The sequence below is a fragment of the Bosea sp. 685 genome, assembly GCF_031884435.1.
Taxonomy (GTDB): domain Bacteria; phylum Pseudomonadota; class Alphaproteobacteria; order Rhizobiales; family Beijerinckiaceae; genus Allobosea.
On the sequence record NZ_CP134779.1, the window covers coordinates 2,913,528 to 2,971,033 of the forward strand.

The window sequence follows — 57,506 nt, forward strand, 5'->3', positions numbered from 1 at the left end:
CCGACCGCCGCACGTGGCATGGCCCGATCCGACAAGCGTTAAGGCCCGCTGGGTCGCGCGCACAGACTGAATCCACCCCTACTCTCCTGCGATAGGCCGGGGAGGATGACTGGCGGGGTGGAGGTTCTTCGGCTGGGCGGTTTCATCGTGTTTTTGGACGCCACCAAGACATTCCAGACCGGCACCCAGAGCTAAACGGCGATCCGCGACGTCACATTGTCCATGAACAGAAGCCTGTGACCGTTCCGGTCGCAGCATCCAATACCAACCCGTCGTCGAGGCCGTCGCGCCATCGATGACATGAAGCTGGCCACCGAATGACCGACATCAAGCTTATGAACGTCTTCACCCACAAGGGCTCGGGCGGCAACCCCTGCCCCATCGTCGTCGACGCTGCCGCGCTCACCGGCGCCGAGATGCAGGGTATCGCCGCCGAGTACGGGCATGAATCCGGCTTCGTCCTGCCCGCCGCCGGCGGCGATGCGGACTACGTCTTCCGCTTCTGGGTCCCCCGCCATGAAATGGAGATGTGCGGCCACGCCACGATCGGCGCTCTCTGGACGCTGGCAACGAGCGGGCAACTCCGATCGGGGCAGGTTCGCATCGACACCCGCAGCGGACCGGTCACCGGTTTCGTCGATCTGGACCACGCCGAAGATCCCTATGTCGAAATCACCCAACCTGTCGGGAAGGTCGTCGATCTCACGCAGGATCAGGAGAACTTGGTGCTGGCGGCGCTTCGCCTCTCCCGCAGCGACCTGCTCGATCTGCCGCTCCAGAATGCCGTCACGTCGCGCGTGAAGACCCTTATCCCAATGAAGAGCGTCGACCAACTCAACAATCTGCAATCGTCCATGCCCACAACCGAGACGTGCTGCGAGAGCATCGGATCGACGGGCCTCTACCCCTATGCGGTCGAGAACCAGGACGAGCGCCATTTCGAAGCCAGGCAGTTTCCCAAATCATCCGGCTATCCGGAGGATGCCGCAACAGGGATCGCGGCAGCGGCTCTTGCATTCGGCTTGCTCAAGAACCGTCTCGTCAAGGCCGATAGCGGACGCATCAGGGTCCTGCAGGGGCGACCAATGGGCTCTCTGTCCGAGATCGGGGTTCGGATCGGTTTTGCGGACGATATGCCTGTGGGTTGTCTCATCGGTGGCAGGACGAGATCCGTCGCTTCCAAGGGGCGCTAAATCAACCGACGCGCGTCCCGCTCAGGGCCAGCACTGCCGTTTCACTCAGATTGACGCGGTTGCCGACATGCAGGCCCAGCGTAGTGAAGGCGACGTTTTCGCTGCCGCCGCGCTCGCTGAAGCCGTCAGTATCGAGGTTGAGATAGGCCAGATTGGCGACCGGCTCCAGGGCGAGCTTGCCGAAATTCATGCCATAGGCGACCTCGCCGAAGATCTGCGCGGTGCGGCCTGGTAGCTCGCCGTCGTCTGGTCGGAAAAGCCGAGGAATCGGATCGAACGCTTGGTGCCGATCTCGTTCCAGGTGTAGGTGCCGCCGAAACGCAGAGTGAGTACGCCAAGCGTCTAGGCGGAGCCTTCTCAATGCATTCGGACGCCAATGGCACGCAGCTGATGATCGAAGTGCCTCATAAGCGACAGGCCTTTTGAATAACCGATGAAGCTTGTCGGCGAGTTTGCGTTTGCGGGCCTCCGATGCCAACGCGGCCCGTCAGCCTACAGCTCACAGCATACCTGCCAAGGCGAACTGTGCGACTGCTTGAGAGCGATTTCTGACCCCAAGCTTGATCCTGACATTGTCGACGTGAAAGCGGACGGTGGCCGCGGAAATGCCGAGAATGACGGCGATCTCCACATCGGTTCGGCCATCGGCTACCCATCTGAGACACTCGACCTCACGGCCGCTCAAGATCGCGCGCATATCGCGAGCCGGCGCGAGCTTGCCCAATGCGCAGCAACGCTCATGGACAATGACGGCCATCATCGAGAGGCGCATTCTGCCGGCAGGGCTGAGGTCGAGCCCCTTCTCGGTCGCTGCCATTCCCATGACGGAGAAACTGCCCCGCGGTCCATGAATTGGCACGGTGAAGCCGTCCGTCCATCCCCATTCGGCGGCGGCGGTCCACGCTTCATTTTCCACCGGGGTGAATGTCCTTTCGCTCTTCAGCTGGCTCCAGGTGAATGGCGCAAATCTCCGTCGCGCTTCTGTGACTATCGCGGATTTCCTCGCGAAATTCCGTTCTGCGCTGATCCGTTTCCATGCCGCAGGCCAGTTCAGAAAGAAGTTGTGTTCCTGCTGTCCATGCCCTGGGACGAATGCCCGGCCAGCCGATGCCGAAAACCCCTCGCGCGCCAGAGCTTTGCCATGGGCGCGCCCGACATCCTCGAGCGTGGCGCAGGCCAACATCGTTTCGATGAATTCGTTGATCATGAGCGGCTCCGGATTGAGCTGAAAGCCAAGGAAATGCTCGATTGCTGACGACGCCCCTGCTCGACAACTCATGCATTCATATCACAGGCATATCACCGGCGTCCTTGCGCCACAGCGTTACCGCTGCAACCCGATCGGCAACCGAAAGGTTTTCCATAAGAACCTCCCGTTTTCGGGAGTAGTATTCACGATCTTCCCTCGGCTAGTATTCGACGAATGCGCGCGTCTGACAAGTTGATATGTCATACGGTGAGCTTGTCGGCAAAGAATCCGCAACCTGCCGTCAGAGACCGCATCGGCATGCCGATAGACTGTTTGGAAACGTCCTGAGCTCTCATCCTTGGAGACGCTGCTTCGTAGATCCTCATGATGAGGGCTCCAAGAAATCTCAAACAATCGCTGATCTCACGGACGGATCTCCACCTGGAGCGGTACACCTTTGCACAATTTGTGAAAAAATTCAAGCCAATTTCGCGGTTATGCAAGATGATTATTCAAGTTATATCGTAGATATCTGCCTTATTAGGGCCGTATAGCTTCGCCTCGATACGCGATCAAGAGAAATAAGCGACTCGAATCCTTACCGCTGTATTTTTGCTGTTTGATAGTTTTATTTCATTAGCCTCCCTTTTTCGGGGGCTGTTACGGCAAGCGGATTTCATAGGCTTCCCCGACGTTTCTCCGCTGGACGAATCGATCCGGCGGTCGCGGGGGCCAGTATTGATGAAGCTCATTGGAACAATCGACCGATCGGGCAGGATTTCGTGCAAGAGGCCGGGGTCTCGTCTCGCCTTGCTCGGAGCCGTCGCGCTTGCGCCCATCATGCTGGCGACGCGTGTTCCGGCGGCCGACGTCAACGTTACCTCGAATGTCACGACCGGGATCAACCTGGATGCCCAAGTCGGATCGACGATCGAAGTCTCGCCCGGCGTTTCGGTCACGAACACCCCGCTCAGCGTAACAGTCAATGCGACGACCAGCGCCTGGACCCTAACCAACCGCGGTTCGATCTCGTCCGTGCAGTCGAATGCGATTTCACTGTCGTTCGCGGGATCCAGCGTCAGCAATTTCGGCACGATCACCGCAAACAGCTTCAACGGGATCGTCCTGAGCGGTGGCGGCGGCGTTTCCAACGCCGCTGGCGCCACCATCACGTCGGGAGCGAGCGGGATCAGTATCGGGACATCTTCGGCGGGCGCGGGAACGGTATCCAATCTCGGCACCATCACCCAGACCGGCACCTTCGGCGACCTCGTGGTCCTTCGGTTCGGCGGCAGCGTCGCCAATGCTCAAGGCGCGACGATCAGCGCCAACAACACCGGCAACGCCGTCAGCGTCGGCCAGGGCGCGTCGCGCACCGTGCAGAACGCCGGCATCATCACCAACACCGGCACGAATTTCGCCACTGGCGTGTTGGTGCAAGGCGGCGCCAGCACCGTCACCAACTCCGCAACAGGGCGGATCAGCGGGACGTTCAACGGCGTCTATGCCAGCGCCAGCGCGCCAATGACATTCACCAATGATGGCCTCATCGAGTCGACGAGCGCCACGGGGGCAGCCCGCGCCGTCGAGGCGACCGGCGGCGGAACCTTCGTCAACACCGGCACGATCCGCTCCGTCGCCAGCGACGGCCTCTATCTCGCGCGTGCCGGCACCGTGACCAACCGCGGCACGATTTCCGGCGCTGTCAACGCCATCAATTTCTCCGGCAACTACGCCCGCACGCTCAACCTCGATACCGGCTCGGTTCTGAACGGCAATGTCCAGGGCGGCACGGGCGTGGACGCCCTCGTGCTTCTGGGTAGCGGAACCGAGAGCGCCGCGAAATTCCAGGCCTTCGAAACCCTTTCGATGCAGGGGACGGCCTGGCAGCTCAACAACGCCGGAGCTTTCTTAAACAGCATGACGGTCCAGTCCGGCGTTCTTTCCGTCTCAGGCTCGCTGTTGAGCGGCGCGACGACGGTCCAGGCGAACGGAACCTTGGCGGGCACCGGCACGATCCTCAGCGGCGTCAGCAATTTTGGCACATTGCTCGGCGTGCAAGGGCAGACGCTGACGATGGCCTCCCTAGGTCTTGCCCCCGGCTCGAAGATCAACGCGACGCTTGGCGCGCCGGGCGCGCAGCCGCTCTTCAATGTCACAGGCGCGCTGGTGCTGGACGGCACCTTGAATATCTCCGCCACGAGCGGGTTCGGCGCCGGCGTCTACCGCATCCTGAGCTACAGCGGCAGCCTCACCGATAATGGCCTCGACATCGGCGCGGTTCCCGCCGGCTCGACCGCAGCGAATTACACCGTCCAGACGGCTGTCGCCGGGCAGGTCAACCTCATCAGCACAGCTGTCCTGCCCTCGGGTCCGTTCAATTTTTGGGACGGTGCGGCGGTGGGAAGCGCGAATAACGGCGTGATCGATGGCGGTTCCGGCATCTGGAGCGCGACGGCTGCGAACTGGACGGACGCTAACGGCACGGTCAATCGCGCCATGACGCCGCAACCCGGCTTTGCCATCTTCCAGGGCCAGCCGGGAACCGTGACCGTCGACGGCAGCGCCGGCGCGGTCAGCGTCACGGGGATGCAGTTTGCCTCGAGCGGCTATGTGGTGACCGGCGCGCCAATCAACCTGAGCGCCGCCCAAACCGCCATCCGGGTCGGCGACGGCAGCATCGCCGGGGCGGGTTTCGTCGCAACGATAGGATCATCGCTCGTCGGAGCGGGAGGCCTCGACAAGACCGATCTCGGCCAATTGGTGCTGACAGCTGCGAACACCTATACGGGCGCGACCACGATCAGCGCCGGCACGCTCGTCGCCAACGGCTCGGTCGCCTCGGCTGTGACGATCAATGCCGGCGGCGTGCTCGGCGGCTCAGGCTCGGTTGGCGCGCTGACGGTCAACGGCATTCTCTCGCCCGGCAATTCGCCAGGCACCATCACGGTCAACGGAAACCTCAGCTTCGGCGCAACTGGCATCTATGTGGCGGAGGTGCAGGGTTCGGTTTCCGACCGGGTCAACGTTACCGGCACCGCCTCGCTCGCCGGAACGGTTCGGCTTGTGCCGCTCGGCGGGGTTTATGCGTTCAACTCGCCCTATACGCTGCTTTCGGCGGCGGGTGGGCGCAGCGGCAGTTTCGGCACCGTCGACACGACCGGGTCGTTTGGCGTCGGCGTGACGCCGACAGTCTCCTATACCGCCACCGACGTCTTGCTGACGCTGTCTCCCGCCCCCTTGTCGCCGGCGGTCGCAGTAACGACGCTCGGCTTTTCCCGGCCCAGCAACCCCGCCAGCGTCGCCCGCGGCATCGATCGCGCGGTTGCGGCCGGCGCCGACGCGAACCCGTTCTTCAACCTCTACAACCAGACGGCGGCGGCACTGCCGGGAGCGGTCAATTCTCTGTCCGGCGAGGTGCATACCGCCGCCAATGCGCTGGGCGTCGAGATCAGCGACCAGTTCCTGCGCAGCATGCTCGACCCCTTCGCGCCTGGGCGCCGCGCCGGCGTGGCCGACAAGCCCGGCAGCGCCAATGCGAGCCCCTATGCTGTCTGGGGCTCGGTGCTGGGCCGCCGGAGCCGTACCAATGGCGACCCATCCGGGACCGGCTCGGCGACGCGGGACACCGAGAGCGCCAGCTTCGCCACCGGCGCGGATTATCGGCTGACGCGCGACAGCATCATCGGCTTCGCGCTGGCCGGTGGAGGCGCCAACGCATCGCTCGCCAACGGCCTCGGCAGCGCCGATGTCGGTGTCTTCGAGGCCGGCATCTATGGCATGACACGCTTCGGCGATCTGCAACTTGGCGCCTCCGGCGCCTATACCTTCCTCGACATAGACACCAAGCGGACCGCGCCGGTGCTGCGGCCGGGCACGATCACGGCCTCGTATCACGCCAACGGTTTCAGCGGGCGGCTGGAAGCGAGCTACCGTGTCGCCACGCTGGCCGGCGTCGCGATCTCGCCCTTCGCCGCGCTCCAGGCGCAAACCTTCCAGACGCCCGCCTTCGTCGAGGATGGCGGCTCGGCCGGTCCGCTTGGCACCTTGACCAGCTATCGAAAGAGCAACCTGACGACACGCAGCGAGCTGGGCCTGAAGCTGGAGGCCAATACCATGCTCGCCGGCTATCAGACGACCGGCTTCCTGCGGGCCTCCTGGTCGCAGTCCTTCAACCGCGAAATGGCCTTCGCCGCCAGTCTCAACGGCCTCGCCGGCTCCCGTTTCGTCATTGACGGCGCGAAGGCCGATCGCAGCGCCCTAAGGCTCGCCACCGGCTTCGACATCAAGCTTCGCGACGACATCTCGCTCGGCGGGCGCATCGACAGCGAACTGGCTCAGAACAGTGTGCAATATGCCGGGAGTATCAGGTTGAGGATGGAATTCTGAGCTCCCCAAACAGCCTCGTCCAAGCGGCGCACGCCCGCCAACTCTTAACTCCAGCCCTCCGTCCGACGGCTGAGGAACGTGATCGTGAAAGCCAGGTTGGGGTATGCGGCCAAGTCGGCCGTTCCTGTCAAAGCAGGCCTGCGACACATAGCTGGGCTACGGCTTGAGTGCGGTTCCGAACGCCGAGCTTGTTCCGGACGTTATCGACATGAAACCGGACGGTGTCGGATGAGATCCCCAGAATAGTGCCGATCCTGTCATCGGTCTGGCCATCTGCAACCCATTTGAGACATTCGAGTTCGCGCACCGTCAAAGCTCCCTGAAGATCAGGCGCCGGAATGAGGTTGCGCAGTGCACGGCAACGCTCATGCGTCACGACGGCAAGCGTATAAAGACGCATTCTCGCGGCGTAGGTCAGATCGAGTTTCGTCTCCCTGCTCGCCATGGTCAGCATTGCAACGTAGCCGCTCGGGCCATGGATCGGCACCACGAACGCGTCTGTCCATCCCCACTCCGATATCGCGGCCCAGATCTCATTTTCCGCGGGACTAAAGGTGCCGCTGCTTTTGAGTTCGTGCCAGGTGAAGGGCATGTGCCTTCGCCGCGCTTCGCGGACGATCGGGCCGCTCGCGAGGAATTGCCGTTCGTTGCTGAGGGTTTTTTCCCACTCCGCCGGCCAATTCAGGAAGAGCGCATGCACTTGAATCTTGGCGCGTGGAAAGAAGGCGCGGCCGGTGGCTATGGCAAACCCCTCGGCGGCGATTGCTGCGCCGAAAGCGCGCTGAACATCGGCCAGGGTTGAGCAAGTCAGTAGCGTTTCAGTAAACGGCTCGATCATGACCTGACACGTTACATGGAGATCGAAGTGAGCGAGTCCGACGGCGGATCGGAAGCAGCCATGCTCCGCGCCGGCATCCGGCAGCCTCGCGATCGAACGAAAATTACGCAATGAACGTAGCGTGTTATTCAGGAAGCTGTGGCTTCAAGGCTGATCAAATGCTCCTGGAATGACCACGAAGATGCCGATGCGCAGGTGGATGTGACGGGTTGGATTATCTGCCGAAATCGGGATGGGCCTGGTTTCATGGCGCAGATGGTTGACCCTCTTCGACATTCTGTCCAATATTGAAACAGCCTCACTTCATAACCGTGGGTTATCTTGGATCTTCGCCAGATTGAACTGTTGAGCGCTATCCTCGAGACGGGTTCATTCTCGAAAGCCGGCGAGAGTCTGCGGATCTCACAACCGGCCGTATCGAAAGCCGTATTTCAGCTCGAGCGTGAACTCGGCCTGAAGCTTTTCGAGCGACGGCCCGGACGATCGGCACCCACACCTGAAGCGCAGATGCTTTACCAGGCCTCGCGGCAGGTCACCGTAGGGCTCAGTGAACTGCGCCGTTTTGCAGTTGATCTCAAACAAAACCGCGGCGGCCACGTTTCAGTTGCGGCCTTTCCCGCTGTCTCCGTCTTTGTGCTGCCCAGTATCTTGGCGAAATTCCAGATGGCGCGGGACAATGCCCGGGTGAGTTTTGCAACAATGCATTCACGCGAAGTCTATGACGCTGTCGCCACGGGCCGTGCTGATATCGGTCTCACCGTCATGGATGTTGACGACAACCGGGTTGAAAAAATCGAACGGTTTGCGATTCCTCAACTCTGTATTCTTCCGATCGGCCACCGGCTGGCCAAGCATGCGGCCATCAAAGCTGCGGATTTGGCGGGTGAGCCGCTTATCTCGCTCAGCCAGGATTTTACTGCGCGAAGTCAGTTCGAAGCGGCAATTCAGGTGGACAAGCCGAGACTGCAGGTGGTTGCCGAGACCAACCATTCGAACGGTGTTTGCGCCATGGTTGCCGCTGGCGCCGGCTGCGCGATGATCGATGCGATCAGCGCGCAAGGCTGGATTGGACGCGTGGAAATACGCCCCCTGTATCCACCTATCCAGACTCAAGAGTTCCTTATCCAGCCCAAGGATCGGCCGATCTCGCAATTGGCATCCCTGCTCGCGGTCGAAATCACGTCGTCCTTCCGTGCTTTTCTGACGGCCTCGATGCAGCACTCCCCATCGTAAACCTGGGATCACGGCGCTCTACACATGGAGAGCGAAGTATCGCGGCGTGATCGTGCCGGAGAAGGCCCGTCTCGACATCGCCATGCAGATAGCAGTCGATACTCCCGGAATCGGGAGTATCGACTCTGCCAGCGATGAGGCAATGTTTGTTACACAGATTCCATTTGCAGAAACGTGACCGCAGACGCGTCATCCTTCGGAATTTCGAGAATATGAAAGCAGTAAATTACGATATTTTCTGTTTTGTCATAATTATAAATCATAATACATTTTATGATGCTGAATTCATCTTGAGTATATTGCGGTTATTATAGGTTATTTCTACGTGTGATCTCACTTAAGCGTTGCGTCGGCGCGGAATACGTATGCCATGCCGCTATGGTTGTTACCCAAGGGATCGCCTTTGAAAACGGCGTAAGGCCGCCGCGGACCGATCCCTCTGCCCTGTCCCCCTCTTGAGGATGCAGGTCTTGTTGTGATGTTCCCGCCAAGAGCAACAGCCGAAACATCCCCGATTAAAATGCCAAGATACGCCTGATCTCGAAATTTAAATGAAAGGAACCGAGATGAACAAGCTTATATTCGCAGCACTCGCTGCAGCCGCGTTATCAGGCCCAGCCGTCGCCGCGGATTTGGTATCTCACAATACCAAGGCTCCAGCTGCAGTTCCGATTATGATCTATAATTGGACCGGCTTTTACATTGGCGCGCATGCCGGTGCGGCCTTCCCGACAGGCGGATCGATCACGGAAACGGCGCCTGTGGCGCCGGATACGTTTTACAACATCACGGGAGCGACCTCGGCACTGGGCAACAAGACGGATTTCACCGGCGGCGCCCAGGCCGGGTATAATTTCCAGATCAATCAGTTCGTTCTCGGTGCCGAGGGCGATTTCGGCTATCTCGGCTATCGTTCGACGGCGGTCCAGCGCAATCCGCTGACGGGTGCTCCGCAAGCGCCGCCCATCGGCGACACGTTCGGCCGAAAGAAGGCCGACTGGTTGGCGACGATTCGCGCGCGCGTCGGTGTCGCCTTCGATCGATTGCTGGTCTACGCCACCGCCGGTGTTGCCTTCTCCGATCTTCAATATTCGGTGAGCGACACCTGTAACGTCACGCCATGCGGCGGCGGCCTGATTTCAGGCAACGCGTCACCCGACATCGGCTGGGTCTTTGGCGGCGGCGCCGAATACGCCTTCACGGATAACTGGACCATCAAGGGCGAGTATCTCTACAATCGCTTCGAGGGTAAAAACATCCGCGGCGATGCGACCTATCGGGTCGGCTCCGGCTCGACACCGTACCACGCCGCCGCGACGGAGATTCACGTCGTGCGTCTCGGCCTCAACTACAAATTCTGAAGTCAATCGATCGGCGAACGAAGAACCCTGGCTGCGCCGGGGTTCTTTTTTGGCTCAGTCCCTTCGCGGCTGAGCCAAAGCAGCCGCCTTTTGCGGAGCGACTTAGGTCCGCACTACGGAAAGACTTTGCCCCCGTCTTCGCCCGCGACATGGAAGTGCATCCGGAGAGGATCAGAGGCTTTCCTGTTGAGCTTGCCGAGCGGGTTGCAAGCCTGACCGCGGGAATCAAGGCCGATCTCGACGATGCGATCGAAGGCGAAGTTGATCTCCAAGCCATGCCTGTCGTCAATGATTGGCGCGAGTGGAACCATAGTTTGGTTTTTGGCGCTGCCAGTTCGGCTCGAATGACGCAACAGCCTGCCGCGCCATCGCGCCGCCGACGGCAGTGCCGGGCTGGGGCAGCAAGCCATCAGGCACTCGCCATCCCTCGTGGCTCGCCTCATCCGCGTCGCGTTCGGCAAGCTCCTTATTTATTGTCCTGGACAATAAGTCCTATCGCATTCGGACGTCTAATCAAAAACTCCACCCGCGGCCATATTCGAAACGGCAGTCCGAAATCGAAGGTGGCACGACTTTGCAGTTTCAAAAGACGATCAAACACATCGTATCGACGGCGCTGCTCACTGTCGGCATCGCGGGAGCCACAGCGACGATGGCGCAACAGGCGGCCAAGCCCTCCCCTCTGATGATCCAGGAGCAAGGCAGCTTTGCTGTCGGCGGAGCGGTGGCAAGCACTCCTGGAACCTATGACAACAACAAGCCCGCCTCTGCGGGGCAAACGCTCCATGGCGACCATCTCTACGCCTTCTACCAGGTGCCGCGGAATCCGAAGGTGCTGCCGATCGTCATGCTGCACGGCGCCTACCAGTCGGCGCGGAGCTGGGAGACGACGTCGGATGGGCGCGAGGGCTTCCAGACCCTCTTCCTGCGCCGCGGTTTCCCGGTCTATCTCGTCGATCAGCCGCGCCGCGGGCGGGCCGGCAACAGCACGGTCGCGACGACGATCGAGCCCACCCCCTACGACCAGCTCTTCTTCGATCAATTCCGGCTCGGCAAATGGCCGAACTTCTTCGACAGCGTCCAGTTCGACCGCAAGCCTGACACGCTGGATCAGTTCTTCCGCTCGGTCACGCCGAACACCGGACCATACGACGCCGGCGTCATTTCCAATGCGATGGCGGCGCTGTTCGCCAATACTGGCCCGGCGATCCTGTTCACGCATTCCCAAGGCGGCGGCCCAGGCTGGCTGACGGCGATCAAGAACGCCAACGTCAAAGCGATCGTCGCTTTCGAGCCGGGTAGCGGCTTCATCTTCCCGGAAGGCGAATTGCCCCCGGCCATGCCGAGCGCTGCTGGCACCTTGTCGCCCGAGGCGGTGCCTCCGGCGGACTTCCAGAAGCTCACACGCATCCCGATCGTCATCTATTACGGCGACAATTTTCCGGTCGAGCCGACCACGGAGCGTGGACAGGACAATTGGCGGGTGCGGTTCACCATGGCGAAGCTCTGGGTCGCGGCCGTCAACAAGCATGGCGGCGACGCGCACCTCGTGCATCTCCCCGAGATCGGCATCAAGGGCAACACGCACTTCCCGATGTCCGACCTGAACAATGTCGAGATCGCGGATCAGGTCTCGAAGTTTCTGGCTGAGAAGACGCTGGATTGAGCCGCCCGGCGTAACCTCTCGCGAGGTGACGTCGCGGTTCTGCTCCGGGATATCGTGTTCTTCCCCCTTGAGGAGGCGTGCACCTTGAAGAAGCTCACCAGAACTCTGCTCGCCGCAGCCGGCCTGCTTCTGTCTGGAGGAATGTCCACCGTGGCGATCGCCCAAAGCCAGCCCCCCGCCGCAGCCAGGGCTGCTCCAACCAAGCCGCAATCCCGCGCCCAGCAATTGATGGGCGACATAGCGCCAAAGCTGGCGGAGCTGACCGACACCGTCCTGTTCGGCGATATCTGGGAGCGCCCGGGCCTCGCCAAGCGAGACCGCAGCCTCGTGACCGTCAGTGCGCTGATTGCTCTGAACCGTCCCGACCAGCTTCGCTCCCATCTCGCCTTGGCGCGGCAAAACGGTGTCAAGGAGGAAGAACTCGTCGAGGCGATCCCCCAGCTCGCCTTCTACACCGGCTGGCCGAACGCCATCACGGCGGTCGGGGTCGCCCGCGAGGTCTTCAAGCAGAAGTGAGCCGGGCATCCAGACCAGCCCGCCGCCTGTCCGGCGTCGGCGAGATGAAGGGAATGTGATGTTTGCGCCTGCTCTGACACTGCTCGCCATGCTGCTGCCCGCAACTTCGGCACTGGCCCAGACCGGCGAGGAGATCACCGTCCAACGCGCCGGCTCCCAGAAGCCGACGATCGGCGCTGCTCAGAACTTCACGGGATCGGTTCGGGTCGACGGCCCATTCAGGGGCAGCGCGCCGGCACGGGTCAGCGGCGGCACGGTGACCTTCGAGCCGAGGGCGCGCACCGCCTGGCACAGGCATCCGCTCGGCCAGACGCTCATCGTCACCTCCGGGCTCGGGCTGGTGCAGCACTGGGGCGGTGCGATCCAGGAGATCCATCCCGGCGACGTCGTCTGGGTTCTGCCCGGCGTGAAGCATTGGCACGGCGCAGCGGCGACCACGGGCATGACGCATGTCGCCATCTCGGAGGCGCTCGATGGCAAGACCGTCGAATGGCTGGAGCATGTCACGGACGAGCAGTACCGGCGCTGATCGACGACCGGACGGGCCACCGGTGCGGCCCGTTGCCAATTCATTCTCTCCGAACCCAAAGAAAGTCCGCTCTTGAAGAGATTTGCCAATCCCCTTGCATTGAGTGCCCTAGCCGCCTGTGCCGTCTCCCTGGTCGGCTGGCAGGTCCATGCTGAATCTAACCGCGTCGCGTTTCCCGAGCTCGACACGCTGGTGCACTATACGACCGTCAAACGCGGCAATGTGACCGAGCACATCATGACGACGCCGGAGGCGATGGCGGCCGTCAAGAGCGGGAAGCCGATCCCGGCCGGCACGCATTTCGTGCTGGTCGATCATCGCGACGGCAAGCTCTACCGCTACTTCGTCATGGAGAGGGGCGCGGGCTTCGGCGCCGACTATGACGCGAGCCGCCGTACCGCCGACTGGCAGTTCCAGTGGTTCTGGCCCGACAAGTCGATCAACAAGGACGAGAACACCGCCCGCTGCCAGTCGTGCCACCGCAGCCAGCAGGGCAGCGACTACCTGTTCACGGCCTATCGCATTCCTCGGTTCAACGGCACTCCGGTCGAGTAAGCGGAGGTCACGCGTTTGAGCCGCTTATTCCTCTTCCGGTTGGCGTTCGATATCGCGGCCGCTTGCCTGCTGCTGTTCGGCTTCTCGTATTGGTGGCTCGGCAACGTCGCGCATGAACTGGCCGGAACCGCCATGTTCCTGCTGCTCATCATGCACAACGTCTTCAACCGGCGCTGGTATGGGACGATTTCGCGGCGCCGGCGCGACGCGCGCGGCGCGTTCAACACCGCGGTCACATTCGCATTGGCCACCGCGATGCTGGCGCTCCTCGTCACCAGCATCCTGATCTCCAATGCTCTATCTGGAATCATGTCGGCTTATGGCGGCTTCACAGTCCGGCAGCTCCACACCCTGGCGGCCTATTGGGTCCTCGTGATCGTCGCGGTCCATCTCGGTCTGCGCTGGTCGATGCTCATGAGCTTCGCCCGCACCCTGCTCGGTATCTCCTACCCCAACGCCGCAAGGACGCTCGTGCTCCGGGCCGTCACAGCCGCGACCGCGATCCTCGGGGTGTGGAGCTCGTTTCAGCTCGGCATCGGCGGCAAGCTCTCGATGCAGATGACGCTCGACTGGTGGAATTTCGAGGAATCGGTCGCGGGCTTTTTCATCCACTGCATCGCGATCGCTGGGCTCTACATCGCCCTGACATACTACGCGATGAAAGGGCCACGGAAGAACAAGCGGCAAGCCGTGTCAGCTTCCTCGATATCGGAGAACGTCCGCCAATAGGGCGAGCGCCGACGACGAGTGCCGCCGGCTCGGGTAATAGAGGTGGTAGCCGGGAAAATAGGGACACCAATCCTCCAGAACGCGGACCAGGCGCCCATCTGCGATGTAGGGCATCACGTAGTCCTCCAGCATGTAGGCGATCCCCAACCCGTCCAAGGCCGAGTTCAAGCGCAGGCTCAGGCTGTTGAAGATGAGCTGTCCTTCGCCGCGCACCTTGACCTCGCGCCCGTCCTTCTCGAGGCCCCATGGAAACAGGCCACCATAGGTCGGAAGCCGCGAGTTGATGCAGTTATGCGCCGCAAGCTCCTGCGGCGTCGACGGCGGAGAAAACTGCTCGAAATAGGCTGGCGATGCGACTAACGCCATACGAAGCTCGGGCCCGATACGCACCGCGACCATGTCTTTCGCGACCTGCTCACCCATCCGCACGCCCGCATCGAAGCCCTCCGCAACGATATCGGTCAGGGCGTAGTCGACGATGATCTCGACCTGGATATCGGGATAATCCGGCAGGAACCGTTTGAGAGCCGGTTGCAGAACCGAAACCGCAGCATGTTCGCCAGCCGTGATGCGGACCGTGCCTGCCGGCTTCTCGCGAATGGCGTTGAGGGCGGCGATCTCGGCTTCGATCTCCGCGAAGTTCGGCGCGACGATTTGCAGAAGACGACCGCCGGCCTCGGTCGGCGCGACGCTGCGTGTCGTGCGCGCCAGCAGTCGGAACCCGAGGCGCTCTTCGAGCGCCCGGATCGTCAGGCTCAAGGTCGATTGCGAGATGCCGAGCTTAGCGGCGGCCCGGGTAAAGCTGCGTTCCTGCGCGACCACGGTGAACGCTGCGAGGTCGTTGAAGTTCTCGTTCGGCATTCATTGTCCCAGTCAATAAGATCATGCCGATTATAGGCGCTAATCGAATTCCGGAGGAAGCCTTATGTTGCGGCCAGCGGTTCCACGATGACCTCGGAAACGCATGGGAGTTGCAAATGAAAACCCGAAAACTAGGAACGCTGGATGTTTCCGCGCTCGGTCTCGGATGCATGGGCATGACGGGCGTCTACGGTTCGGCCGTTGCGAAGACCGACATGATCAAGCTCATCCATGAAGCGCATGATCGCGGCGTGACGTTTTTCGACACGGCCGAGGCCTATGGTCCGTTCGCCAATGAGGAACTGGTCGGGGAAGCGCTTCAGCCCATCCGCGACAAGGTCGTCATCGCCACCAAGTTCGGCTTCGACATCGATCAGAAGACCGGCGCGCGAACCGGCGGCACGAACAGTCGCCCCGAGCATATCAAGGCTGTGGCGGAAGCGGCGCTGAAGCGCCTGAGGACCGATCGCATCGACCTGTTCTACCAGCACCGTGTCGATCTCGCAGTGCCGATCGAAGACGTTGCCGGTGCCGTCAAGGAGCTCATCGCCGCGGGCAAGGTCAAGCATTTCGGCCTGTCGGAGGCTGGTGTCCAGACCATCCGCCGAGCCCATGCCGTCCAGCCGGTGACCGCGGTCCAGAGCGAGTATTCGTTGTTCTGGCGCGGTCCGGAAGCCGAGCTTCTACCCGCGCTGAACGAACTCGGCATTGGCTTCGTTCCCTTCAGCCCGCTTGGCGCCGGTTTCCTGACCGGCAAGATCGACGAGAACACGACGTTCGAACAAGGCGATTTCCGCAATCTGGTGCCGCGCTTCTCGCCGGCGGCCCGGAAGGCCAACATGGCGCTGGTCGACGTGGTCAAGGGCGTCGCGGATCGCAAGGGTACCACGCCGGCCCAGGTCGCGCTCGCCTGGCTGCTGGCCCAGAAGCCCTGGATCGTGCCGATCCCGGGAACCACAAAACCTCATCGGCTGGAAGAAAACCTCGGAGCGGTCGATCTGAACCTGACGGCCGGCGATCTCGCCGAGATCGACGCCGAGGCCTCCGGAATCAAGGTGCAGGGCGAGCGCCTGCCCGAAGCCGTGTTGAAGATGACCGGGCACTGACAGCAACGAGGACGATCGCTCTGCTTCCAGGCAGGGCGGCCGGACAGGTCCTGTTCAAACTCGCATTCGATGCAATAGGGACATGTTGGGAGATCGATACGCCGCAGCCTCTGCCGGCTCCATTCTCCGCGAGGGTATTTCACCGCCGGCCCTGGCGTCAAACGCCAGGGAAAGCTTCAAAATTCGGAACGTTAACCATTTGAGCGCGGCCGTAGGCATCACGGATTGACAGTCGCCTTACGTAATCGCGCCTCTATCGCGGGAGTGGTGCGGGGTTGCCCGGCCACCAGACATCGCAACGCCTGTGAATTTTCGACAGAAAGCCAGGAGGTTGCACGGCTATCGGAGCACTCGGTGATTCCTAAATTGGTGGGCTCGACCCCGCTGCGCTACTTCTCCGAGGTGGCCGAGCGCGGTTCCTTTCGCGCCGCGGCTGAAGCGCTTCGGATCGCGGCCTCAGCGATCAACCGGCAGGTCAGCAATCTCGAGGCCGATCTCGGCGTGAAATTGTTCGAGAGAGCGCGCGGGCGGGCCGGGCTGCAATTGACGGATGCGGGGCGCATCCTGCAGTTCCGCCTGCGTTCGGCGATCAATGAACTGCGCATCGCAAACGATGAAATCATCGCGCTTCAGGGTCTGCAGCGCGGGCATGTGACCATCGGCTTCAACGATGTCGTCGTGAACTCCATATTGCCGGGCGCGATCAAGACATTCAGCCGGACACATCCGGGCATTACGTTCGGAGTCCGGGTCGATAGTACGCGCGGCCTGGTTTCGCGGTTGAAGGATGGCGATATCGATTTCGCCGTCGCCTATAATTTCGCCTCCGACGTCGAGCTGTCCTGCATGGAGAGCGTTTCTCTCAGGATGTACCTGGTCGCCTCGCCCGATCATCCGCTGGCCGCGCGCGCATCGGTTACGCTTGCCGACCTCGCCGGCTTCAACCTCATCCTGCCGGACGGTTCGGGGTTTCTGCGCCAGATCTTCGACGTCGCGTTTCGTGGCTCCAATGCGCAGATCCATTCTCTCGTTGAGACGAACTCCTTCGAGTTGATCCATTCGCTGGTGGAATACGGCGTCGGCATCAGCATCGTGACGGGACGGGCGCAAAGGGAGGACGGCCGGCCGCGACTTGTCCATGTCGAGATCAAGGATGCCCTTCTCTCGCAGAACGTGCTCGCATGCTGCAGATTGCCCGACCGCAGCCTGTCGCCCGCGGCCGCAGCATTCGCGGACGTCGTCTGCGATGCTTTGAGAGCATTCGGACATCGCGAGGCCCGTTCCAGTCAAGCTGGAGAAGGATAGGCAGCTGCCGATCCCGCGGATCCGTGCCGTGAGGCGATTTCGGAAATCGCCGGGGATGCCGAATCGACAAAGCCTGCCTGACGCGACACGAAAGAGAGTGCTGCCGGGCAAGGCGCGATCCACCATTAGGCGATCAGAGCAAGCCGCCTTGCCGCGCAGACGCCCCCTCCGGCCAGCGAATGGCGGGATTCGCCATGCTTCTGCGGCATGCCATGTGTCGGGATGATGCATAACGGATTCCGCGCTTATGTATGGCGGGTGGCGCGCGCGGCCGTGTTTCTCAATTTTTCCCGATATTTCTGGCTTCTACCCGCCTTTGATCACGTCACGAATTCAATGCGCTAATTTCGTGCCTTCAATGAGGCCAAATTGGCGCTTTACGCCGGCGAGCAGTCATGAGTACGCAACGGAAGCTCAAATAAGCATGCAAGGCGGCGATTGGCTAGAATATGAGCAAAGAAATTTCGGAATTTGAAATAATTTGCTCGAAAGTCGACGCAGCATGGGCTGCTTTACAGACGCAATACGCTGAGAGATTAACCGCGGCGGAGATCGATTTTCTGTTCTCCCGCCTCGTCCTCGGTCTGAGTTCGCCATTCTACGCCGGGCGCGAGCCGGCGCTTCATTTCGATGTCTGCGGTGAACTCGTCGGGCGCAAGCTGCCGCCCGAGCGCGTCCACGCGGCTTTGCATGCCGTTCCGCAACCCAGCCAGCCATGGGTCGAAAGGGCCTTTGACCTGGCGGAAGAGCACGGCGCCAAAATCGGAATGACGCTGGCGCAACAGCGCGATCGAACCGACCACACAGACGCCAAAGCCGATGCGGCACATCGAGAGCTTTCGAGCGGGGCCAAGGAGCAAGTGGGCTGATGACTGCAAGTGGGTTGGTGACTGACTGCACTGACAGGCGCACACAGGCCGGGTTCCGTGGCGGCTTTACCGGCAACTGGGTTTCAGGCGGCGGCGAGAGCCGCTCGCTGCGCCGCCGGCTGATGGCGGTGCTGCGCATGGCCCATCGCGTACTCGGCGTCAGCCGCAAGGGGCTGGGGCTTGGTTCGCTCGGCGTTGGCGGGGCCTTGGCGGTGCCGCTGGTGGCGCTGGGCGGAATCGGATGGGTCTCGCCGGCGCAGGCGCAGGCGGTGAGCTGCGCTGCGTCGCCTTACAACGCCTATAACGGCACCGCCTCCTGCATGGGCTTGTCGGCTACGGCCTCGGGAACCGGGGCAACCGCGCTGGGCTCGCTTGCGGCCGCCGATGTCCTCGGCGGGCTCGCGGTCGGGTATAATGCCCATAGCGCCGCACAGAATGGCATCGCCCTGGGTTTCCAGGCTAATGCCGCCGCCATCAACTCGATCTATCTGGGCGCCCGCACCGCCGCCGGAACCGGCGCGCTGGCAGCCGGCGCCATCGGAATCGGCACGGATGTGACAGCATCTCAAGCCAACGCCCTTGCGATAGGAACCGTAGCGACCGCGTCCGGCGTGCAGAGCGTTGCGCTGGGCTATTCGGCTGCCGCAACGAGCAATGCCGCTACCGCCGTCGGAAATGGCGCTCAAGCGCAAGGTCAGAGTTCGCTCGCGCTGGGCACGCAGGCTATCGCGGTCGGCAGCAGCACGGTTGCGGTCGGACAGGGCGCCGGTGTCGGCTCAACCACCGGCAATTCCAGTTCGGTTGCGATGGGCGTCGCAGCAGGTGCGCTCGTGAGCGGCGCACAGAACACCGCCATTGGCGGTGGCATTCCTAGCGTCATGAGGGGCGCCGGCTCAGGCGTCACGGGAGCACGCAACCTCGCCCTGGGAACCGGCGACGGCACTGTCACTTACGACGGCACTCTGCAGGCCTCCGCGGGTAGCCTCGTCACGGGCAGCGACAATGTCGCGATCGGAACCAACGCCGGTATTGGCGTCACCAGCAACGCAACGACGTCGATCGGCCAGAACGCCAAGGCAGCGGGGACCAATGCGGCGGCGATTGGCGCCGGGGCAACGGCGAGCGGGCTGAACTCGGTCTATCTTGGCGCGCGTACTGGTGTGGGAACGGGCGCCCTTGCCCAGGGCGCCATCGCCATTGGCACCGATGTGACAGCGTCTCAGACCGACGCCATGGCGATGGGACGCGCGAGCCGGGCGACTGCACTCAACAGCACGGCAGTTGGCGTCCAGGCCAATGCATCGGGCAACTTCGCAATAGCTCTGGGCAATGCGGCCGTGTCGAGTGGAACGGGCTCGGTTGCCGCAGGTTCGGGAGCACAGAGCACGGGCGTCTCCTCCGTGGCACTCGGCAATAACACTGTTGCGAGCGTGGCGCGCGCCACCGCGCTGGGCGTAAGCTCCTCGGCCGGCGCGCAGAGCGCGCTCGCCATCGGCGATACCGCCAATGCCAGCGCCCAGAATGCGATCGCCGCCGGTACCGGCGCCGTCGCGAACTCCGCCGACTCCGTCGCAATGGGGACTGGTGCAACGGCCGGAGGCGGCAAGGCGGTGGCGATCGGCGCCGGCAATGTCGCCTATGGCAACGGCGCGGTGGCGATCGGCGATCCCAGCTACGCCAGCGGCACCGGCGCCTTCACCGGCGGCGCGAACAACATCGCCAATGCCGACGGCACGGCGAGCGCCACGGCGGCGAACCAGGCCAATGGCGCGGTCGCGATCGGCAATGGCAATACCGCTATCGGCCAGGGCTCCGTGGCGATCGGCAATACGAGCCGCGCGGGCGCAACGGGCGCGGTCGCCTTCGGTGATGCCGCCATCGCCACCAACGCCCGCGACGTCGCCCTGGGCTCTGGCTCGGTGACGGCGGTCGCGGTCGGCACGTCGAGTGCCGTGGTCAACGGCACGACCTATAATTTCGCCGGCACGACGCCGGGCTCGACCGTGAGCGTGGGCGCGGTGGGGGCCGAGCGCACCATCACCAATGTCGCGGCGGGCCGGATCAGCGGCTCTTCGACCGATGCGATCAACGGCTCGCAGCTTTTCGCGACCAACCAAGCCGTCGACAGCATCGGCGCCACCGTCACCAACATCAACACCGGTGGCGGCATCAAGTATTTCCACGCGAATTCTGCCCTGCCGGATTCGCAGGCGCTGGGGACCAATTCCGTCGCCATCGGCCCGAATGCGGTCGCCAACAATGCCGGCGACATCGCGCTTGGCCTGGGCTCGATCACAGGCGCAGCGGTGGGCACGTCGAGCATCGCGATCAACGGCACGACCTACAACTTCACCGGCACGACGCCGGGCTCGACCGTAAGCGTGGGCGCGGTGGGCGCCGAGCGTACCATCACCAATGTCGCGGCAGGCCGGATCAACGGTTCCTCGACAGACGCGGTCAACGGCTCGCAGCTTTTCGCGACCAACCAGGCCGTCGACAGCATCGGCGCCACCGTCACCAACATCAACACCGGCGGCGGCATCAAGTACTTCCACGCGAATTCCACCTTGCCGGATTCGCAGGCGCTGGGGACGAATTCCGTCGCCATCGGCCCGAACGCGGTCGCCAACAATGCCGGCGACATCGCGCTTGGCCTGGGCTCGGTCACGGACACGGCGGTGGGTACGGCAAGCGTCGTGATCAACGGCACGACCTATAATTTCGCCGGCACGACGCCGGGCTCGACCGTGAGCGTCGGTGCGGTGGGCGCCGAGCGCAGCATCACCAATGTCGCGGCGGGCCGGATCAGCGGCTCCTCGACCGACGCTGTCAATGGCTCGCAGCTTTTCGCGACCAACCAAGCCGTCGACAGCCTCGCCAGCTCGGTCACCAACATCAACACCGGCGGCGGCATCAAGTATTTCCACGCGAATTCCACCTTGCCGGATTCGCAGGCGCTGGGGACCAATTCCGTCGCCATCGGCCCCAATGCCGTGGCCACCAACACCGGCGACGTCGCCATCGGCCTCAATTCGGTGTCGGGCACCACGACGGCGGTGGCGGGCGCGACGATCGGCGGCACGGCCTACAGCTTCGCCGGCGCGACGCCGGCTGGCGCCTTCTCGGTCGGCTCGGCTGGCGCCGAGCGTCAGATCCAGAACGTCGCGGCCGGGCAGCTCTCATCCGCATCGACCGACGCGGTCAACGGTTCGCAGCTCTTCGCGACCAATCAGCAGGTCACGGTGAACACGACCGACATCGCCACGCTCGGCACGACGGTCAACAACATCGCCGGCAATGTCTCGACCGCCTACACCGACGCCAATGGCGACGGCATCCGCTATGTCCGCACCAATGACCGGACGCTTGCGATCACCGATTCCTTCGCCCAGGGGATTGCGGCGACCGCTGTCGGCTACCAGGCGACCGCCGTTGCCGATAATTCGCTGGCGCTCGGCCGCGACAGCCAGGCCACCATCCTGGGCGGCGTCGCGCTCGGCTCCGGCTCGATCTCCGATCGCGCGCTGGCGCCAATCACCGGCACGCTGCCGGCTGGGTCGGCGATCATCCAGTACAATACCACCGACAAGACGCTGCTCGGAGCAGTCTCGGTCGGGACGGCGACCTCGTACCGGCAAATCACCAATGTCGCTGATGGCACGCAGTCCCAGGACGCCGTGACGATCCGCCAGCTCCAGGGCGCCATCGCCTCGGTCGCGACGACGCCGACCCTGTATTTCCACGCCAATTCGACCGGGCTCGACTCGCTTTCCGTCGGGGCGGAGTCGATCGCGGTCGGCCCCAGGACGGTGGTCAACGGCGATAACGGCATCGGCATCGGCAATGGCGCGATCGTCGAGCAGACCGCGCCTGGCGGAACGGCGATCGGCCAGAACGCGCATGTCGTGCTGGCCGACGGCGTCGCGCTCGGCACGAATGCGACGGCGGGCGGCATTCAATCCATGGCGCTGGGTGCGGGCGCGACCAGCAATTTCGCCAACAGCGTCGCGCTCGGCGGGAACTCGGCGACGCAGGCAACGGTCGCGACGGCGAGCACCACGATCCGCGGCACGACCTACAATTTCGCGGGCGCTGCCCCGGTCGGCACCGTCAGCATCGGCGATGTCGGCGCGGAGCGGACGCTGACGAACCTCGCCGCCGGCCGCCTCTCGGCGACCAGCACCGACGCGATCAACGGCTCGCAGCTCTATGCGACCAACATGGCGCTGGAAAGCGTGCAGGGCGGCATCGGCGCGATCAACAACAGCGCCGTCTTCTATGATCTCAATATCGACGGCAGCAAGAAGAACAGCCTCACCCTGCAGGGCGGCGACCCCAATGCGCCGGTCGTCATCTCCAATGTCGCCGAGGGCGTGAAAGGCACCGACGCCGTCAACGTCAACCAGCTCAACCGGGGCGTCGCCGAGGCCAAGGCCTATACCGACAGCCAGATGGGGGCGGTGGCCGATGCGGCCAGGAACTATACCGACCAGAAATTCGGGCAGCTCAACCAGCAGGTTCGCGCGGCCCGCCAGGAGGCCAGGCAAGCAGCGGCGGTCGGGCTGGCCGCGGCGTCGCTGCGCTTCGACGATCGGCCCGGCAAATTCAGCGCGGCGGCCGGCGGCGGCGTCTGGCGGGGCGAAGGCGCGCTCGCCTTCGGCGCCGGCTACACCAGCGAGAACGGCCGCGTCCGCGCCAACCTGACCGGCGCCACCACCGGCGGCGAATGGGGCGTCGGCGCCGGCGTCAGCGTCACGCTGAACTGAGGGCGGCATGGCTGGCAGGCGCGCCCTATCCGTTTCGGCCATGGGCATGGGCATGGGCTTGGCTTGCCTGCTGCTTTCCGGTCAGCACTCGGCCGGACAGGCAACGACCGGCTCCGACTACCGGATCAAACCCTCCGACGTGGCTTTGCCTGCCAATGCAAAGCTGGGCAGCTACCGCCGGATCACTCAGCCTTTCGAAAACTGGACCTTGATCTGCGACGAAAACCTGCAGACGCATCAAAAGGTCTGCAACGTGACCCAGACCATCGAGGATTCGGCCGGCCGCCTGGCGTTCAGCTGGTCGCTCGCCGCCACGAAGGACGGCAAGCCCTACATGATCCTGCGCACCACATCGGATGCGAAATACCCCGGACTGGTCGCGTTGCGGTTTCAGGGCCAGGCCAGCCCGGTCAAGGTTGAGCTGGACGGCTGCAACGCCGCGGTCTGCGTCGGAATGCTGCCGGTTGGGCCGGCGGTGCGCGAGCAGATCTCGAAGAGCGCGGCCCCGGAGGTCTCCTATGAGACGACCAGCGGAACGATGGTGACGCTTGCCGCCACTCTCAAAGGGCTCTCGAAAGCGGTCGAGGCGATCAAATGAACGGGCAACCCCGATGAATCAGCAATCCATCCATGATCGGATCATGTCGCGGCAGCAGAGCCGTCCGGTCCGGCTCGACAGTGACGCGCCGATCAAACCCAGGCGCAGTTGGGCCAAGATCGCGATCTATTCGGTCATCGGCATCACAGCCTTGACCGGACTTGCCTATGGCGCGATGAACTTTGCCGCAATCCGCGGCCTGATCTCGCAGCCGGCGATCGCGGAAACGAACAAGACCGACCGGTCCCGCCCCGAAACACCCTTCCTGCAGCACGCCAGGCAGGCGGGCCTGAAGAGCTGCTCCACGGTTTTCCCGGTTCTCGGCGAGTTGCTGACGAATGGCGCCAAATACGACGTTCAGTCATCGTGGAACGTTGAGGCCGCCGACAGCCATGCCGTGCAGGCCCTGGTCGGCATGAGCTACACGACCCAGAACTATAGCGGGCCGGCCGCCGGCGTGGTTTTCGCCGCGCCGACGCAATCGACCTGCGAAGGCACGATGGTCCGGGTGGCGCCCTTCTCCGCCTCATGCGCCGAGATTCCGGCCATTCTCCCGCAAGGCAGCAGGCTCGCCAGCAATCTAGGGCAGATTGCCGTCTACGCCCTCGCCAATAATGGCGGAAACGCACTGCTTCTCCCGACGGGGAATGGCTGCGTCGTCGTCTCCGTGGCCGCGGCCGCACGACAGTAAGGAGCTCATGATGAAACTCCGTTCTGCCATTGCAGCGATCGGCGTGCTTTTCGCCTGTTGCGGGCAACTCGGCGCGGCCGATCTGGCGACGAGGCCGATCAAGGGGCCTGTCTCGCCCCCGGCCAAGGAGAGCGGCATCTGGGCAGCGATCGCCTATGCGAGCGCCAACGAGAAGCACGGCTTCTTCTGGGGCGCCGACAAGCGGCAGGAGGCGGCGGATCTGGCCCTCGAGCATTGCCGGCGGGCCGGAGGCGAGGACTGCGTCGTCGTCAGCGTCTTCCGCAATCATCGCCATTGGGACGATGATGACCGCACCGGGTTTCCCTATCATCACTGTGGCGCGCTCGCTGTGGCCAAGGACAGGGACGACCGCGTCACGAGCGACCGAGTCAGGCCTTGGAGCGCAAAGGCGGCGCCGACGCGCCAGCAGGCCGAGGATCTGGCCGTGCAGGCCTGCGAGCGGACAGGCGCGCAATGCGCGGTGCGCGAATGGGTCTGCACCTGACGCGATGCTGGATGCAATGAGCTGGAGCGCGGCCGTCGATCGGCCCGGCTAGAGCAGTTTCCGACCCAATTGGATCGTTCAACAGCTCCTGCTCCATGTTTTGACACGTTTTCTTCACGCGAACCGGCATCCGCTTCGCTCGAAAACGCTCTGGGAAACCATTCGTCGTCCTGAGCGATGATAATCAGTCGATCAAGCCAGGATCTCGGTCGCAGGGGTGACGGTGCCGCCGCCCGCCTCGATCGTTGCGCGGACGGTCCGAGCGAGCTGCGTCGAGCCCGGCGTGTCACTGTGCACCAGGATGGATCTCGCGCGTATCTTGAGGCGCTTGCCCTCGATCGTCGTCACCGTGCCGTCGTCGAGGAATTGCCGCACCCGTAGGGCGACCTCGTCCGGCGAGGTGATCACCGAATTCGGGCGCTTGCGCGAGACCAGCTCGCCATGCTCGTCATAGGCCCTGTCCGCGAGAAACAGCGTCAGGACACGCAGGCCCGCACGCTGCGCCGCGCGCTCGACCTCCGTATCGGGCATCGAGAAGACGATGAGGTCGCGGTCGATGGCGGCGATGGCGCGAGCGAGCACATCCGCGACATCCTTGTCGGCGGTCGCCATGTTCCCGAGCGCGGCGTGATAGCTGACATGGGTCACCTTGTGACCCGCGGCCACGGCGATGCCCTGCAGTGCGCCGATCTGGTAGACGAGATGCTTCTCCAGCTCGGCGCTGTCCATCTGGATGATGCGGCGGCCGAAGCCCATCAGATCCGGCAGGCCCGGATGGGCGCCGATGCCGACCTTGCGCGCCTTGGCCGACCGCACGGTGCGATCCATGATGACCGGGTCGCCGGCATGGAAGCCGCAGGCGACATTGGCGGAGGAAACGATCTCCATCAGCGCTTCGTCATCGCCGATCCTGTAGGGTCCAAAGCCCTCGCCCATGTCGGAATTGAGATCGATCTTCATCTTCGCGTTCCTCGTTCGTCCGGTCGCGCTATCATCGTTATTGCCGCTGCTAGAGCAGTTTCCGATCCAGACGGATCGGAAACTGCTCTAGATCTTTGTTTTGACGCGCTTTCTTCACGCGAACCGGTATCAACTTCGCTCGAAAACGCTGCTAGCGCGGCCGTTGCCGGTAGAGTTCGACCATTCGGCGAACCTGCGCGAGATAGGCGTTCACGGGCGCCATCGCGGCAACGGCATCGTCATAGCCGGTGTCGACGAAGCGGATGGAACTGCCGATCCGGGCCTGAGCCAGGCGCCAGAGATCGGCCTCGACGACGCCGGCGATCTTCGGATAGCCGCCCGCCGTGTTCGCATCGCTGAGCTGGATGATGGGCTCTCCGGAAGGCGGCACCTGGACCACGCCGGCGACGATGCCGTAGGAGCGCATCTCGACGCGGGATGCGAGTTTCAGGGGCTCGCCGCCGAGCCGATAACCGGCTCGGTCGCTCTGATGAGTGATCTTCCAGGCCGTCCGCCAGAAGCGCTGGCGGGCCTCCTGCGGGAAGAGTTCGTATTCGCCCGCGCGCAGCACCCTGACCGGCAATGCGTCGTCGCTCGACTCGGTCTCGCCGGGAGCGCCCGGCGGCAGCGCTATTTCGGCGGGCTCGGCCCCGAATTCTTCAGGTGGCGGCCGCGTCGGCCCGCCGGCTTCGCCTGCGGTTGCGACGACATCGCCCTTCGCCAAGGCGCGCCCCAGGAAGCCGCCGAATTCGCTGCGCAGATGTGTGCTGCGGGAGCCGAGTATGATGGGCACGTCGACGCCGCCGGCAAGCGTCAGATAGCTGCGCGCGCCTCTCATGGGCGGATGCAGCTTCAGCACCTGCCCGGCCTTCGCTGGAGCGGTCCACCAGGGTGGCAGCAGGCGCCCGTCCAATGTCGCGGTGCAGTCCGCCCCGGTCACGGCGAAGGCAGTGTCGGCCTGGAAGCGCAGCTCGAACGGGAAGGTCTGGATTTCGATGCCGGCCGCATCATCTGGGTTCCCGAGCAGGATATTGCCGACCGTCAGGGCGAGCGGGTCCATCACCCCGGAGGTGCCGACGCCGAGATGGCGGGAGCCGAAGCGCCCGAGATCCTGCACCGTGTTGAGCGCGAAGCTGGAGAGAACCTCGATCACGGCTCGACTCTCTCGATGGTGAAGCGAACGATGTCGCCAGGCGCCAGCAGGGCCGGAATGTCACGCGCCAGATCGAACATCGACACCGCGGTGAAGCCGATCGCGTTCCAGCCATTGGGCCCGGTCGAGACCGAGACCCCGGCCTGCATGCCGCCGATCGTCACCGTGCCCGCCAGCATGCGCAGGGACGGCACGGTCTTGCGCGGCATGAAGATCCGCGGATCGAGACCATGCAGATAGCCGAACCCCGGCGAACTGCCGAGGCAGCAGACGGTGTAAGTGCCGCTGCTGTGGATGCGTATGACCTCCTCCCGCAATAGGCCGGAATAGGCGCAGACGGCGGCGAGGTCCGAGCCGAGCTCGCCGCCATAGATGACCGGGATCTCGACCACGCGGCTGGACAGCTGCTTCGGCGGCAGGCGCCGCCAGGCCTCGGCGAGCGCGCGCCGGCAGGCCTGGAGATCGCGCGGCGGCTCGACGAAGATCACCATCAGATTGGTGACGCCGGGAACCACCTCCGCCACGCCGGGCCATGCGGCGACCTCATCCGCCAGCGCCAGGATGCGCCTCTGCTGCAGCAGGTCGAACGCGCCCGGCGCCTCGATGATGAGCGCGCGCGTTCCGATATTGCTGAGCTTGGGCAGCTCCTCGGTCGGCGCGGGAGGCGCCTCGTCGGCCTCAGCGGCGATCGTCAGGTCCAGCGACACGGAAACGGCATCTCCAGAACGAAACGGCCCAGGCGGCAGCGCTGCCCCGGCCGGGCTTGTCGGACAGCGTTTTTCTTTGCCCTTCTGAGTAGCGCGGCCGCCAAGACCCATTGCTTATGCGGGCATCGCGACGCGCTCTGGGGGCTGCCGACATGGCGGAAGCGTGTCATGCGATCAGCCATTGGGCAGGACATGGTTGCTCGATGCGTCCCAGCGGGCGATGACCTTGTCGCCGGGCGCGAAGGAACTGGCGCCTTCGCTGGTCCGGTTCTGCTGATAGGCGATGATCTCGGAGCCGCCCGGCAGTTTCAGGTAATAGTGATTGATGAAGCCGCGATAGACGACCTGATCGATGGTCGCGACGACGCTGTTGGGCGTCTCCGCCCGGGGCGCTCCATTGCCCAGAGGCTCGACGATGATGGCCTCGGGACGCACGGAGACGGTCGCCTCACGAGCGTCCCCGGGCAGCCCGTCCACGAGCAGGCCGAAGCCCTCCGCGACGAAGACCAGCGCCCCTGCCCCGTCGCGCGTCTCGATCTTGCCGCTGAACAGGTTCGATGCGCCGAGGAAGGTCGCGACGAAGCGCGAAGCCGGCTTCTGATAGATCTCCGTGGCTCCGCCGACCTGCTCCAGGCGTCCATCGCGCATCACGACGATGCGGTCCGCCATCGTCAGGGCCTCGTCCTGGTCGTGCGTCACCATGACCGTGGTGAGCCCGAGACGCCGTTGGAGTGCACGCAACTCCACCTGCATGCTCTCCCGCAGCCCCTTGTCGAGCGCGCCGAGCGGCTCGTCGAGCAGGAGCATGGCGGGCTCGATGACCAGGGCGCGTGCCAAGGCGACGCGCTGCTGCTGTCCACCCGAGAGCTGGGTCGGAAAGCGGTCGCCGAACTTGCCGAGCTGGACGAGGTCGAGCGCCCCGGTCACGCGCTTGCCGGCATCGGCCTTGCCGACGCCGCGCATGTCGAGGCCGAAGGCGATGTTCTCGGCCACGGTCATATGCGGGAACAGCGCATAGTTCTGGAAGAGCATGCCGATATTGCGCTTGTGCACCGGCACGCGCGTCACGCGCTGCTCATTGATGAAGATCTCGCCAGAGCTGGGCTGGACCAGCCCGGCGATCATGCGCAGGCATGTCGTTTTGCCGCAGCCGCTGGGGCCGAGCAGCGCGACCATGCTGCCCGGCTCGATGGTGAGCGACACGTCCTCGACCGCAACCACCCGATGATAGTGCTTGTTGAGCTTTTCCAGTCGGACATTCGCGGATTTCATCTGGGCCATGTCAGCTGCTGAAGACCTGATTGTAGCGTTCCAGCAGGCCGGCACGCTTGGGAATGATGAAGTTCCAGTCCGGCGTGAACAGGCCCATCTCATCCATCTTGGTGTCGGGATAGGCGAGGTATTTGGCCACCTCCGGCTTGAAGTTGATCCCGGCCACCGAGGGCGCGCCGAAAGTCTGCGAGGAGAGCATCTCCAGCACAGCAGGGTCGAGCATGCGGTTGATGAAAGCCGCGCCGAGCTCGGGCTCGGGCGCATTCTTGACTAGCGTCAGGCTGTTGATGCCGGTGAAGGAGCCTTCCTTTAGCGGCGCCATGTCGAGCGGCACGCCCTTGGCCGCGTGCGGATAGATCGATTTGGAGTAGTCGATGCCGCCGATATCGGCCTGTCCCTGCGCCACCATCAGGACCAGCGCCTCGCTGTCATAGATCGTCAGCACGTTTGGCTTGAGCTGGGCGAGCTTGTCCCAGCCCTGATCGATGAGATACTGCGCCTCCTTGAGCGGCTTGCCGGTCGCCAGCGCCGTCGCGACGATGAGCATGAGCACGCTCTGCGTATTCTTGGGCGTGTTGAGCAGGATGCGCTTGCGGTATTTCGGATCGAAGATCTGCTCGTAGCTCGTCAGGCCGGTCGTCTTCTGCGGGTTGATGAACATGCCTGCGCTGGAGATGTTAAAGCCGACGCCGTAGCCGTCCTCGAACAGGAAGCGCTTGTAGACCTTGGCGAGATTGGGAATCTTCGCCGGGTCGAGCGTGTCGATCAGCTCCTCCTGCTTGGCCTGCGGCACGCCGACATCGTCCATCATCATGACGCTGAATTTCGGCGTGGCGCGCGTCGCCCGGAGCGCGGCGATGTTGGACAGGGTCGCGCCCTCGATCGTGAAGACCCGGCATTTGTGCTCCTTCTCGAAGGCCGGGATGATTTCCTTCTGGACGAGTTTGCCCAGGGCCGAGTTGTAGACGCCGATATGGAGTTGCTTCTCCTGGGCATAGGCCCGGCTGATGATCGTCGGCATGACGATGGCGCTAGCGGCGGCGGATTTGATCAGCGTTCTGCGGTCGATTGTCATGGTCCTGCATTCCCCTTTTTTATTGGTGATGAACGGTCGGCCTCGTCAGTGAATCCCTGTGTTGTCGGTCAGATCGCGACGGCCCGGCGCAGCCCCACGAGGCGCTCCAGGATCAGCACGCCGACCACGGCGAGCAGGATGATGATCGTCGACATCGCCGGCACCGACGGGTCGAAGACGTTCACGAGTTGCCGCATCAGGACGAGCGGGACCGGGCTGTATTCGGAGTTCGCCAGCCACATCGAGATCGGATAGTTGTCGAAGGAGACCATGAAGGCGAAGAGCGAGCCCGCAGCTACCCCTGGCGCGATCTGAGGCAGGGTGACACGCCAGAAGGTCTTCATCCGGTTCGCCCCGAGCGTGCGGGCAGCCTCTTCCAGATTGATGTCCATGAGCTGGAGGCTGCTGACCACCGTCCGGACCACGTAAGGCGCCGTGACGACGATGTGGCCGATCAGGAGGTTCACGCGCGCATCGCCCGAGCCGAGGCTGGAGAGGAGCTGCAGCAGGGCAAGGCCGGTCACGAGCGCGGGAAAGACCAGCGGCGAGAGCACCAGGCTCTTGAGGAAGGACTGCCCGAGAAAGCTGCCGCGCACGAGGGCGAAGGCGGCCGGGACACCGAGCAGAAGCGAGCCCATCGTCGTGCAGAAGGCAAGCACAGCGCTGAGCCCGAGCGCATCCAGGAAATCGCGATCCTGCAGGACCTTAGCGTACCAGCTCAGGGTGAAGCCCTGCGGCGGAAAGGTCACGAAATAGCTGTCCGAGACCGAGACCGACATCACGACCAGGAGCGGGGCGAGGATGAAGATCATCATCGCGGCGGTGACGCAGTAGAGCACCCAGGCTCCGACGCCTTCGAGACGGCCGCTCATGAGGCGATCCTCCGGAAGCGGCGCCCTTCGAGGATGCGCATGGACAATGCATTGATGGCGAAAACCACGATGACGAGCACGACCGCGATCGTGGCGCCGAAGGGCCAGTCATAGACGACGAAGATCTGCTGCTCGATCAGGTTGCCGAGCATCGTCGACGAGGTGCCGCCGAGCAGGACGGGGATGACGAAGGAGCCCGCGGTCAGCGAGAAGACCAGGGTGAAGCCCGCGACCAGTCCGGGAACGCTCAGCGGCAGCGTCACCCGCGCGAAGACCTTCCACCAGGGCGCGCCGAGCATCCTGGCTGCATCCTCCAGGTTCGGATCGATCTTGCCGAGCGCGGAGGCCAGCGGCAGCACCATCATCGGGAAGAAGACGTGCAGCGAGCCGATGACGACCGCCGTCTTGGTATAGAGCAGCTCCAGCGGCTCATTGATGATGTGAAGCGTCAGGAGCAGCCAGTTGAGCAATCCGGTCGGCGTATTGACCAGGATGAGCTGCCAGCCATAGGCGCGGACGACGACGCTGACGATCAGCGGCGCGATCACGATCAGGCTGATCACGCGATTCACGATCGCGTTGCTTTTGACCATCGTGATGGCGACCGGATAGGCCATCACGATGGCGACGATCGAGGTGACGAAGGCGATCTGCAGCGTATTCCAGAACACCTTCAGATAGAGATCGACCTCGGCAATGTGCACATAGTGCGACAGGGTGAAAGGCCGCCCGATGATGCCTTTCGCGTCCTGCGAGAGGAGGCTGTAGAATAGCAGATTGGCGGCCGGATAGAAGAAGAAGATCGACAGGAACGCCAGCATCGGCAAGGCCAGGAAACCGACGGATAGGCTGAGACGCCAAGGGGAGCGCTCATCAAGGTCGCCTGGCGCTTGCGCGGTCGTTTGCGCGACATCTGTCATTCCGGAGCAGTCTCCTGAGTCAACGGATCGTCGTGTTGTCTCTAATCGTTCCAAACGCTCAATCCGGCACCTCGCGGCCCGTCAACGGTATTCTCTGAGCCGGCGAACCTACCGCGGAGACCATCGGCAGGATCTGGCCGAGCCTCCGCCGCCGATGGCTGCGTCTCCTGGCTGCCGATAAGCGGCTCGCCCCTGCATCTTGTTTTTATCCGCGTCCCTCGAACCCGGATAAGACAAACTTCGTTTAGGGTCATCGGCCCTGCTTATGACCGTGCCATGCCGGGATGATGAGGATCTGAGCGTGTTGGCAAGGAAAGCAGCATAGCCAGCCTGGTATGGCGACTTGTGGCCGACCGCTTGAGCAAAGCAGGTCATGCAAGCCACGGCCTTGCCGCCGGGTAGCTTGATGCCCTGTTGGCGGCCGCGCCATAGGCAAGCGCTATGACGTCAGAACGAACCCGTCTTAGCGGCGCATCGCCTCGCGCCCTATCCTCACATCGGTCCAAGGGCCGAGAGGCCGGCCTGTCGACGCATGCGCGCCCGGGTCCTAGTGAGGTGAAATCTCGATGTTCGAAGCCGCCGACCGCATCAAGACTGTCAAGATTTCCGCATCCGCGGCCATGACGGACCGGGCCCGTGAACTGCGCGCCCAGGGCGTGAAGATCATCAGCCTGTCATCCGGCGAACCGGATTTCGCCACGCCCGCCCATGCGATCGAGGCTGCGTACAACGCGGCCCTGGCCGGCGATACCAAATACCCGCCCCAGGACGGAACCAAGGCGCTGAAGGCTGCGGTCCAGCGCAAGTTCAAGCGCGACAACCGGCTCGACTACGAACTGGACGAGATCCTGATCGGCAATGGCGGCAAGCAGATCATCTTCGACGCCATCATGGCGACCTGCAATCCCGGCGACGAGGTGGTGATCCCCGCCCCCGGCTGGATCAGCTATGCCGACATGGTCATGGTCGCGCAGGCGACACCGGTCGCGGTGCCCTGCCCCGAGAACAACCAGTTCAAGCTGCGGCCTGAGGATCTCGAGGCGGCGATCACACCCAGGACGAAATGGCTGATCCTGAACTTCCCCAACAACCCGACCGGTGCCGCCTGTTCGCGCGCCGAGATGCAGGCCCTCGCCGATGTCCTGTTGAAGCATCCCCATGTCGCCGTCCTGACCGACGATATGTATGAGCACCTGATCTATGACGGCTTCGAATTCTGCACCCTCGCCGAGGTCGAGCCGCGCCTGAAGGAGCGGGTGCTGACGGTCAACGGCGCCTCAAAAGCCTATGCGATGACGGGCTGGCGCGTCGGCTTCTGCGGCGGCCCAAGATCCCTCATCGCCCTGATGAACAACATGCAGGGCCAGGCGACCAACGGCATCTGCACGCTCGCCCAGGCTGCCGCGATCGCAGCCCTGGACGGTCCGCAGGATCTGCTGGCCGAGCGCGCCGAGATCTATCGCGCGCGGCGCGATTTCGTGGTCGAGCAGCTCAACCAGGCAACCGGCGTCCTCTGCCACAAGCCGGAAGGCGCGTTCTACGTCTTCCCCAACATCGCAGGCTGCATCGGCCGGACCAGCAAGGGCGGGCGCAGAATCGAGACCGACACGGATTTCGTCTTCGCCCTCCTCCAGGAACAGCATGTCGCGACCGTGCAGGGCTCGGCCTATGGGATGAGCCCCTATTTCCGGGTGTCCTACGCGACCGACATGGAAAGCCTCCGCGAAGGCTGCCGCCGCATCCAGGAGTTCTGCGGCGGGCTGCGCTGACATCGAGCCGCAGTCTCGCGGCCCGACCAACGCAAACCGCTCTGTTGCGGACGCCTATCGAATCCGGAACAGCGGCGATCCGAAACCGACCAGATCGCCGGCCGTCGCGAGGATCTGCTCGACGCGGCCGTCGCGCGGCGCGGTGACCGGCGCGTAGACCGGCCCGGTCCTGACCAAAGCGAGGATGTCGCCGGAGCGGACGCTGTCTCCGGCGCGCACGAACGGTTTTTCGCGCGCGGGATGGCGGTCCTGGAACTGGCCGGGGCCCCGGGCCGTCACGATCTCCGCCGCATCGTCCTGCGGCGGCTCCAAGTTAGCGGACGGCTCGTCGGCGGCAGCCGAGCCCGCATCGCGCTGCAGCCTCAACCGCAGACCATGCTCGAGGCCTTCGATCTCGATGGAATCGAGGCCGGCCTCTTCGAGCCAGCGCACCAATTGCTCGATCTCGGCGATCTCCATCACGGCAGCTCCGCCCGCTGGCGCAGCGCCAGCCGCTTTTCCAGGAAGTGAATATCGACCCCGCCGGCGACGAAATCCGCGTCCTCCAGGATCTCGCGATGGAGCGGGACATTGGTGCTGATGCCTTCGACCTTCATCTCGGACAAGGCGATGCGGGCGCGGATCAACGCCTCCTCCCGCGTCGCGCCATGGACAATCAATTTGGCGATCAGGGAATCGTATTGGGGCGGTACGACGTAGTTGGCGACGACGTGGGAATCGATGCGCACCCCGGTCCCGCCCGGCAAATCCCAGCGCGTAACGCGGCCGGGAGAGGCTGAAAAATTCTCCGGATCCTCGGCGTTGATCCGGCATTCGATCGCATGCCCGGACAGCTTGATCTCGGACTGCTTCAAGGTCAGGCGCCCACCGCGCGCGACACGGATCTGCTCGCAGACAAGGTCGAGCCCGGTCGTCATCTCCGTCACGGGATGCTCGACCTGAAGCCGCGTGTTCATCTCGATGAAATAGAAGGCCTCGTCCTCATAGAGGAACTCGAAGGTGCCGACCCCGCGATAGCCGATCCGGCGGCAGGCTTCGACACAGGCCTCCCCGATCCGGGCGATCAGATCGCGCGCGATACCGGGCGCCGGGGCTTCCTCGACGACCTTCTGGTTACGGCGCTGCAGCGAGCAGTCGCGGTCCCCCAGCCACAGCGCCGTGCCATGCTGGTCGCACAGCACCTGGATTTCGATATGGCGGGGATGCTGGAGGAATTTCTCGACATAGATCTCGGGATTGGCGAAGGCGCGCTGCGCCTCCTCTCGGGTCACGGCGATGGCCTCCGCGAGCTCGCCCGGCGCGCGCACGACACGCATGCCGCGGCCACCGCCGCCGCCGGCCGCCTTGACGATGACGGGGTAGCCGATCTCCGCTGCGATGGCGGCAACCTGCTCGAAATCATTCGGCAAGGCGCTATCCGGCCCCGGGACACAGGGAACACCGGCCTCGCGCATGGCCCGTTTGGCCGCGACCTTGTCGCCCATGATCCGGATCGAGGCGGCCGTCGGACCGATGAAGCTCAAGCCGGCGGCTTCGACCTGCTCGGCGAAACCCGCATTCTCCGAGAGGAAGCCATAGCCCGGATGGATCGCCTGCGCGCCGGTCGCTTCCGCTGCGAGCAGGAGCGCAGCCGGGCTGAGATAACTGAGGCGTGCCGCGGCAGGGCCGATGCAGATGGCCTGATCGGCAAGGGCGACATAGCGGGCCTCACGATCGGCCTCGGAGTGAGCGACGATCGTCTTGAGCCCGAGCGCTCGGCAAGCGCGCTGGATGCGCAGCGCGATCTCGCCGCGATTGGCGATCAGGACATTATCGAACATGGGCCTGCCTCGACCGGGCGACCAAACCGCGCCGCATGGCGCTCGCGCCCTTCATGGAGCAATCCGCAGCAAGGGACGGCCGGCCTCGATCTCCTGCCCGCTCTCGACGAGGATCTCAGTGACCGTTCCGGCGACGTCCGAACCGATCGTGTTGAACGTCTTCATAGCCTCGATGATGCAAAGCTTCTGGCCCGGCACGACGATCTGGCCGATCTCCACGAAAGGCGCGGAATCGGGTGAAGGCGCGCGATGGAAGACGCCGAACATCGGCGCGACGACGATGTGGCCGTCCGTCTCACCCGGGGTCTCCACCGCGCCGCTCGGCCGCTGGGATTCAGCGGCCGGCTCATGTCGTGGCTCGATGAACCCAGCCGCTGCCGGCTGCGCGGAGGGAGGCGGCGACTTACAGATGCGGATACGCTCGCCCGCTTCCGTGATCTCCAATTCGGAAATCCTTGAGCGCGAGACCAGATCGATCAGCGCCTTCAACCTGGCGAGTTCCATCCCGGGACCGTGGCCTTTCAGTGAGGCGCGGCTCTCCTGCCGCGCAGAATCAGGCTGACGCCGGCGTGCTCTTGGCGAAATTCAGGCCGCCGACCACCTGCATGGTCGGCAGCACCTCCATGAAGCTGACATTCATGCGCGCCGGCGATCCCACGGCGAAGGCGATCGAATCCGCGATATCCTCGGGCTGCAGGGCCTCATAGCCCTCATAGAAGCGCTTATGAGCCTCGTCGGGATCGCCGAGCAGACGCGCAAAAACCTCCGTCTCGACGCGGGCCGGGGAGATCTCGGTCACGCGTACCCGCGAGCCGTAGAGATGCGTCCGCAACTGCTTCGACAGCGCGTGAACGCCGGCCTTGGTCGCATGATAGACGGTGTTGCCGCCGGGGAAGGCGTAATGCGCCGCGATCGAGGTGATGTTGACGACATGGCCGCGATTGCGCTCGAGCATGCCGGGCACGAACAGGCGGGTCAGATGCAGCACGCCGCGCAGATTGACGTCGATGAGGGAATCCACATCGGCGGCGGAGGTGTTCAGGATGTCGCCTTGCCGCGACTGGCCGGCATTGTTGACCAGGACGTCGATGGCGAGTTCGGAGGCGAGAGCGGTGATGTCGTCGACCGAGCTGACATCCAGGGCATGCGGCAGGCAGCCGGTCTCGTCGGCCAGCACCTTGAGACGCTGCGCATCGCGCGCCAGCGCATGCACCTCGAGCCCCTCCTTGCGCAGGCGCCTGACCGTGGCGGCGCCGATGCCCGACGATGCGCCCGTAACCAGTGCGGTCCGATAATCTGAAAAAGCCACCTGCGTCCGATCCTGATCTTAGCCCGCATGACGCGAGCTCTCGACATCAAGCTAGGATCGCCACAGCGCCTTGAACACAACCAATTCGCTCTGAGGCCATAAGCCAAGGCGATGACGACCAGCGAGCGGCTCCCGGCTATTCCGCCGCGCCCGCCCTCGTCGCAGAGAGCCGCCCCGATAAGACCGCCTGCGTTGCGATCTCGAACAGGATGCCGCGGATCGCAACGGCAGCCTCGGACAGCGGGATCAGATCGGACACGCATAGCGAGACCGTGTCCTCTATCTTCGGTGATGCGATCTGGCGGATCGCTGAACGTCCCGGCACGACCACCTGGTTCGCAACCGACCAGGGCAGGATGGTGGCTCCGGCGCCTTCGCTGACTGCATCGCGAAGCGTGCCGAGCGACTCGATCTCCGCGACGAGGCGTGGATCGTGCCGAATGCCGGCAAAGGCCGCATCGACAGCCTTGCGGACGAAATTCGCCCGGCTGGGGAGCATCAGCGGCATGTCGACGAGCTCGCCCAGGGCAATCGGCTCGTCCGGGTTTCCCGGCAGGGTCGCCGCCAACGGCGCCACCAGAACGAACTCCTCGACCAGAAGCGGCTGGAAACTGAGGCCGCGCATCGGCCCAGCGCCATGCATGACCGCCATATCCAGCCGCCCGGTCATAATCAGTTCGCTGAAGGGGCCGCCGAAACCCTCGTTGATGTGCAGCAGGATATCGGGATGCTTTTCGCGGGCAGCCGTCAGCAGGGTCAGCGCGAGAGTCGAGCCGGCGCTATAAGGCGCTAGACCGACCGAGACTGCGCCGCTCAGTGTCGTCGCGGCGCGTTTGACGTCGTTTTCGGCGTGCTCGAGCTGCTTCAGGATCGTGCGCGCATGCCGATAGAGCACGAGCCCGGCCTCCGTCGGCGTGACGCCCTGCTGGCTGCGGATCAGGAGCTTCTGCTTGAAGTGGCTTTCCAGGCTGACCAATTGCTGGCTCAGCGCAGGCTGGGCGATGTTGAGCGCCGCAGCCGCCCGGGTCAGGCTGCCGGTATCGACGATCTTCAGGAACGATTTCAGACGACGCGTATCCACTGAACCTCGCTTGGCTGGACCTCACTTGGCCGAGTGCCGTCAATGCCGCTTGCCGCACCATCTAGGTTGAAGGGCAACGATGCGGCAAGCGCTCCCAATCTCTCGCCCTCACCTCTCGGAGCTCCCGCCATAGCTGGCGCTTATGGCTCCAGACGCAGATCATCTTAGCCGCCCTCGGCCGGCCGGGCCTAGACTTCGACCGGATGCGCGCACATTCGACGCTGCGCCCGAAACCGGGAGAGATCGAGCCATGCTGGAACCTGCAGGCCGTGTGGTCATGGTGTCGGGAGCCTCGCGCGGCATCGGGCGCGCGGTCGCTGAGCGGCTGCTGAGCCGCGGCTTCAGGGTTTCGTCCGGCATGCGCCGTCCCGATCCTGCGCTCGCCAGCGAAAACGAGATGGTGCACCGCTACGATGCCGAGGAAGCCGGCTCGGCGGAAGCCTGGGTCGCGGCCACACTGGAACGCTTCGGGCAGATCGATGCCCTGGTGAATGCCGCCGGCATCAACCCGAAGGTCAAGGTCTGCGACGAGGGCGAAGACCTCCTCGACGAGATGTGGCGCATCAATGTGAAGGGCCCGCTGCGCGTCATTCGCGCGGCTTTGCCGCATCTGGCCGTGTGTGGGCATGGCCGCGTCGTCAATCTCGGCTCGCTCTCCAGCAAGCGCGTCGCCTCGAATGTCGGTTATGCCATGACCAAATTCGCGGTCGCGGCGCTGACGCATGGGGTCCGGCGCGAGGGGCGCGATGCCGGCATCCGCGCCACCGTGATCTGCCCCGGCTATGTCGCGACCGACATGACGCTCAAGGATGACGAGATCCCACGGCATGAGATGACCCAGCCGGGCGATCTCGCCGAGCTCGTCGAGACCCTGCTGCGCCTGCCCAACAATGCCGCGGTTTCGGAATTGCTGGTGCATTGTCAGTACGAGCCGATGCTGTGAGGCGGCGTCTGCCGCGATCATAACTTGCTGCGATCATATCCCGCCTGTCGCGTTTCCCTCCCGCTTGTCGCATCGTCGGGGGATACGTTGCGGGGGTGAAGCGCGCTTGGACACGAAACGTCTCGAAGCTTTCCTGAAGGTCGTCGATCTCGGCAGCGTCACGCGCGCGGCCAATGTGCTCAACGTCGCGCAGCCGGCCCTGAGCCAGCAGATCGCCAGCCTCGAGGCGGAGTTCAAGAAGCAGCTCCTGATCCGCAGCACGCGCGGGGTGACGCCCACCGAAGCCGGCCAGATCCTCTACCGCTATGCGCAGATGGTCCAACGGCAGATCGAGGAGGCGCGCCGCAGCATTCTCGATTCCGGCGCCGCGGTCTCCGGCAACGTCACAGTCGGCCTTGCGCCGCTGAGCACCGCGAGCCTGATCGCGCCGGCGCTCCTGCGCGAGGTGCGCAGCCGCTTTCCCGGCATCGTTTTGAACATCTTCGACAGTTTCGGCGTGACCCTGAGCGAAATGACGCTGAAGGGCCGCATGGACATGGCCGTGCTCTATGGCGATGCGCCCGTGCGCGGGCTCAGCTATACGCCGTTGTTCGACGAGCCGTTCTATCTCGTGGCGCCGCCTGCCTTCGATATCGGCAGCACGAACGAAACAACAATCTGGGTTTCGGAGCTCTCGAAGCTCGACCTGGTGCTGCCGGCGCGCGAATCCTATCTGCGCCAGGCCATCGAACGAGCCTGCAGCGAGGCGGGCGTGCGGGCGCGCGTGGTCGCCGAGATCCACGCGCTGCCGACGCTGGCGACCGCCGTCCTCGAAGGCATGGCGGCGACGGTCCTGCCATGGCCGATCGCGAGCACGCTGCTGGTTGGCATGAAGCCGGTCATCCGCCGCATCGCATCGGCAAGCGCCTCGCTGCCGATGTCTCTCGGCATCCCCGACAATGTCGCGCTGTCGGATGCCGCTTTCGCGGTCTACGGGGTCCTCAACGAACAGATCCAGGCGTTGAAGGCGCGCTGGCCCGCAGACCATCGCGAATCCCTATGAGGGTCACGCAATAATCTATTGGCGCGGGATTTGTCGCCTTCCTAAGACCGAAGGATCAGCGCCTGGCGCGAGACCGGCAGGCGGCAGAACCCGCTCGGATTGGGAAGACGGAGGGCCCCATGGTTCATGTGATCAGATCGTTTGAGCGGCCGGACGCCGACGCTTTGGCGGCCATCTCGAAATTTCCCCCGGCAACATTGCACGAGGCGCAGGGCCGCAGCGGCGCCCTCACCTCGCGGATCAAGCCGATCTATCCCGGCATGCGGGCCAGCGGCCCGGCCCTGACCGCGCGATGCTTCCCCGGCGACAACCTGATGCTGATTACCGCGATCAGCATGGCCCAACCGGGAGATGTGCTGGTGGTGAGCGCCGGCGACCATCCCGAGCAGGGAGGCTTCGGTGAGGTGCTCGCCACGGCCTGCATGGTGAAGGGCATCGTCGGGCTGGTGACGGATGCCGGCGTGCGCGACGGCCCGGCCATCCAGAACCTCGGCTTCAACGTCTTCTGCTATGGCCTGTGCATGAAAGGCACCGTCAAGGAGACACTGGGGACGATCAACCAGCCCATCGTGATCGGCGGTGTGGTGGTCAATCCCGGCGATTTCATCAGCGCCGATGATGATGGTGTCGTGGTCGTTCCCAAGGCCACGCTCCTCGATGTCGCGAAGAATTCCGCCGCGCGCGAGGATAAGGAAGCAGAGGTCATGGCCGCGCTCAGGAACGGCGGCAACATCCTCGAGCTTTCCGGCATGGACAAGGTCCTGGCCGCGAAGAACTGTACATATGGCTGAAGCTGGCTGAAGCGGTTGCGCGTCCCTGCACCATCGCTCTAGTTCAGCAACTCCATGGCGGTGCGCGACAAGGCAAGCACGCCATGGGCGATGCAGCTTTCGTCCGGCTGGTAGTTCGAGTTGTGGACGCGGTCCCGCCGGCCGGGCTGCGAGGAACCGATCCGGATATGTGACGACGGCACGCGCTCGGAGAAGAAGGCGAAATCCTCGGCGCCAAAGCCGCCATCGATCTCGTGGATGGTCCCACCCTGCAGGCGGACCGCCGCGATGGTGCGATCCAGCAAGCCGTCATCGTTCATGACCGGAGGCAGGTTGCGGCTATAGGCGAGCTTGCATGTCACGCGATGCATGATCTCGGTGCCGGCGCAGATCCGGCGAACGGCTGCTTCCATGGCGTCGCGCGTCTCGGGCGCGCGCGTGCGGATCGTGCCCGCCATCATGCAGCTGTCGGGGATGATGTTGTAGGCATCGCCGCCCTCGATCCGACCTACGGTGAGGACCGCGCTGCGGATCGGGTTGATCTCGCGCGAGACGATGGTCTGCAGCTGCGTCAGGAGATAGCCGGCAACCATAATCGGGTCGACAGCCTCATGCGGCTGCGCCGCATGGCCGGAGCGGCCCTCTATGGTGATCTGGAAGCTGTCGGCCGAGGCGAAGCTTGCGCCGCGGATGTAGCCGGTCGTTCCCGCCGGCACGCCGGGTTCGTTGTGGAAGCCCAGCGCCATGTCGACGCCATCGAGCACGCCGTCGGCGATCATCGCGGCGGCGCCGCTGTCGATCGTCTCTTCAGCGGGCTGGAAGACCAGCCTCACCGTGCCGCGCAGCTTGCCCGAGAGCTGGTTGAGGACGGCCCCCACGCCGAGCAGCGTTGCGGTGTGGAGGTCGTGTCCGCAGGCATGCATGCGGCCGGGGATTGTGCTGGCATAGGCGAGGCCCGTCATCTCCTGGATCGGTAGGGCGTCCATGTCGGCCCGGATCACCAGGCAGGGGCCGGGCGCTCCGCCGACGATGTCCGCCACGATACCGCTGCGCCCCACTCCGGTGCGGCAGGCGATGCCGAGCCGCTCGAGCTCGGTGGCGACGACACCGGCGGTGCGCTGCAGCTCGAAACCGATCTCGGGATGGGCGTGCAGATCGCGCCTGATGCCGATCAGCTTGGGCGCGATGTCCTGCACGATCGCATCGATCGCCTTGCCGACGTCGTTCATCTCACGAGCGTTGTCCACGAAGTCCCTCATTCCTTGTCGCAAAACCGGCTGGTCGGATCAAAAAAGCGCCCTAGAACATCGATTTAACGCGTTTTCTTCACGTGAGCCGGCAACCACTTCGCTCGAAAACGCTCTAGCGGGCAGCCATCGCCTCAGTGATCCAACCATCGAACAACGTCTGGTTCTCCTTGATCCAGGTGTCGCCGGCGGCCCGGATGGCGCGCGGCGAGCTGTCCCCCGCTATGGCGCCTTCCCATTTCGCCCAGGTATCGCGGGGATAGCGGGCGAGTTCGAGGAAGCGCCGGATGGCGGGGTTCTTCGCCAGGAAATCGCGGTTGGCGATAGGCAAGTAGTTCCACTGGCCGAGCGCCATGCGGCATGGATCCTGTCCGCCGGCGCAGCCCTTGACGCCGCTGACCAGCGCGCCGGTCGTGACCTTAATGTTGGGTGGAATCGCATCGAACGGCGTAGGCAGCCAGACCACGTCTTTGCCCGGAACGAGCTTGTCCATGACCCAGGACGGGCTCCAGGCATAATAGAGCGTCGGCTCACCACGCAGGACGCGACCGATGGCTTCGGCCATCAGCGCCTCATACTTGCCGCGCACCGATTTGATCGTGTTCTTCAGACCGAACTTGTCGAGCTGGTACTCGACGACGTCGCCGCAGGACCAGCCCGGGTCGCAATTGATCAGGTTGACCTTGCCTTCAGCCGCGAGTGCCGCCGCGATCTTCGGGTCCTTCAGCTGGTCGAGCTGGGTGATATTGTTGGCTTCAGCCGTCTTCTTGTCGATCAGATAGCCATTGATGCCGCCCTCGATGATCGTCCCCTCTCCGACCGTGGCGAGCTGCTTCTCCACTGTCTTGTATTGCGGCTCGCGCTGCGGAAAGTTGAGGCCGGTGAGCATGTCGAGATCGCCCAACGCCGCAGCCTGGAAGAATAATGTCGCATTGATCTGCGTTTCGGCGGTCTTGTAGCCCAGCTTCCGGAGTGCGATTTCGACGATATGATCCTGCATTCGCGTCGCACCCAACGTATCGCCGATGGCAATGCGGACGGTCCTGCCCTCGCCTGGCAAAGATTGGGCGCCAGCCGGGGACAGCACCAGGAGCCCCGCGCATGCCAGCGCAAACATCGAGCCCGTCTTGCGATTCCAGGAAGCGGCCATCGTCTTCGAGCTCCTACGGTTATGATCCCCGTCTGGATTCGTAGCGGGCCGGCACTGAGAGAACTTCCTGTGGCAAAGCGGATGAACGGGCGCGGCCTTCCTGCGAAATCGCGCATGCCGGCCGATGCCGGGATCATTCGGCCCGGGCTCAGGGCTCGATCGGCAGGGCGAAGCCCGCCTTCACGCGGTCCATCACCACCATCGTCTTGAAACCCTTGATGTCAGGGTTCTCATAGAAGAACCGGCGCGTGAAGCGCTCATAGTCTTCCATGTCGCTGGCCGTGACATAGAGCACGAAATCGGCGTCGCCGGTCACGTAGAGGCCGATCATCACCTCTTTCGTCGCGCGGATCGACGCCTTGAAGCGGTCGACGATGTCGGCGCGCTCGCGCTCCAGCGTCACCAGCACCAGCATGGAAACCGGACGCCCGACGGCCTTGGGCGAGACCACCGCAATGTCGGCCTCGATGACACCTTCGTCGCGCAGCCGCTTCAGCCGCCGCTGGCAGGCGGTCGCGGAGAGGCCGACCTGCTGGCCGAGCTCGGCGGTGGTCAGCCGGTTGTCCTGCTGGACGGCGGCGAGAAGGCGCCGATCGAGGCTGTCGAGCGAAGTCATGCAGAAACCCTGCGTTAAAGGAGAGAACAACGCCGAAATTCGGCGCAATAACGCCGATTATACAGCAATGCGCTGCGCCGCCCGCGATAATTTCCGGCGCAGGTCAATCACTGGTTCCGGAGGATTTTGATGCAGGGCATATCCGCGAAAGCGCTGAAGGGGCTCGCGCGAGCCGACCTGCTGCAGAGCCGGGCTTTTGTGAATGGCGCGTGGCGCGACGCTTCGCAGCGCCAGGTGGTCACGGATCCCGCGACCGGCGAGACCATCGCGGAGGTCGCCTCCTGCGAGGTCGGCATGGTCGATGAGGCCGTTGCCGTCGCGGTCCAGGCGCAACGCTCCTGGCGCGAGCGCCCGCCGCTCGAACGCGGGCTCTTGCTGCGCGACTGGGCCTCCGCGATGCGCCGCAATGCCGGCGATCTCGCCGTCATCATGACGGCCGAACAGGGCAAGCCGCTGGCGGAGTCGCATGGCGAGATCACGTATGCGGCGGCCTTCCTCGATTGGTTCGCGGCCGAGGGCGAGCGCAGCTACGGCGAAACGATCCCCAGCCATCTGCCGGGAAGCCGGCTTTCGGTCCAGATGCAGCCGATCGGAGTTGCCGCGGCCGTCACGCCCTGGAATTTTCCAAGCGCGATGATCACGCGCAAGGCCGGCGCGGCCTTGGCCGCCGGTTGCGCAATGATCGTGAAGCCCGCGCCGGTGACGCCGCTGTCCGCCCTGGCGCTTGCCCGGCTGGCAGAGGAGGTCGGCTTGCCCGGCGGCGTTCTCCAGATCGTCACCGGCGAGGCCGCGCCGTTGTCGCATCGCCTGATGTCTCACACCGATATCCGCGCCTTCTCCTTCACGGGCTCCACCGAAGTCGGACGGCTGCTGCTTGGGCAGGCGGCGCAGACGGTGAAGCGGGCCTCGCTCGAACTCGGCGGTCACGCGCCCTTCATCGTCTTCGACGATGCCCCGCTCGCGGCCGCCGTTGCCGGCTGCATCGCGGCGAAATTCGCAACCTCCGGCCAGGACTGCCTTGCGGCCAACCGCATCTATGTCCAGCGGAACTCCTATCAGCGCTTCGTCGCTGCCTTCTCCGAGGCGACTGCGCGCTTGCGGGTCGGTCACGGTCTGTCCGAGGGCACCGATATCGGGCCGATGACCAAGGCCTCGGTCGCGGAGAAATGCCGCCAGCAGATCGCGCAGGCGGTCGCGGCCGGCGCCCGGATCGTCACGGGCGGACAGGACAGTCCGCTCAGTGGCAATTTCGTCCAACCGACCGTGCTCGCCGATGTCATCGATGCGATGACGATCGCGCGCGAGGAGACCTTTGGGCCTATCGCCGCGATCCTGCCCTTCGATGACGAGGACGAGGTCGTCGCCCGGGCCAATGCCACCGAAATGGGGCTCGCGGCCTATGTCTACACCGACGATCTGCGTCGTGCGATGCGCCTCACCGACCAGCTCGAATACGGCATGGTCGCGGTCAACACGGCAAAGTTCACCGGGGCGCCGATCCCTTTTGGCGGCTGGAAGCAGTCGGGCCTCGGCCGGGAGGGCTCGCGCCACGGCATCACCGAATATCTCGAAGCGAAATATGTCTGCTTCGGGAATCTCGCAGCCTGATCAAGGAGATCACCCCATGACGATCGATGTCGCAGCCATCGGTGCGCTGGATCGCGCCAGCGTCCTGCACCCCTTCACCCAGCTCAAGGATTTTGCCACCGGCAAGCTCGGCGAGCCTACCATCGTCGAAACCGGGAAAGGCATCCGCATTCAGGATGTAACCGGTCGCAGCTATATCGACGGCTTCGCCGGGCTCTACTGCGTCAATATCGGCTATGGCCGAACCGAGGTGGCCGAGGCGATTGCGCGGCAGGCCCACCGGCTCGCCTATTATCACAGCTACGCCGCCCACACGACCGATGAGCTCGCCATCCTCTCCGACCGCCTCGTCAGGATGGCGCCGGGACAAATGAGCAAGGTCTTCTACGGCCTATCCGGCTCGGACGCGAACGAGACCCAGGCCAAGCTGGTCTGGTATTACAACAACCTGCGCGGCCAGCCGCGGAAGAAGAAGATCATTTCGCGGCTGCGCGGCTATCACGGCTGCAGCGTCGTTTCCGGCTCGATGACCGGGATGAGCTTCTACCATGATCATATGGATCTGCCCTTCCCCGGCATTCTGCACACCGGCGCACCGCATCATTATTGGGGTGCTCAAGCCGGCGAGACCGAAATCGAGTTCTCGAAGCGCCTTGCGGACGAACTCGAAGGCCTGATCCTGCGTGAGGGACCCGAGACTGTCGGTGCCTTCATCGGTGAGCCGGTGCTCGGCACGGGCGGCATCACCCCGCCGCCGCAGGGCTACTGGCAGGCAATCCAGCTGGTGCTGCGCAAATACGACGTGCTCTTGATCGCCGACGAGGTCATCACCGGCTTCGGCCGTGTCGGCACGCCCTTCGGTTCGCATCTCTACGGCATCGAGCCCGACCTGATCACTGTCGCGAAAGGCCTGACCTCAGGCTATTTCCCGCTCTCGGCCGTGATCGTCGGAGAGAAGGTCTACAAGGTTATGGAGGACGGCGCGGACCGTGTCGGAGCCTTCTCGCACGGCTATACCTATTCCGGGCATCCGATCGGTGCGGCAGCAGCCAATGCCGTGCTCGACATCGTCGAGCGCGAGGATCTGGCGGGCAAGGCGCGCGATGTCGGCGGCTATTTCCAGGACCGGCTGAAGGCGACCTTCGCGCAATTGCCGATCGTCGGCGAGGTGCGCGGCGTCGGCATGCTGGGCGCGCTCGAATTCGTCGCCGACCGCTCGGCCAAGACCCGCTTCGATGCGGCGCTGAAGGTCGGGGCGCGCATCTCCAAGGCGGCTCGCGACCGTGGCCTGATCGCCCGCGCGATGCCGCATGGCGATATTCTCGGCTTCGCCCCGCCACTTGTGACGACGAAGGAGGAAATCGACGAGATCGTCGGCATCGCCGAGCAGGCGGTGCGTCAGGTCATGGACGAACTGGCCCGCGAGAAGATTAAGGTGGCCTGAGGCTTCGCGATGCGTCAGGCGCTTATCTCATGCATAAGGGCCCGCCAAAATGGCGGGCCCTGTTTCGATCGGCGGATGCGGAGCATCTTCAGCGCGATACGCTCAAGCGTTCTCCAGTTCCTGCTTCATCTCGTCCATATCCTGGAAGCGATCGGCGAGGCGCGGATGGGCCCGGCTGTTGTCGCAGGCTCCGATCGCAACCAGAACCTCGTCGGCGGCCGGCGCGTCCGGAATCTGGAAGTTCGCGGTCAGGAAATGCGAGCGCTTGCCGGTTTCGCTCTTGTGGATCATCGGCAGCGAGAGCAGTGCGCCGGGCGCGTTGCGCGTGTTGGTGAAGCTCAGATAGGCGGTGCCTTTGACGGCATCGCGGAACATGTTGCCGAAGCGCAGCGTGTGGATCAGCGCCGAAGCATGCTCGATCTCGCCATTGGTGCCGACCGCCGCGGCCTTGCCGTAAGCCTCGACCTGTTCGGCCGGCATCAGTGCGACGAGGCGCTTGGTCAGCTCTGTGCCGAGATGGGGCGCGATGCGCAGGATTTCGGGCCGCAGGTTCTCGACGAAACCCTGGCCCGCCCAGGGGTTGCGCAGCACGGCGGCGACGATGACCATGCGAACCGGCCGGTCGGTGGCCTTGCCGCCCTCGATGAAGGTTTCCTCGACGAAGGTCGAGATCTTGCGCAAGCCAAAATCCATGAGGGTCCACCTGTTGTGATTGTCCGATGCGGCCGCAGCGTAACGGGCCGGTTGCGCGAACGTCTTCCGTCGGATCGCTGGAAGATTCTGCGGACTGCCCCTGCGATGCGGGGTAAGGTCGCGATGTTGGCTCGGGAGAACTGAATGGCGGATCAGGCATCGCAGATGCGCTCGTTGCGGGATGTCGCAAGCCGGATCAATTCCGATGGCGATCTCGAGACGATCCTGCGCGACCTCATCCATGCCGCCTGCGAGCATGGCGGCTGGACGCTGGGATCGATCATGGCGATCGACGCCGCCCATGGCGAGGCGCATGTCATTGTGCGGCATGACCCGACGCTGCTGCGCCGACCGCTCGAAAACCGATGGGAGCTGGCGACGAGCCCCGCCCTGATCGCGCTGCAACGCAACGAGTCGGTCTATATCCGCGACGCTCGCGCCTCCGACGAGTTCCCCGGCTATCGACGCGAAGCTTTCGAGCGCGACTACCGCACGGTGCTCGTGCTGCCGATGAGCTGCGCCGATGCCGAAAACCGGCCGATGGTGCTGAACGTCGTCTCGCGCGGTATCACCGAGGTGTCGCCCGATGATCTCGCCTTCATGAGCATGATCGTCCATCTCGGTGGGATCGCGGTCGAGCGCGAGCATCGGATCAGGGCCGAACGCCAGGCGGCCGAGCAGCTGCAGAAGGCACTGCAGACGCAGACGACGCTGCTTCAGGAGGTTTTGTCCGGCGGGTCGACCTCGGCGCTGGCGGCGATGTTGGCGGACCTCCTGCCCGCCCCCGTGCTGGTCGTCGATTTCTCCGGCAATGCGCTGGTCGCCAGCCGGTCGCCGACGCCGCTTCATTTCGACGACACGGCCTGGCAGCGGGCGATCGACACCACCCTTGGCAGCCAGATCGTCACAGCGGCGCGGGACGCCGTCGCGGCGCAGCGCAGTGATCCGCGGGGCTTGCGGCTCGATGACGGCGAGCGGCAGCTGCAGCTCATGGCCAGGATCGAGCCCCTGAATGTCGATGGGCAGGCCGTTGGGGCGCTCGTGATCTTTCCGACTGCGCAGGCGGCCGGCGATCTCGAACGGCTCCTGCTCGACAGTGTGAAGTTCGCCCTCAGCGTCCAGATGATGCGCAGCGTCATCCGCTTCCGCTTCGAGACGCGGACATTGACCGAGCTGTTCTTCGAGATCGTCGAGCGCCGATGGCGCGATGCCGACGACGTTCTTCTGCGCGGCCGTCGGCTCGGCCTTGCGCTGGGGGCTCCGGCCCGCATGGTGGTCGTCGATTTTCCGGACATGCCGTCCCTGCCGGCCGACATCAGTGTCGATTGCCACCATGCGGTGACGCGGCTGGCACGCCAGCTGAATGTTCCCGCGAGCGTCGTCGCCGTCGGCGGCGGGTTGGTCTGCCTCCTGCCGCATGATGGGGACGACGGCCAGGAGCGGATCGGACGCCTCGCGCGACGCATGGTCGAGACGCTGCGACACAGCTTCAACCGGGAGCCCATCGTGGTGCTCGGTGGCATCTGCGGAGGTCTCGATGACTACCCCAAGGAATGGGAGCGCTGCTGGCGCATGATCCGCATCGCGCGTGATTTCGGCCGCACGGGGACCCTTTCGGCCTCGGACTTCGGCCCGATGCCGATGCTGATCGGCGCGGCGGAATCGGCCGATGTGCGCAGCTTCGTCGACGGCAGCATCGGCATCGTGGTCGCGCATGACCGCAAGCACGACACGCCCTATCTGGAAACCCTCGCCGCTTATCTGCGCGAAGGCTGCCGCGCCCAGGCCTGCGCCGATGCGATGGGGTTGCATGTGACGACGCTGCGCTACCGGCTGTCGCGCATCCAGGACCTGTTCGGGATCGACCCGGAGACGGCGGATCGCCGCTTCGCGATCGAACTGGCGATCCGGCTGCATGGCGTGATCGAGAACGGCAGCGCCGCGAGCCGCTAGGGGGGCCATGCCTTACCGCTCTTCGCAGAAGAATTTTGCCGATCTATCCCTCTTTTCATAGGAAGATGTAGCTCGCATCGCCGCCTAGCCTTCACCGATCCTGACTTGATCGAGGTGAAGCGCATGCTCGCTGCGGCCACGAACGCCCCCAATACGATCGACCCCGTCGCGCTGCGTCGTGCGCTGGGGACGTTCGTGACGGGCGTGACCATCATCACGACCCGCGATGCCGACGGCACGCCGCGTGGCATGACGGCGAACTCGTTCACCTCGGTCTCGCTCGATCCGCCGCTGCTGCTGGTCTGCGTCGGCAAGGGCGCGCACAGCTTTGCAGCCTTCAACAGTTCGCCCGCCTTCGCGGTCAACCTGCTGCATGAGGGGCAGATCGACGTCTCGAACCTGTTCGCCTCGAAGGCGGCCAACAAGTTCGACACCGTCAGCCATGACCGCATCCATACCGGCTCGCCGGTCCTGACGGACTGCCTGACCTGGTTCGACTGCACGGTCCACCGCCGCGTCGATGCCGGCGACCATGTCGTGCTGATCGGCGAGATCCAGGCCTTCGGTACGAGCCCGTCGCCGCCGCTCGGCTTCTGCCGGGGTCGCTATGCCAACGTCAAGGATCCGCTGCCGCCGGGCTGGCTCGCCTCGCATGGCATGATCGTCGGCTATCTGATTGAGGCCGATGGCCAATTGCTGCTGCGCGCGGACGGTCGGGGTGGCTGGGTGCTGCCGAGCGCGCAGCGCCGCATCGCCGATAACGAGCTGAAGCTCGAGGGCGGCGACGCGCTGACGCTCGTGCCGGACGACACCTTCCTCTACTCGGTGTTCGACGTCACCGACGGCGACCCCGGATACCTGATCTACCGCGCCCGCCTCGCGCAGGATTCCGCTGCAGCGACGCTATCGGCCGGGCTGAAGTTCTTCCCGATCGACCAGCTTCCCTATGACGCGATTCCGACGCGCGAGATCAGCGCGATGCTGCGCCGCTATGCCCGCGAAAGCGCGAGCAAGCGCTTCGGGATCTACATGGATTCCAACGATGGCGGGCGTCTCGCCATGGTCGGCGAGGCCCAGCCCTGGGCGCCAAACCCGCAATCCTGAGCCGGCAGAGCAGATATGAAGACCACGGTCAAAACCCTCGAAGGCTCACGCCAGGATCTCTTCATCGACGGCCGCTTCGTCGCGCCCAAGAGCGGCGTCTACCTGCCCTCCTACGATCCGACGACCGCCGAGCCCTGGTACGCCTTCGCGCAAGGCGACGCCGCCGATGTCGATGCCGCCGTGCGCTCGGCGCGTGCCGCTCTGGTCGACCCGGCCTGGCGGCGCATGACCCAGACCGAGCGCGGCAAGCTGGTGCGCCGTCTCGCCGAGCTCGTGCTCGAGAACGCCGACGAGCTGGCGATGATCGAGTGCCGCGACAACGGCAAGCTGCTCAAGGAGATGCGCGCCCAGATGCGCGCGATTCCGGACTCCTATCTCTATTTCGCGGGAATGGCCGACAAGCTCCAGGGCGACACCATCCCGGTCAACAAGCTCGACACGCTGAACTTCAACCTGCGTGAGCCGATCGGCGTGGTCGGGATGATCATCCCGTGGAACTCGCCATTGATGATGCTGACCGGCACGCTCGCGCCCTGCCTGGCAATCGGCAACACCATCGTGGTGAAGCCCTCCGAGCACGCGACGGCCTCGACGCTGGCGCTGGCCGAACTCGTGATCGAGGCCGGCATTCCGCCCGGCGTCGTCAATGTCGTCACCGGCGACGGCGCGACCACGGGCGACGCGCTGACGCGCCATCCCGGCATCGCGAAATACGTCTTCACCGGCTCGACTTTCACCGGCCGCAAGATCGCCGGCAACGCCGCCGAAAACCTGGTGCCCTGCCAGATGGAGCTGGGCGGCAAGTCGCCCCATGTCATCTTCTCCGATGTCGACATCGACAAGGCGGTGAACGGCGTCGTGTCCGGCGTCTTCGCGGCGGCCGGGCAAACCTGCGTCGCCGGCTCGCGCTGCTTCGTCGAGCAGCCGATCTATGACCGCTTCGTCGAGGCGCTGGTCGCGCGCACCCAGCGCATCAAGGTCGGCCATCCGCAGCTTGAGGACACCGATATCGGGCCGCTGGCGCTCTCAGCGCAGCTCGCCAAGGTGGAGGATTATGTCGCCTCCGGCGTGCGGGAGGGCGCGAAGGTCGCGGCCGGCGGGCGCAAGCCGCAGGACGGCGAACTGGCGCGCGGCTGGTATTTCGAGCCGACGGTGATGACCGAGGCGAGCAACGACATGCGCTTCATGCGCGAGGAGATCTTCGGGCCGGTCGTCGGCGTCGTGCCGTTCAAGAGCGAGGAGGAGATGATCGCCCTCGCCAACGACACCGAATACGGCCTGGCATCGGGCATCTGGACCCAAAACATCGACCGCGCGATGCGCTTCGCCCGCAACATCGAGGCCGGCACCGTCTGGATCAACACCTATCGCTCCGCCGCCTACATGTCCGCCAATGGCGGCATGAAGAACAGCGGTTACGGCCGCCGCGGCGGCTTCGAGGTCATGCGCGAATTCTCGCGCCTGAAGAATGTGGTGATCGACTATTCGGGCGCCATGCAGGACCCCTTCGTGATCCGCCTGCGCTGAACCCCAAAAAGCCAAGAACGCCCAAAAAGCCAAGAACGCCGAGCCGGGAGGCCATCATGAAATTTGCCGTTTCGATCAGCATGGAGCGTTTTTCGCCCCAGGATTCGATGTCGGACGCGGTCGCCAACATGCGCGCACTCGCAAAGATCGCTGACGAGGGCGGCTTCGAGACGCTCTGGACCGCCGAACATCACACCATCGAGTGCACGGTCTCGCCCAACCCGTTCCAGACGTTGACCTGGCTCGGCCAGCACACCGACCGGATCAGGCTCGGCACGGCCACGCTTGCCGCGCCCTACTGGTCGCCGATCCGGCTGGCAGGCGAAGCAGCGCTCTGCGACCACTTGACCGGCGGCAGGCTCGAATTCGGCATCGCGCGCGGCGCCTATCAATACGAGTTCGACCGCATGGCCGGCGGCATCCCCCAGCAGGAGGGCGTCGCCTACATGAAAGAGCTTGTGCCTGCCGTGCAAAAGCTCTGGGCCGGCGACTATGCCCATGATGGGCACTACTGGAAATTCCCGCTGGCAACCTCGGTGCCCAAACCGCTGCAGCAGCCGCATCCGAGCATCTGGGTGGCGGCGCGCGACCCCGGCACCTTCGACTGGGCGATCGGCATCGGCGCCAACATCCTCTCGACGCCGCTCTCCTCGCCTCCGGCCGAGGTCGGCGTGCTCGGCGAGAAGTTCCGCAAGGCCGTGGCCGACCATCCCGAGCGGCCGCGCCCGCGCCTGATGATGCAGCGCCGGACCTGCGTTTATGACCGACAGGAGGACTGGGAGGTCGCGGTGCGGCACTCCGTCGATTACGGGCGCTATTTCGAGAATCTGATGCAGAACATCGGCACCGTGACCAACGGCTTCCCCGAGGCGGTGCCGTTCGAGGCCGTGGCCAACCGCGCCAACTACAATCCCCAGGCCGTCCGCGACAACCTGATGTTCGGCACGCCCGACGAGGTCATCGAGAAGCTGCAGGTCTATGAGGATGCGGGCGTCGATCAGTACTGCCTCGGCTTGTCCTTCAACCTGCCCTTCGAATTGCAGGTGAAGACGCTGCGACTATTCATCGACGATGTGATGCCGCATTTCGCCGCCCGAGATCAGGACCGTGCGCGGGATCATGCGCAAGCGGCGCCGCGCCGCTCCGCTGTGGGGCACTGAGATGGGCGCCGCGACAGGCGCTGTCCGCCCTCCGCAGGCGGATGGTGCCACGTGCCTGAGCGTCGGCGAGGCCACGCTGAACTACCGGCTGCAGGGCTCAGGCGAGCCGCTGGTCTGCATCCATGGCGTCGGCTCCTATCTGGAGGCCTGGGACGGCATTGCCGAGCGCCTTTCCGACCGGTTTCGCATCCTGAGCTTCGATCTGCGCGGCCATGGCCGCTCGAGCAAGGTCAGGGGACGCTACGAGATCGACGATTTCGTCGGGGACGTGCTGGCTCTCGCCGATCATGCCGGCTTCGAGACCTTCCATCTCGCCGGCTTCTCGCTGGGCGGGCTGATCGCGCAGCGCCTGGCGCTGACGCATCCGGGGCGGCTCAGGCGGCTCGTGCTGCTGGCGACCGTGGCGGGCCGCACCGAGGAGGAGCGCGAGCGCGTTGCCGCCCGCCTCGCCGCTCTGCAGGCGGGCGATCGCGGTTCGCATTATGACGCCTCGCTGTCGCGCTGGCTGACCGAAGGCTTCCAGGCGCGCAACCCTGACCTCATCGCGATGCTGCGGCAGCGCAACGCCGAGAACGACCCCGAATGCTACGCCGCCGCCTATCGCGTGCTGGCGCAGACTGATTTCGGCGGTTTGCTCGACCAGATCCATATGCCGGTCCTCATCGCGACCGGTGAGGAGGATGCCGGCTCCAACCCACGCATGGCGCGCTACATGCACGAGCGCATCAGTGGCTCGCAGCTGCACATCCTGCCCGGCCTGCGTCACTCGATCCTGACCGAGGCCCCCGAGCAGGTGGCCGCGCTGATGCGTGACTTCCTGACCGGTAGCGCGAAGGGAGAGCCGGCATGATCGTCGAGGAGCGGATCTACCGCATTCGCAACGGCCGGATGGGGCGCTATCTTCAGTTGGTGCGCGACGAGGGCCTGGCGATCCAGCAGCCCATCCTGGGCCATCTGATCGGCTACTTCACCACCGAGATCGGCCTGCTCAGCCATGTCACCCATCTCTGGGCCTATGCCGATTTCGAGGATCGGGTGCGGCGGCGCCAGCAACTGGCTGACGATCCACGCTGGCAGGCCTTCCTCCCGCGACTGTCGGAGAATATCGAGCAGGCGGAAAACCGCATCCTGCTGCCGACCGATTTTTCGCCGCTGCGTTGAGGGCAAGGATCAGGTGAAGCGCCGCGATCGCCCTTAGCGCTTTTCCGACAAGGGATGACAGCATTCGTCCTCTGGATCGCAGGAAGACGGACCGCGCGCGCCGGCTCTTAATCGATAGCGGCAGGGGTCGGACAAGCCCGAAGACATCGGGCGCCGAGAGGAGGGGTTTTCGGACATGACCGAGCGATTGCAGATTCAGAATCTGTACAAGATCTTCTCAGCGGCGCCGGAGGCGGCGTTGCAGATCCTAGCGAATGGCGGGGACAAGAACACCGTGTTCGACAAGCTCGGCGCCGTCGTCGGGCTCAACAATGTTTCGCTGAGCGTGCCTGAAGGCGCCATGTACATGGTCATGGGCCTGTCGGGCTCGGGCAAGTCGACGCTCGCGCGCTGCATCAACCGGCTGAACGAGCCAAGCGCCGGCAAGATCCTGCTCGACGGGCGCGATATCGTTCCCCTGAAGGAAGAGGAGCTGCGCGAGGTCCGCCGCACGCGCATCTCGATGGTGTTCCAGCATTTTGCGCTCCTGCCGAACAAGCGCGTCATCGAGAATGTCGAATTCGGGCTGAAGCTGCGTGGCGCCTCTCCGGCGGATCGTCGCCGCCGCGCCGACGAGGTGCTGAGCGTGGTCGGGCTTGCGCGCTGGGGCTACCATTTCCCCCATGAGCTGAGCGGCGGAATGCGCCAGCGCGTCGGCCTTGCCCGCGCGCTCGCGACCGATGCCGATATCCTGATCATGGACGAGGCCTTCAGCGCGCTCGACCCGCTGATCCGCACCGAGATGCAGGACGAATTGCTGCGGCTGCAGCGCACGCTGAACAAGACCATCCTGTTCATCACCCATGATTTCCAGGAGGCGCTCAAGCTCGGCACGCGCATCGCGATCATGTCTGAAGGCGAGCTGGTTCGCGAGGGCACCCCGCAATCGATCGTGCTGGAGCCGGGCAGCGATTATGTCGCGGCCTTCACCCGAGAGATCGACCGGGCCCGGCTTTTCGACGCCCGCTCCGTCATGCGCGAAGCCGCCCCGATCCTGCGCTCCGAGCGCGGCATCCTGGTGGGCGGCGCGGAGGCCGGCGACCCCGGTTTCGTTCTCGATGGCGAGGGCAGGATCCTCGGCGCGCTCGACGGGGCGGCGCTGGGCCATGCGCGCCAGAGCGGCGAAATCGGCACGCCGAGCAGCGATTACGTCAGCGTCCCGGAGAATGCCAAGCTCATCGAGGTCGCGCGCAGCTATCGCAACGGCGCGCCGATGGCGGTCGTCGATGGGGATGGCAGGCTCGTCGGGACCCTGGGCGTCGGCGAGCTCCTGTCCCGCATGTCCTCGACCTCCCCCAAAACCGCCTCAGCCGGAGATCGCCATGTTTAAGGCCGACGATCTTGCCATTTTCCCGATCGACAGCTGGATCCAGCAGGGTGTCAGCTGGGTCGCGCTCAATCTGCGCCCCCTCTTCCTCGCCATCAAATGGCCGGTTGAAGCTCTGCTCAGCCTGAACGACGCGCTGCTGCACGCGATTCCGTTCCCGGTTTTCGTCGTCGGCTTTACCTTGCTGGCATGGCGTCTGGCGACTCCCGGCATCGCGGCCTTCAGCGCGATATCGCTCGTGGTGATCGCGATGCTCGGCGTCTGGAACGAGGCGATGACGACGCTCTCGCTGATCTCGACCGCGATCGTGTTCTGCGCCGTCATCGGCATTCCGATGGGGATCTGGTGCGCGAGCAGCGACCGTGTCTGGAACGTGGTGCGGCCGATCCTCGACATCATGCAGACGACACCGAGCTTCGTCTATCTGGTGCCGGTCGTCATGCTGTTTGGCGTCGGCACCGTGCCGGGTGAGGTCGCCGTCGTCACGGCAGCGGCGCCGCCCTTGATCCGTTTCACCAATCTCGGCATCCGCATGGTCGAGCACGAGATCGTCGAAGCCGGCCTCGCCTTCGGCGCCGACAAGCGCCAGCTCCTGTTCGAGATCCAGCTCCCCCTTGCCATTCCGACCATCCTCGGCGGCCTCAACCAGACGGTGCTCACCGCGATGGTACTCTCCGTCGTCGTCGCGATGATCGGCGCCGAGGGCTTGGGGCTCGTCGTCCTCCAGGGCCTGGGCCGTCTCGATGTCGGCCGCGCGGCGGTTGGCGGCATCGCCATCGTACTGCTGGCGATGGTGCTCGACCGGGTCACGCAGAAGCTGGCCGAACCGAAGCGTGGCGGCGTGGCGCGGACCTCACTGCTCGCCACGGTGATGCGCCTGTTCAAGGGCGGTCGCTCGGAAGAACCGACGGCAACCGTGACTGCGGCAAAGCAAGCGCTCTGACGCCGCCGCCGAACGGCATGACCGGATAGCCGGAGCGCTAGGGCGCGCCGGCTCGAAGACCCGCCGCAAGGCGGTCAGGGGAAATCACAAAACGACCGAACAGGTCGGCATCGAGAAGGAGAACGCAATGACAGGCATAACCGGATTGAAGACATTGACGGCTGCGGCCGTCGCCATGACCGCGATCGCTTTCGCGACAGTGCCTGCGGCTGCGCAGGAGCTTCCGGGGAAGGGCAAGACCATCCGCTACGCCCAGAGCGACAGCCTGGGCGCCAATTACGTCGTCGCGCAGATCGTGATGAAGGCGATGAAGCAGCTCGGCTACGACGTGAAGCTCAGCACCGTCAACACGACGCTGTTCTTCCAGGCCGCAGCGCAGGGCGATCTCGACATTGCAACCGACGTCAATTTCCCACAGCGCGAGCCCGGCTTTCGCGCTGTCGAGAAGCAGGCCGAGATCGTGGGTGCCGGCATGATCGTCGGCGGTGGCATCAATGGCTATCTGATCGACAAGAAGACAGCGACCGCCCATAACATCACCACGCTCGAGCAGATGAAGGATCCCAAGATCGCAGCGCTGTTCGGCAGGGACGGCAAGGCGGATCTGATCAACTGCGATCCTGGCTGGAGCTGCGGCGACGTCGTCGATTTCCAGCTCGACAAGTTCGGTCTCAAGGACACGGTGAAATCGATCCGCGGCAAATACGAGGCGCTGATGGTAGAGGCCGTCGCCCGCGTGAAACGTGGCGAGCCGGCGTTCTTCTATGCCTGGAGCCCATCCTGGATGAACAACGCCCTCGTCCCGGGCGAGGATGTGGTCTGGCTGCCGACACCGGCGGACGCGCTGCCGCCCTCCGTGCCGAACAAGGGCTCGGCGCTGGTCAGCGGCGTCAAGGGTTGTGCCGGCGGGGCCGATCCGTGCCGCATGGCGATGTCGTCATGGAACTGGTCGGCTGTCGCCAA

General features: G+C 64.3%; 52 protein-coding genes and 1 pseudogene (2 of these 53 cut by a window edge). 32 read left to right on the forward strand and 21 right to left on the reverse strand.

Annotated features, from left to right (window positions below):
* Together RMR04_RS15165 and RMR04_RS15170 are read left to right on the forward strand one after the other, a co-directional pair.
* Positions 1-42 carry the final stretch of a helix-turn-helix domain-containing protein gene (locus RMR04_RS15165; protein WP_311915420.1) on the forward strand. The gene continues 834 nt to the left of window position 1, outside the view, so only the last 42 of its 876 coding nucleotides appear in the window; its start codon lies beyond the left edge, outside the window; it ends in the stop codon at positions 40-42.
* Between the two features lie 275 nt (positions 43-317).
* A complete protein-coding gene (locus RMR04_RS15170) occupies positions 318-1,193 on the forward strand; it encodes a PhzF family phenazine biosynthesis protein (protein ID WP_311915421.1) in 876 nt (291 codons plus the stop codon).
* 1 nt (position 1,194) lies between these two features.
* Here RMR04_RS15170 and RMR04_RS15175 read toward each other — a convergent pair whose 3' ends face one another.
* Complete coding sequence (locus RMR04_RS15175) at positions 1,195-1,383, reverse strand: autotransporter domain-containing protein (protein ID WP_311915422.1); 189 nt, start codon at positions 1,381-1,383, stop codon at positions 1,195-1,197.
* A gap of 309 nt (positions 1,384-1,692) precedes the next feature.
* Positions 1,693-2,400 carry a LuxR family transcriptional regulator gene (locus RMR04_RS15180; protein ID WP_311915424.1) on the reverse strand — a complete coding sequence of 236 codons (708 nt, stop codon included), beginning with the start codon at positions 2,398-2,400 and terminating at the stop codon, positions 1,693-1,695.
* Positions 2,401-3,222: 822 nt separating this feature from the next.
* Between RMR04_RS15180 and RMR04_RS15185 the strand changes: the two genes are divergently transcribed.
* Positions 3,223-6,771 carry an autotransporter domain-containing protein gene (locus tag RMR04_RS15185; RefSeq protein ID WP_311915425.1) on the forward strand — a complete coding sequence of 1,183 codons (3,549 nt, stop codon included), beginning with the start codon at positions 3,223-3,225 and terminating at the stop codon, positions 6,769-6,771.
* A gap of 127 nt (positions 6,772-6,898) precedes the next feature.
* Here the strand turns inward: RMR04_RS15185 and RMR04_RS15190 are convergent, their stop codons facing one another.
* Positions 6,899-7,609: a LuxR family transcriptional regulator gene (locus RMR04_RS15190; protein WP_311915426.1), complete on the reverse strand. Its 711-nt coding sequence runs from the start codon at positions 7,607-7,609 to the stop codon at positions 6,899-6,901.
* 321 nt (positions 7,610-7,930) lie between these two features.
* On the opposite strand from RMR04_RS15190, the gene RMR04_RS15195 reads away from it, so the two are divergent.
* Together RMR04_RS15195 and RMR04_RS15200 are read left to right on the forward strand one after the other, a co-directional pair.
* On the forward strand, positions 7,931-8,842 hold the full coding sequence (locus RMR04_RS15195) for a LysR family transcriptional regulator (RefSeq protein ID WP_311915427.1): 912 nt from the start codon (positions 7,931-7,933) through the stop codon (positions 8,840-8,842).
* 566 nt (positions 8,843-9,408) lie between these two features.
* A complete protein-coding gene (locus RMR04_RS15200; protein WP_311915428.1) occupies positions 9,409-10,203 on the forward strand; it encodes an outer membrane protein in 795 nt (264 codons plus the stop codon).
* A gap of 113 nt (positions 10,204-10,316) precedes the next feature.
* On the opposite strand, the gene RMR04_RS15205 is transcribed toward RMR04_RS15200, so the two are convergent.
* On the reverse strand, positions 10,317-10,475 hold the full coding sequence (locus RMR04_RS15205) for a hypothetical protein (RefSeq protein WP_311915429.1): 159 nt from the start codon (positions 10,473-10,475) through the stop codon (positions 10,317-10,319).
* A gap of 380 nt (positions 10,476-10,855) precedes the next feature.
* Between RMR04_RS15205 and RMR04_RS15210 the strand changes: the two genes are divergently transcribed.
* The 5 genes from RMR04_RS15210 to RMR04_RS15230 all read left to right on the forward strand — a co-directional run bounded on the left by RMR04_RS15210 (position 10,856) and on the right by RMR04_RS15230 (position 14,198).
* Positions 10,856-11,869, forward strand: a complete 1,014-nt coding sequence (locus tag RMR04_RS15210) for an alpha/beta hydrolase (RefSeq protein WP_311915849.1) — start codon at positions 10,856-10,858, stop codon at positions 11,867-11,869.
* A gap of 84 nt (positions 11,870-11,953) precedes the next feature.
* Complete coding sequence (locus RMR04_RS15215; protein WP_311915430.1) at positions 11,954-12,385, forward strand: carboxymuconolactone decarboxylase family protein; 432 nt, start codon at positions 11,954-11,956, stop codon at positions 12,383-12,385.
* A 58-nt stretch (positions 12,386-12,443) separates the two neighbouring features.
* Entirely contained in the window at positions 12,444-12,914 is a 471-nt protein-coding gene (locus RMR04_RS15220) for a (R)-mandelonitrile lyase (RefSeq protein WP_311915431.1), read from the forward strand.
* A 72-nt stretch (positions 12,915-12,986) separates the two neighbouring features.
* Positions 12,987-13,469, forward strand: a complete 483-nt coding sequence (locus RMR04_RS15225) for a cytochrome P460 family protein (RefSeq protein WP_311915432.1) — start codon at positions 12,987-12,989, stop codon at positions 13,467-13,469.
* Between the two features lie 15 nt (positions 13,470-13,484).
* A complete protein-coding gene (locus RMR04_RS15230) occupies positions 13,485-14,198 on the forward strand; it encodes a DUF4405 domain-containing protein (protein ID WP_311915433.1) in 714 nt (237 codons plus the stop codon).
* On the opposite strand, the gene RMR04_RS15235 is transcribed toward RMR04_RS15230, so the two are convergent.
* Positions 14,163-15,059: a LysR family transcriptional regulator gene (locus tag RMR04_RS15235; RefSeq protein ID WP_311915434.1), complete on the reverse strand. Its 897-nt coding sequence runs from the start codon at positions 15,057-15,059 to the stop codon at positions 14,163-14,165. The genes RMR04_RS15230 and RMR04_RS15235 overlap by 36 nt on opposite strands.
* 116 nt (positions 15,060-15,175) lie before the next feature.
* Here RMR04_RS15235 and RMR04_RS15240 point away from each other — a divergent pair, with 116 nt between their 5' ends.
* The 7 genes and pseudogenes from RMR04_RS15240 to RMR04_RS15270 all read left to right on the forward strand — a co-directional run bounded on the left by RMR04_RS15240 (position 15,176) and on the right by RMR04_RS15270 (position 24,899).
* On the forward strand, positions 15,176-16,165 hold the full coding sequence (locus RMR04_RS15240; protein ID WP_311915851.1) for an aldo/keto reductase: 990 nt from the start codon (positions 15,176-15,178) through the stop codon (positions 16,163-16,165).
* 225 nt (positions 16,166-16,390) lie between these two features.
* Positions 16,391-17,470, forward strand: coding sequence for a LysR family transcriptional regulator (locus RMR04_RS15245; protein ID WP_311915435.1), 1,080 nt, complete (start codon positions 16,391-16,393; stop codon positions 17,468-17,470).
* A 449-nt stretch (positions 17,471-17,919) separates the two neighbouring features.
* The gene (locus RMR04_RS15250) at positions 17,920-18,339 is read left to right on the forward strand and encodes a hypothetical protein (RefSeq protein ID WP_311915436.1); all 420 of its coding nucleotides are present in this window, start codon (positions 17,920-17,922) and stop codon (positions 18,337-18,339) included.
* Positions 18,340-18,860: 521 nt separating this feature from the next.
* Positions 18,861-23,033: pseudogene (locus RMR04_RS15255) on the forward strand (beta strand repeat-containing protein); the annotation flags it as partial.
* Between the two features lie 79 nt (positions 23,034-23,112).
* Positions 23,113-23,703 (forward strand): invasion associated locus B family protein, encoded by a 591-nt coding sequence (locus RMR04_RS15260; protein WP_311915439.1) that lies wholly within the window; start codon positions 23,113-23,115, stop codon positions 23,701-23,703.
* A gap of 13 nt (positions 23,704-23,716) precedes the next feature.
* Positions 23,717-24,394 carry a hypothetical protein gene (locus tag RMR04_RS15265; RefSeq protein ID WP_311915440.1) on the forward strand — a complete coding sequence of 226 codons (678 nt, stop codon included), beginning with the start codon at positions 23,717-23,719 and terminating at the stop codon, positions 24,392-24,394.
* Positions 24,395-24,404: 10 nt separating this feature from the next.
* Entirely contained in the window at positions 24,405-24,899 is a 495-nt protein-coding gene (locus RMR04_RS15270; protein WP_311915441.1) for a DUF4189 domain-containing protein, read from the forward strand.
* A 192-nt stretch (positions 24,900-25,091) separates the two neighbouring features.
* Here RMR04_RS15270 and RMR04_RS15275 read toward each other — a convergent pair whose 3' ends face one another.
* The 7 genes from RMR04_RS15275 to RMR04_RS15305 all read right to left on the reverse strand — a co-directional run bounded on the left by RMR04_RS15275 (position 25,092) and on the right by RMR04_RS15305 (position 31,858).
* Entirely contained in the window at positions 25,092-25,859 is a 768-nt protein-coding gene (locus RMR04_RS15275; RefSeq protein WP_311915442.1) for a LamB/YcsF family protein, read from the reverse strand.
* 151 nt (positions 25,860-26,010) lie between these two features.
* Entirely contained in the window at positions 26,011-27,012 is a 1,002-nt protein-coding gene (locus tag RMR04_RS15280; RefSeq protein WP_311915443.1) for a 5-oxoprolinase subunit C family protein, read from the reverse strand.
* Positions 27,009-27,713 (reverse strand): 5-oxoprolinase subunit PxpB, encoded by a 705-nt coding sequence (pxpB, locus tag RMR04_RS15285; protein WP_311915852.1) that lies wholly within the window; start codon positions 27,711-27,713, stop codon positions 27,009-27,011. Before pxpB ends, RMR04_RS15280 begins: the two co-directional genes overlap by 4 nt.
* 180 nt (positions 27,714-27,893) lie before the next feature.
* A complete protein-coding gene (locus RMR04_RS15290) occupies positions 27,894-28,991 on the reverse strand; it encodes an ABC transporter ATP-binding protein (RefSeq protein WP_410492265.1) in 1,098 nt (365 codons plus the stop codon).
* A gap of 10 nt (positions 28,992-29,001) precedes the next feature.
* A complete protein-coding gene (locus RMR04_RS15295; RefSeq protein ID WP_311915445.1) occupies positions 29,002-30,066 on the reverse strand; it encodes an extracellular solute-binding protein in 1,065 nt (354 codons plus the stop codon).
* 68 nt (positions 30,067-30,134) lie between these two features.
* Positions 30,135-30,938 carry an ABC transporter permease gene (locus RMR04_RS15300; protein ID WP_311915446.1) on the reverse strand — a complete coding sequence of 268 codons (804 nt, stop codon included), beginning with the start codon at positions 30,936-30,938 and terminating at the stop codon, positions 30,135-30,137.
* Positions 30,935-31,858 (reverse strand): ABC transporter permease, encoded by a 924-nt coding sequence (locus tag RMR04_RS15305; RefSeq protein WP_311915447.1) that lies wholly within the window; start codon positions 31,856-31,858, stop codon positions 30,935-30,937. Before RMR04_RS15305 ends, RMR04_RS15300 begins: the two co-directional genes overlap by 4 nt.
* 566 nt (positions 31,859-32,424) lie before the next feature.
* Here RMR04_RS15305 and RMR04_RS15310 point away from each other — a divergent pair.
* Positions 32,425-33,627 (forward strand): pyridoxal phosphate-dependent aminotransferase, encoded by a 1,203-nt coding sequence (locus RMR04_RS15310; RefSeq protein WP_311915448.1) that lies wholly within the window; start codon positions 32,425-32,427, stop codon positions 33,625-33,627.
* Between the two features lie 54 nt (positions 33,628-33,681).
* Here RMR04_RS15310 and RMR04_RS15315 read toward each other — a convergent pair whose 3' ends face one another.
* The 5 genes from RMR04_RS15315 to nac all read right to left on the reverse strand — a co-directional run bounded on the left by RMR04_RS15315 (position 33,682) and on the right by nac (position 37,837).
* Entirely contained in the window at positions 33,682-34,086 is a 405-nt protein-coding gene (locus RMR04_RS15315) for an acetyl-CoA carboxylase biotin carboxyl carrier protein (RefSeq protein WP_311915450.1), read from the reverse strand.
* Complete coding sequence (gene accC, locus RMR04_RS15320) at positions 34,086-35,447, reverse strand: acetyl-CoA carboxylase biotin carboxylase subunit (RefSeq protein ID WP_311915451.1); 1,362 nt, start codon at positions 35,445-35,447, stop codon at positions 34,086-34,088. Before accC ends, RMR04_RS15315 begins: the two co-directional genes overlap by 1 nt.
* 51 nt (positions 35,448-35,498) lie before the next feature.
* A complete protein-coding gene (gene accB / locus RMR04_RS15325; RefSeq protein ID WP_311915452.1) occupies positions 35,499-35,951 on the reverse strand; it encodes an acetyl-CoA carboxylase biotin carboxyl carrier protein in 453 nt (150 codons plus the stop codon).
* A gap of 49 nt (positions 35,952-36,000) precedes the next feature.
* On the reverse strand, positions 36,001-36,756 hold the full coding sequence (locus tag RMR04_RS15330; protein WP_311915453.1) for an SDR family oxidoreductase: 756 nt from the start codon (positions 36,754-36,756) through the stop codon (positions 36,001-36,003).
* Positions 36,757-36,892: 136 nt separating this feature from the next.
* Positions 36,893-37,837 carry a nitrogen assimilation transcriptional regulator NAC gene (gene nac / locus RMR04_RS15335; protein ID WP_311915454.1) on the reverse strand — a complete coding sequence of 315 codons (945 nt, stop codon included), beginning with the start codon at positions 37,835-37,837 and terminating at the stop codon, positions 36,893-36,895.
* Between the two features lie 250 nt (positions 37,838-38,087).
* Here nac and RMR04_RS15340 point away from each other — a divergent pair, with 250 nt between their 5' ends.
* The 3 genes from RMR04_RS15340 (at position 38,088) to RMR04_RS15350 (ending at position 40,613) form a co-directional block, all read left to right on the forward strand.
* Positions 38,088-38,780, forward strand: coding sequence for an SDR family NAD(P)-dependent oxidoreductase (locus tag RMR04_RS15340; RefSeq protein WP_311915455.1), 693 nt, complete (start codon positions 38,088-38,090; stop codon positions 38,778-38,780).
* 106 nt (positions 38,781-38,886) lie between these two features.
* A complete protein-coding gene (locus tag RMR04_RS15345) occupies positions 38,887-39,822 on the forward strand; it encodes a LysR substrate-binding domain-containing protein (RefSeq protein WP_311915457.1) in 936 nt (311 codons plus the stop codon).
* A 119-nt stretch (positions 39,823-39,941) separates the two neighbouring features.
* On the forward strand, positions 39,942-40,613 hold the full coding sequence (locus tag RMR04_RS15350) for a 4-carboxy-4-hydroxy-2-oxoadipate aldolase/oxaloacetate decarboxylase (protein WP_311915458.1): 672 nt from the start codon (positions 39,942-39,944) through the stop codon (positions 40,611-40,613).
* 38 nt (positions 40,614-40,651) lie between these two features.
* Here RMR04_RS15350 and RMR04_RS15355 read toward each other — a convergent pair whose 3' ends face one another.
* The 3 genes from RMR04_RS15355 to RMR04_RS15365 form a co-directional block, all read right to left on the reverse strand.
* The gene (locus RMR04_RS15355; protein ID WP_311915459.1) at positions 40,652-41,839 is read right to left on the reverse strand and encodes a M20 metallopeptidase family protein; all 1,188 of its coding nucleotides are present in this window, start codon (positions 41,837-41,839) and stop codon (positions 40,652-40,654) included.
* 115 nt (positions 41,840-41,954) lie between these two features.
* Complete coding sequence (gene proX / locus RMR04_RS15360) at positions 41,955-42,989, reverse strand: glycine betaine/L-proline ABC transporter substrate-binding protein ProX (RefSeq protein WP_311915460.1); 1,035 nt, start codon at positions 42,987-42,989, stop codon at positions 41,955-41,957.
* A 148-nt stretch (positions 42,990-43,137) separates the two neighbouring features.
* Entirely contained in the window at positions 43,138-43,605 is a 468-nt protein-coding gene (locus RMR04_RS15365) for an Lrp/AsnC family transcriptional regulator (protein WP_069689770.1), read from the reverse strand.
* A 129-nt stretch (positions 43,606-43,734) separates the two neighbouring features.
* Between RMR04_RS15365 and RMR04_RS15370 the strand changes: the two genes are divergently transcribed.
* Both RMR04_RS15370 and RMR04_RS15375 read left to right on the forward strand, forming a co-directional pair.
* Positions 43,735-45,213 carry an NAD-dependent succinate-semialdehyde dehydrogenase gene (locus RMR04_RS15370; RefSeq protein WP_311915461.1) on the forward strand — a complete coding sequence of 493 codons (1,479 nt, stop codon included), beginning with the start codon at positions 43,735-43,737 and terminating at the stop codon, positions 45,211-45,213.
* Between the two features lie 16 nt (positions 45,214-45,229).
* Positions 45,230-46,636, forward strand: coding sequence for an aminotransferase (locus RMR04_RS15375; RefSeq protein WP_311915462.1), 1,407 nt, complete (start codon positions 45,230-45,232; stop codon positions 46,634-46,636).
* Between the two features lie 102 nt (positions 46,637-46,738).
* Here the strand turns inward: RMR04_RS15375 and RMR04_RS15380 are convergent, their stop codons facing one another.
* A complete protein-coding gene (locus RMR04_RS15380; protein WP_311915464.1) occupies positions 46,739-47,329 on the reverse strand; it encodes an amino acid synthesis family protein in 591 nt (196 codons plus the stop codon).
* Between the two features lie 144 nt (positions 47,330-47,473).
* On the opposite strand from RMR04_RS15380, the gene RMR04_RS15385 reads away from it, so the two are divergent.
* The 9 genes from RMR04_RS15385 to proX (RMR04_RS15425) form a co-directional block, all read left to right on the forward strand.
* The gene (locus tag RMR04_RS15385; RefSeq protein WP_311915465.1) at positions 47,474-49,282 is read left to right on the forward strand and encodes a helix-turn-helix domain-containing protein; all 1,809 of its coding nucleotides are present in this window, start codon (positions 47,474-47,476) and stop codon (positions 49,280-49,282) included.
* A 123-nt stretch (positions 49,283-49,405) separates the two neighbouring features.
* Positions 49,406-50,386 (forward strand): flavin reductase, encoded by a 981-nt coding sequence (locus RMR04_RS15390; protein WP_311915466.1) that lies wholly within the window; start codon positions 49,406-49,408, stop codon positions 50,384-50,386.
* 15 nt (positions 50,387-50,401) lie between these two features.
* Positions 50,402-51,913 (forward strand): aldehyde dehydrogenase, encoded by a 1,512-nt coding sequence (locus RMR04_RS15395; protein ID WP_311915467.1) that lies wholly within the window; start codon positions 50,402-50,404, stop codon positions 51,911-51,913.
* Between the two features lie 56 nt (positions 51,914-51,969).
* On the forward strand, positions 51,970-53,073 hold the full coding sequence (locus RMR04_RS15400) for an LLM class flavin-dependent oxidoreductase (protein WP_311915468.1): 1,104 nt from the start codon (positions 51,970-51,972) through the stop codon (positions 53,071-53,073).
* 1 nt (position 53,074) lies between these two features.
* Positions 53,075-53,923, forward strand: a complete 849-nt coding sequence (locus tag RMR04_RS15405) for an alpha/beta fold hydrolase (protein ID WP_311915854.1) — start codon at positions 53,075-53,077, stop codon at positions 53,921-53,923.
* Positions 53,920-54,234 carry an NIPSNAP family protein gene (locus RMR04_RS15410; protein ID WP_311915469.1) on the forward strand — a complete coding sequence of 105 codons (315 nt, stop codon included), beginning with the start codon at positions 53,920-53,922 and terminating at the stop codon, positions 54,232-54,234. Before RMR04_RS15405 ends, RMR04_RS15410 begins: the two co-directional genes overlap by 4 nt.
* 175 nt (positions 54,235-54,409) lie before the next feature.
* A complete protein-coding gene (locus RMR04_RS15415; protein ID WP_311915470.1) occupies positions 54,410-55,603 on the forward strand; it encodes a quaternary amine ABC transporter ATP-binding protein in 1,194 nt (397 codons plus the stop codon).
* Positions 55,596-56,543 (forward strand): ABC transporter permease, encoded by a 948-nt coding sequence (locus RMR04_RS15420; RefSeq protein ID WP_311915471.1) that lies wholly within the window; start codon positions 55,596-55,598, stop codon positions 56,541-56,543. The genes RMR04_RS15415 and RMR04_RS15420 overlap by 8 nt, the downstream gene beginning before the upstream one ends.
* 127 nt (positions 56,544-56,670) lie before the next feature.
* A protein-coding gene (gene proX, locus RMR04_RS15425) for a glycine betaine/L-proline ABC transporter substrate-binding protein ProX (protein WP_311915472.1) crosses the window boundary here: on the forward strand, positions 56,671-57,506 show its 5' portion. Its footprint extends 205 nt past the window's final position; the window shows 836 of its 1,041 coding nt (coding positions 1-836); it begins with the start codon at positions 56,671-56,673; its stop codon lies beyond the right edge, outside the window.

Excerpts from the sequence above, each read along its gene's own strand:
- RMR04_RS15240 (WP_311915851.1), top strand. The coding sequence starts at position 15,176 with ATGAAAACCCGAAAACTAGGAACGCTGGATGTTTCCGCGCTCGGTCTC.
- RMR04_RS15365 (WP_069689770.1), bottom strand. The coding sequence starts at position 43,605 with ATGACTTCGCTCGACAGCCTCGATCGGCGCCTTCTCGCCGCCGTCCAG.
- RMR04_RS15180 (WP_311915424.1), bottom strand. The coding sequence starts at position 2,400 with ATGATCAACGAATTCATCGAAACGATGTTGGCCTGCGCCACGCTCGAG.
- RMR04_RS15235 (WP_311915434.1), bottom strand. The coding sequence starts at position 15,059 with ATGCCGAACGAGAACTTCAACGACCTCGCAGCGTTCACCGTGGTCGCG.
- RMR04_RS15340 (WP_311915455.1), top strand. The coding sequence starts at position 38,088 with ATGCTGGAACCTGCAGGCCGTGTGGTCATGGTGTCGGGAGCCTCGCGC.
- RMR04_RS15375 (WP_311915462.1), top strand. The coding sequence starts at position 45,230 with ATGACGATCGATGTCGCAGCCATCGGTGCGCTGGATCGCGCCAGCGTC.
- RMR04_RS15200 (WP_311915428.1), top strand. The coding sequence starts at position 9,409 with ATGAACAAGCTTATATTCGCAGCACTCGCTGCAGCCGCGTTATCAGGC.
- RMR04_RS15265 (WP_311915440.1), top strand. The coding sequence starts at position 23,717 with ATGAATCAGCAATCCATCCATGATCGGATCATGTCGCGGCAGCAGAGC.
- RMR04_RS15290 (WP_410492265.1), bottom strand. The coding sequence starts at position 28,991 with ATGAAATCCGCGAATGTCCGACTGGAAAAGCTCAACAAGCACTATCAT.
- RMR04_RS15315 (WP_311915450.1), bottom strand. The coding sequence starts at position 34,086 with ATGGAGATCGCCGAGATCGAGCAATTGGTGCGCTGGCTCGAAGAGGCC.
- RMR04_RS15175 (WP_311915422.1), bottom strand. The coding sequence starts at position 1,383 with ATGAATTTCGGCAAGCTCGCCCTGGAGCCGGTCGCCAATCTGGCCTAT.
- RMR04_RS15310 (WP_311915448.1), top strand. The coding sequence starts at position 32,425 with ATGTTCGAAGCCGCCGACCGCATCAAGACTGTCAAGATTTCCGCATCC.
- RMR04_RS15250 (WP_311915436.1), top strand. The coding sequence starts at position 17,920 with ATGAGCAAAGAAATTTCGGAATTTGAAATAATTTGCTCGAAAGTCGAC.
- proX (WP_311915460.1), bottom strand. The coding sequence starts at position 42,989 with ATGGCCGCTTCCTGGAATCGCAAGACGGGCTCGATGTTTGCGCTGGCA.
- RMR04_RS15190 (WP_311915426.1), bottom strand. The coding sequence starts at position 7,609 with ATGATCGAGCCGTTTACTGAAACGCTACTGACTTGCTCAACCCTGGCC.
- RMR04_RS15275 (WP_311915442.1), bottom strand. The coding sequence starts at position 25,859 with ATGAAGATCGATCTCAATTCCGACATGGGCGAGGGCTTTGGACCCTAC.
- RMR04_RS15395 (WP_311915467.1), top strand. The coding sequence starts at position 50,402 with ATGAAGACCACGGTCAAAACCCTCGAAGGCTCACGCCAGGATCTCTTC.
- RMR04_RS15220 (WP_311915431.1), top strand. The coding sequence starts at position 12,444 with ATGTTTGCGCCTGCTCTGACACTGCTCGCCATGCTGCTGCCCGCAACT.
- RMR04_RS15305 (WP_311915447.1), bottom strand. The coding sequence starts at position 31,858 with ATGACAGATGTCGCGCAAACGACCGCGCAAGCGCCAGGCGACCTTGAT.
- RMR04_RS15210 (WP_311915849.1), top strand. The coding sequence starts at position 10,856 with ATGGCGCAACAGGCGGCCAAGCCCTCCCCTCTGATGATCCAGGAGCAA.
- RMR04_RS15385 (WP_311915465.1), top strand. The coding sequence starts at position 47,474 with ATGGCGGATCAGGCATCGCAGATGCGCTCGTTGCGGGATGTCGCAAGC.
- accC (WP_311915451.1), bottom strand. The coding sequence starts at position 35,447 with ATGTTCGATAATGTCCTGATCGCCAATCGCGGCGAGATCGCGCTGCGC.
- accB (WP_311915452.1), bottom strand. The coding sequence starts at position 35,951 with ATGGAACTCGCCAGGTTGAAGGCGCTGATCGATCTGGTCTCGCGCTCA.
- RMR04_RS15370 (WP_311915461.1), top strand. The coding sequence starts at position 43,735 with ATGCAGGGCATATCCGCGAAAGCGCTGAAGGGGCTCGCGCGAGCCGAC.
- RMR04_RS15170 (WP_311915421.1), top strand. The coding sequence starts at position 318 with ATGACCGACATCAAGCTTATGAACGTCTTCACCCACAAGGGCTCGGGC.
- RMR04_RS15300 (WP_311915446.1), bottom strand. The coding sequence starts at position 30,938 with ATGAGCGGCCGTCTCGAAGGCGTCGGAGCCTGGGTGCTCTACTGCGTC.
- RMR04_RS15260 (WP_311915439.1), top strand. The coding sequence starts at position 23,113 with ATGGCTGGCAGGCGCGCCCTATCCGTTTCGGCCATGGGCATGGGCATG.
- RMR04_RS15415 (WP_311915470.1), top strand. The coding sequence starts at position 54,410 with ATGACCGAGCGATTGCAGATTCAGAATCTGTACAAGATCTTCTCAGCG.
- RMR04_RS15295 (WP_311915445.1), bottom strand. The coding sequence starts at position 30,066 with ATGACAATCGACCGCAGAACGCTGATCAAATCCGCCGCCGCTAGCGCC.
- RMR04_RS15410 (WP_311915469.1), top strand. The coding sequence starts at position 53,920 with ATGATCGTCGAGGAGCGGATCTACCGCATTCGCAACGGCCGGATGGGG.
- RMR04_RS15400 (WP_311915468.1), top strand. The coding sequence starts at position 51,970 with ATGAAATTTGCCGTTTCGATCAGCATGGAGCGTTTTTCGCCCCAGGAT.
- RMR04_RS15185 (WP_311915425.1), top strand. The coding sequence starts at position 3,223 with ATGCTGGCGACGCGTGTTCCGGCGGCCGACGTCAACGTTACCTCGAAT.
- RMR04_RS15420 (WP_311915471.1), top strand. The coding sequence starts at position 55,596 with ATGTTTAAGGCCGACGATCTTGCCATTTTCCCGATCGACAGCTGGATC.
- RMR04_RS15405 (WP_311915854.1), top strand. The coding sequence starts at position 53,075 with ATGGGCGCCGCGACAGGCGCTGTCCGCCCTCCGCAGGCGGATGGTGCC.
- RMR04_RS15350 (WP_311915458.1), top strand. The coding sequence starts at position 39,942 with ATGGTTCATGTGATCAGATCGTTTGAGCGGCCGGACGCCGACGCTTTG.
- RMR04_RS15270 (WP_311915441.1), top strand. The coding sequence starts at position 24,405 with ATGAAACTCCGTTCTGCCATTGCAGCGATCGGCGTGCTTTTCGCCTGT.
- RMR04_RS15390 (WP_311915466.1), top strand. The coding sequence starts at position 49,406 with ATGCTCGCTGCGGCCACGAACGCCCCCAATACGATCGACCCCGTCGCG.
- RMR04_RS15380 (WP_311915464.1), bottom strand. The coding sequence starts at position 47,329 with ATGGATTTTGGCTTGCGCAAGATCTCGACCTTCGTCGAGGAAACCTTC.